General features: G+C 31.3%; 67 protein-coding genes (2 of these 67 only partly in view). 1 reads left to right on the forward strand and 66 read right to left on the reverse strand.

Annotated elements, in window-relative coordinates:
- From FN795_RS18305 to FN795_RS18495, 39 genes are all read right to left on the reverse strand, one after another.
- A protein-coding gene (locus FN795_RS18305) for an acetyltransferase (protein WP_142451965.1) crosses the window boundary here: on the reverse strand, window positions 1–217 show its beginning. It extends 437 nt beyond the left edge of the window; only the first 217 of its 654 coding nucleotides appear in the window; its start codon is at window positions 215–217; the stop codon falls past the left edge of the window.
- A gap of 5 nt (window positions 218–222) precedes the next feature.
- Complete coding sequence (locus tag FN795_RS18310; protein WP_142451966.1) at window positions 223–858, reverse strand: class I SAM-dependent methyltransferase; 636 nt, start codon at window positions 856–858, stop codon at window positions 223–225.
- Window positions 855–1,553 carry a WbqC family protein gene (locus tag FN795_RS18315; protein WP_142451967.1) on the reverse strand — a complete coding sequence of 233 codons (699 nt, stop codon included), beginning with the start codon at window positions 1,551–1,553 and terminating at the stop codon, window positions 855–857. The genes FN795_RS18310 and FN795_RS18315 overlap by 4 nt, the downstream gene beginning before the upstream one ends.
- Window positions 1,554–2,627 (reverse strand): DegT/DnrJ/EryC1/StrS family aminotransferase, encoded by a 1,074-nt coding sequence (locus tag FN795_RS18320; RefSeq protein ID WP_142451968.1) that lies wholly within the window; start codon window positions 2,625–2,627, stop codon window positions 1,554–1,556.
- Window positions 2,620–3,831, reverse strand: a complete 1,212-nt coding sequence (locus FN795_RS18325; protein WP_142451969.1) for an ABC transporter ATP-binding protein — start codon at window positions 3,829–3,831, stop codon at window positions 2,620–2,622. Before FN795_RS18325 ends, FN795_RS18320 begins: the two co-directional genes overlap by 8 nt.
- Before the next feature lie 2 nt (window positions 3,832–3,833).
- Window positions 3,834–4,679: an ABC transporter permease gene (locus FN795_RS18330; RefSeq protein WP_142451970.1), complete on the reverse strand. Its 846-nt coding sequence runs from the start codon at window positions 4,677–4,679 to the stop codon at window positions 3,834–3,836.
- Window positions 4,680–4,902: 223 nt separating this feature from the next.
- The gene (locus FN795_RS18335) at window positions 4,903–6,870 is read right to left on the reverse strand and encodes a polysaccharide biosynthesis protein (protein WP_142451971.1); all 1,968 of its coding nucleotides are present in this window, start codon (window positions 6,868–6,870) and stop codon (window positions 4,903–4,905) included.
- Between the two features lie 83 nt (window positions 6,871–6,953).
- Complete coding sequence (rfbA, locus tag FN795_RS18340) at window positions 6,954–7,838, reverse strand: glucose-1-phosphate thymidylyltransferase RfbA (protein ID WP_142451972.1); 885 nt, start codon at window positions 7,836–7,838, stop codon at window positions 6,954–6,956.
- Between the two features lie 42 nt (window positions 7,839–7,880).
- Window positions 7,881–8,726: a dTDP-4-dehydrorhamnose reductase gene (gene rfbD / locus FN795_RS18345; protein ID WP_142451973.1), complete on the reverse strand. Its 846-nt coding sequence runs from the start codon at window positions 8,724–8,726 to the stop codon at window positions 7,881–7,883.
- Window positions 8,726–9,274 carry a dTDP-4-dehydrorhamnose 3,5-epimerase gene (gene rfbC / locus FN795_RS18350; protein WP_142451974.1) on the reverse strand — a complete coding sequence of 183 codons (549 nt, stop codon included), beginning with the start codon at window positions 9,272–9,274 and terminating at the stop codon, window positions 8,726–8,728. Before rfbC ends, rfbD begins: the two co-directional genes overlap by 1 nt.
- Before the next feature lie 17 nt (window positions 9,275–9,291).
- A complete protein-coding gene (locus FN795_RS18355; RefSeq protein ID WP_142451975.1) occupies window positions 9,292–10,416 on the reverse strand; it encodes a DegT/DnrJ/EryC1/StrS family aminotransferase in 1,125 nt (374 codons plus the stop codon).
- Complete coding sequence (locus FN795_RS18360; RefSeq protein ID WP_142451976.1) at window positions 10,409–10,834, reverse strand: WxcM-like domain-containing protein; 426 nt, start codon at window positions 10,832–10,834, stop codon at window positions 10,409–10,411. Before FN795_RS18360 ends, FN795_RS18355 begins: the two co-directional genes overlap by 8 nt.
- Window positions 10,831–11,796 carry an MraY family glycosyltransferase gene (locus FN795_RS18365; RefSeq protein WP_142451977.1) on the reverse strand — a complete coding sequence of 322 codons (966 nt, stop codon included), beginning with the start codon at window positions 11,794–11,796 and terminating at the stop codon, window positions 10,831–10,833. The genes FN795_RS18360 and FN795_RS18365 overlap by 4 nt, the downstream gene beginning before the upstream one ends.
- A 13-nt stretch (window positions 11,797–11,809) precedes the next feature.
- A complete protein-coding gene (locus FN795_RS18370) occupies window positions 11,810–12,727 on the reverse strand; it encodes an NAD-dependent epimerase/dehydratase family protein (protein ID WP_142451978.1) in 918 nt (305 codons plus the stop codon).
- A gap of 1 nt (window position 12,728) precedes the next feature.
- On the reverse strand, window positions 12,729–13,517 hold the full coding sequence (locus tag FN795_RS18375) for a glycosyltransferase family 2 protein (RefSeq protein ID WP_142451979.1): 789 nt from the start codon (window positions 13,515–13,517) through the stop codon (window positions 12,729–12,731).
- Between the two features lie 70 nt (window positions 13,518–13,587).
- Complete coding sequence (locus FN795_RS18380) at window positions 13,588–14,634, reverse strand: glycosyltransferase family 4 protein (protein ID WP_142451980.1); 1,047 nt, start codon at window positions 14,632–14,634, stop codon at window positions 13,588–13,590.
- Window positions 14,609–15,820: an oligosaccharide repeat unit polymerase gene (gene wzy, locus FN795_RS18385; protein ID WP_142451981.1), complete on the reverse strand. Its 1,212-nt coding sequence runs from the start codon at window positions 15,818–15,820 to the stop codon at window positions 14,609–14,611. Before wzy ends, FN795_RS18380 begins: the two co-directional genes overlap by 26 nt.
- A complete protein-coding gene (locus tag FN795_RS18390) occupies window positions 15,817–16,995 on the reverse strand; it encodes a glycosyltransferase family 4 protein (protein WP_142451982.1) in 1,179 nt (392 codons plus the stop codon). The genes wzy and FN795_RS18390 overlap by 4 nt, the downstream gene beginning before the upstream one ends.
- Before the next feature lie 3 nt (window positions 16,996–16,998).
- Complete coding sequence (locus FN795_RS18395) at window positions 16,999–18,165, reverse strand: glycosyltransferase (RefSeq protein WP_142451983.1); 1,167 nt, start codon at window positions 18,163–18,165, stop codon at window positions 16,999–17,001.
- Window positions 18,152–19,639, reverse strand: a complete 1,488-nt coding sequence (locus FN795_RS18400) for an oligosaccharide flippase family protein (protein ID WP_142451984.1) — start codon at window positions 19,637–19,639, stop codon at window positions 18,152–18,154. The genes FN795_RS18395 and FN795_RS18400 overlap by 14 nt, the downstream gene beginning before the upstream one ends.
- 37 nt (window positions 19,640–19,676) lie before the next feature.
- Entirely contained in the window at window positions 19,677–20,405 is a 729-nt protein-coding gene (locus tag FN795_RS18405; RefSeq protein WP_142451985.1) for an SDR family NAD(P)-dependent oxidoreductase, read from the reverse strand.
- A 59-nt stretch (window positions 20,406–20,464) separates the two neighbouring features.
- Window positions 20,465–20,695 (reverse strand): acyl carrier protein, encoded by a 231-nt coding sequence (locus FN795_RS18410; RefSeq protein WP_142451986.1) that lies wholly within the window; start codon window positions 20,693–20,695, stop codon window positions 20,465–20,467.
- On the reverse strand, window positions 20,695–21,702 hold the full coding sequence (locus FN795_RS18415; protein WP_142451987.1) for a ketoacyl-ACP synthase III: 1,008 nt from the start codon (window positions 21,700–21,702) through the stop codon (window positions 20,695–20,697). Before FN795_RS18415 ends, FN795_RS18410 begins: the two co-directional genes overlap by 1 nt.
- 27 nt (window positions 21,703–21,729) lie before the next feature.
- Window positions 21,730–22,599: an acyltransferase gene (locus tag FN795_RS18420; RefSeq protein ID WP_142451988.1), complete on the reverse strand. Its 870-nt coding sequence runs from the start codon at window positions 22,597–22,599 to the stop codon at window positions 21,730–21,732.
- Window positions 22,600–22,610: 11 nt separating this feature from the next.
- Window positions 22,611–23,669 (reverse strand): DegT/DnrJ/EryC1/StrS family aminotransferase, encoded by a 1,059-nt coding sequence (locus tag FN795_RS18425; protein WP_142451989.1) that lies wholly within the window; start codon window positions 23,667–23,669, stop codon window positions 22,611–22,613.
- Window positions 23,669–24,757 carry a DegT/DnrJ/EryC1/StrS family aminotransferase gene (locus FN795_RS18430; RefSeq protein ID WP_142451990.1) on the reverse strand — a complete coding sequence of 363 codons (1,089 nt, stop codon included), beginning with the start codon at window positions 24,755–24,757 and terminating at the stop codon, window positions 23,669–23,671. The genes FN795_RS18425 and FN795_RS18430 overlap by 1 nt, the downstream gene beginning before the upstream one ends.
- A 3-nt stretch (window positions 24,758–24,760) precedes the next feature.
- Window positions 24,761–25,783, reverse strand: a complete 1,023-nt coding sequence (locus FN795_RS18435) for a polysaccharide biosynthesis protein (RefSeq protein WP_142451991.1) — start codon at window positions 25,781–25,783, stop codon at window positions 24,761–24,763.
- Between the two features lie 60 nt (window positions 25,784–25,843).
- Window positions 25,844–26,914, reverse strand: a complete 1,071-nt coding sequence (locus FN795_RS18440) for a Wzz/FepE/Etk N-terminal domain-containing protein (RefSeq protein WP_142451992.1) — start codon at window positions 26,912–26,914, stop codon at window positions 25,844–25,846.
- A 7-nt stretch (window positions 26,915–26,921) separates the two neighbouring features.
- On the reverse strand, window positions 26,922–29,366 hold the full coding sequence (locus FN795_RS18445; protein WP_142451993.1) for an SLBB domain-containing protein: 2,445 nt from the start codon (window positions 29,364–29,366) through the stop codon (window positions 26,922–26,924).
- A gap of 46 nt (window positions 29,367–29,412) precedes the next feature.
- A complete protein-coding gene (rfbB, locus tag FN795_RS18450) occupies window positions 29,413–30,459 on the reverse strand; it encodes a dTDP-glucose 4,6-dehydratase (RefSeq protein WP_142451994.1) in 1,047 nt (348 codons plus the stop codon).
- A gap of 7 nt (window positions 30,460–30,466) precedes the next feature.
- Window positions 30,467–31,474, reverse strand: a complete 1,008-nt coding sequence (locus FN795_RS18455) for a mannose-1-phosphate guanylyltransferase (protein WP_142451995.1) — start codon at window positions 31,472–31,474, stop codon at window positions 30,467–30,469.
- A gap of 32 nt (window positions 31,475–31,506) precedes the next feature.
- A complete protein-coding gene (locus FN795_RS18460; protein WP_154275332.1) occupies window positions 31,507–32,790 on the reverse strand; it encodes a nucleotide sugar dehydrogenase in 1,284 nt (427 codons plus the stop codon).
- Window positions 32,791–33,076: 286 nt separating this feature from the next.
- Window positions 33,077–33,541 (reverse strand): UpxY family transcription antiterminator, encoded by a 465-nt coding sequence (locus FN795_RS18465; protein WP_142451996.1) that lies wholly within the window; start codon window positions 33,539–33,541, stop codon window positions 33,077–33,079.
- A gap of 84 nt (window positions 33,542–33,625) precedes the next feature.
- Window positions 33,626–35,017, reverse strand: coding sequence for a UDP-glucose 6-dehydrogenase (locus tag FN795_RS18470; RefSeq protein ID WP_142451997.1), 1,392 nt, complete (start codon window positions 35,015–35,017; stop codon window positions 33,626–33,628).
- 27 nt (window positions 35,018–35,044) lie between these two features.
- Complete coding sequence (locus FN795_RS18475) at window positions 35,045–36,028, reverse strand: SDR family oxidoreductase (protein WP_142451998.1); 984 nt, start codon at window positions 36,026–36,028, stop codon at window positions 35,045–35,047.
- An 11-nt stretch (window positions 36,029–36,039) separates the two neighbouring features.
- Window positions 36,040–38,490: a polysaccharide biosynthesis tyrosine autokinase gene (locus FN795_RS18480; RefSeq protein ID WP_142451999.1), complete on the reverse strand. Its 2,451-nt coding sequence runs from the start codon at window positions 38,488–38,490 to the stop codon at window positions 36,040–36,042.
- A 29-nt stretch (window positions 38,491–38,519) separates the two neighbouring features.
- Entirely contained in the window at window positions 38,520–39,311 is a 792-nt protein-coding gene (locus FN795_RS18485; protein WP_142452000.1) for a polysaccharide biosynthesis/export family protein, read from the reverse strand.
- 73 nt (window positions 39,312–39,384) lie between these two features.
- A complete protein-coding gene (gene recR / locus FN795_RS18490) occupies window positions 39,385–40,005 on the reverse strand; it encodes a recombination mediator RecR (RefSeq protein ID WP_142452001.1) in 621 nt (206 codons plus the stop codon).
- 152 nt (window positions 40,006–40,157) lie between these two features.
- Complete coding sequence (locus FN795_RS18495; RefSeq protein ID WP_142452002.1) at window positions 40,158–40,523, reverse strand: CoA-binding protein; 366 nt, start codon at window positions 40,521–40,523, stop codon at window positions 40,158–40,160.
- Window positions 40,524–40,674: 151 nt separating this feature from the next.
- Here FN795_RS18495 and FN795_RS18500 point away from each other — a divergent pair, with 151 nt between their 5' ends.
- A complete protein-coding gene (locus FN795_RS18500) occupies window positions 40,675–41,301 on the forward strand; it encodes a MarC family NAAT transporter (RefSeq protein WP_142452003.1) in 627 nt (208 codons plus the stop codon).
- 81 nt (window positions 41,302–41,382) lie between these two features.
- Here the strand turns inward: FN795_RS18500 and ctlX are convergent, their stop codons facing one another.
- From ctlX to rpsC, 27 genes are all read right to left on the reverse strand, one after another.
- On the reverse strand, window positions 41,383–42,318 hold the full coding sequence (gene ctlX / locus FN795_RS18505; RefSeq protein ID WP_142452004.1) for a citrulline utilization hydrolase CtlX: 936 nt from the start codon (window positions 42,316–42,318) through the stop codon (window positions 41,383–41,385).
- Between the two features lie 70 nt (window positions 42,319–42,388).
- Window positions 42,389–43,303 carry a dimethylarginine dimethylaminohydrolase family protein gene (locus tag FN795_RS18510; protein WP_035650437.1) on the reverse strand — a complete coding sequence of 305 codons (915 nt, stop codon included), beginning with the start codon at window positions 43,301–43,303 and terminating at the stop codon, window positions 42,389–42,391.
- A 63-nt stretch (window positions 43,304–43,366) separates the two neighbouring features.
- A complete protein-coding gene (locus FN795_RS18515) occupies window positions 43,367–44,644 on the reverse strand; it encodes a citrate synthase (RefSeq protein WP_142452005.1) in 1,278 nt (425 codons plus the stop codon).
- A gap of 156 nt (window positions 44,645–44,800) precedes the next feature.
- Complete coding sequence (gene eno / locus FN795_RS18520; protein WP_035650440.1) at window positions 44,801–46,093, reverse strand: phosphopyruvate hydratase; 1,293 nt, start codon at window positions 46,091–46,093, stop codon at window positions 44,801–44,803.
- A gap of 101 nt (window positions 46,094–46,194) precedes the next feature.
- Complete coding sequence (gene carA, locus FN795_RS18525; RefSeq protein WP_142452006.1) at window positions 46,195–47,313, reverse strand: glutamine-hydrolyzing carbamoyl-phosphate synthase small subunit; 1,119 nt, start codon at window positions 47,311–47,313, stop codon at window positions 46,195–46,197.
- 243 nt (window positions 47,314–47,556) lie between these two features.
- Entirely contained in the window at window positions 47,557–48,048 is a 492-nt protein-coding gene (gene rplQ / locus FN795_RS18530; RefSeq protein WP_026727865.1) for a 50S ribosomal protein L17, read from the reverse strand.
- 62 nt (window positions 48,049–48,110) lie between these two features.
- Complete coding sequence (locus tag FN795_RS18535) at window positions 48,111–49,103, reverse strand: DNA-directed RNA polymerase subunit alpha (protein WP_026109818.1); 993 nt, start codon at window positions 49,101–49,103, stop codon at window positions 48,111–48,113.
- A gap of 21 nt (window positions 49,104–49,124) precedes the next feature.
- Entirely contained in the window at window positions 49,125–49,730 is a 606-nt protein-coding gene (rpsD, locus tag FN795_RS18540; protein WP_035619621.1) for a 30S ribosomal protein S4, read from the reverse strand.
- 91 nt (window positions 49,731–49,821) lie between these two features.
- Window positions 49,822–50,205: a 30S ribosomal protein S11 gene (gene rpsK / locus FN795_RS18545; RefSeq protein ID WP_007803677.1), complete on the reverse strand. Its 384-nt coding sequence runs from the start codon at window positions 50,203–50,205 to the stop codon at window positions 49,822–49,824.
- A gap of 8 nt (window positions 50,206–50,213) precedes the next feature.
- Complete coding sequence (gene rpsM, locus FN795_RS18550; RefSeq protein WP_012022478.1) at window positions 50,214–50,588, reverse strand: 30S ribosomal protein S13; 375 nt, start codon at window positions 50,586–50,588, stop codon at window positions 50,214–50,216.
- A gap of 2 nt (window positions 50,589–50,590) precedes the next feature.
- The gene (gene ykgO, locus FN795_RS18555) at window positions 50,591–50,707 is read right to left on the reverse strand and encodes a type B 50S ribosomal protein L36 (protein WP_002987490.1); all 117 of its coding nucleotides are present in this window, start codon (window positions 50,705–50,707) and stop codon (window positions 50,591–50,593) included.
- Window positions 50,708–50,719: 12 nt separating this feature from the next.
- Window positions 50,720–50,935, reverse strand: a complete 216-nt coding sequence (gene infA, locus FN795_RS18560; protein ID WP_007136545.1) for a translation initiation factor IF-1 — start codon at window positions 50,933–50,935, stop codon at window positions 50,720–50,722.
- A 7-nt stretch (window positions 50,936–50,942) separates the two neighbouring features.
- Window positions 50,943–52,289: a preprotein translocase subunit SecY gene (gene secY, locus FN795_RS18565; RefSeq protein WP_035650446.1), complete on the reverse strand. Its 1,347-nt coding sequence runs from the start codon at window positions 52,287–52,289 to the stop codon at window positions 50,943–50,945.
- Between the two features lie 12 nt (window positions 52,290–52,301).
- The gene (gene rplO, locus FN795_RS18570; protein ID WP_142452007.1) at window positions 52,302–52,754 is read right to left on the reverse strand and encodes a 50S ribosomal protein L15; all 453 of its coding nucleotides are present in this window, start codon (window positions 52,752–52,754) and stop codon (window positions 52,302–52,304) included.
- Between the two features lie 11 nt (window positions 52,755–52,765).
- Window positions 52,766–52,948 carry a 50S ribosomal protein L30 gene (gene rpmD, locus FN795_RS18575; RefSeq protein WP_017495010.1) on the reverse strand — a complete coding sequence of 61 codons (183 nt, stop codon included), beginning with the start codon at window positions 52,946–52,948 and terminating at the stop codon, window positions 52,766–52,768.
- Between the two features lie 12 nt (window positions 52,949–52,960).
- Window positions 52,961–53,485, reverse strand: coding sequence for a 30S ribosomal protein S5 (gene rpsE / locus FN795_RS18580; RefSeq protein ID WP_085950926.1), 525 nt, complete (start codon window positions 53,483–53,485; stop codon window positions 52,961–52,963).
- A 3-nt stretch (window positions 53,486–53,488) separates the two neighbouring features.
- A complete protein-coding gene (gene rplR, locus FN795_RS18585) occupies window positions 53,489–53,839 on the reverse strand; it encodes a 50S ribosomal protein L18 (protein WP_035650451.1) in 351 nt (116 codons plus the stop codon).
- 11 nt (window positions 53,840–53,850) lie between these two features.
- Window positions 53,851–54,393 carry a 50S ribosomal protein L6 gene (rplF, locus tag FN795_RS18590; RefSeq protein WP_035650454.1) on the reverse strand — a complete coding sequence of 181 codons (543 nt, stop codon included), beginning with the start codon at window positions 54,391–54,393 and terminating at the stop codon, window positions 53,851–53,853.
- Between the two features lie 18 nt (window positions 54,394–54,411).
- Entirely contained in the window at window positions 54,412–54,810 is a 399-nt protein-coding gene (gene rpsH / locus FN795_RS18595; RefSeq protein WP_008464306.1) for a 30S ribosomal protein S8, read from the reverse strand.
- Window positions 54,811–54,915: 105 nt separating this feature from the next.
- Entirely contained in the window at window positions 54,916–55,185 is a 270-nt protein-coding gene (gene rpsN / locus FN795_RS18600; protein WP_031456037.1) for a 30S ribosomal protein S14, read from the reverse strand.
- A gap of 3 nt (window positions 55,186–55,188) precedes the next feature.
- Entirely contained in the window at window positions 55,189–55,740 is a 552-nt protein-coding gene (gene rplE / locus FN795_RS18605; protein ID WP_012022484.1) for a 50S ribosomal protein L5, read from the reverse strand.
- A 2-nt stretch (window positions 55,741–55,742) separates the two neighbouring features.
- Entirely contained in the window at window positions 55,743–56,057 is a 315-nt protein-coding gene (gene rplX / locus FN795_RS18610) for a 50S ribosomal protein L24 (protein ID WP_007803650.1), read from the reverse strand.
- 11 nt (window positions 56,058–56,068) lie between these two features.
- Complete coding sequence (gene rplN, locus FN795_RS18615) at window positions 56,069–56,437, reverse strand: 50S ribosomal protein L14 (protein WP_007803649.1); 369 nt, start codon at window positions 56,435–56,437, stop codon at window positions 56,069–56,071.
- Between the two features lie 2 nt (window positions 56,438–56,439).
- Window positions 56,440–56,700 (reverse strand): 30S ribosomal protein S17, encoded by a 261-nt coding sequence (gene rpsQ, locus FN795_RS18620; RefSeq protein ID WP_007803646.1) that lies wholly within the window; start codon window positions 56,698–56,700, stop codon window positions 56,440–56,442.
- 17 nt (window positions 56,701–56,717) lie between these two features.
- A complete protein-coding gene (gene rpmC / locus FN795_RS18625; RefSeq protein ID WP_008464297.1) occupies window positions 56,718–56,909 on the reverse strand; it encodes a 50S ribosomal protein L29 in 192 nt (63 codons plus the stop codon).
- A gap of 12 nt (window positions 56,910–56,921) precedes the next feature.
- The gene (gene rplP / locus FN795_RS18630) at window positions 56,922–57,347 is read right to left on the reverse strand and encodes a 50S ribosomal protein L16 (protein WP_017495016.1); all 426 of its coding nucleotides are present in this window, start codon (window positions 57,345–57,347) and stop codon (window positions 56,922–56,924) included.
- 19 nt (window positions 57,348–57,366) lie between these two features.
- Window positions 57,367–57,671, reverse strand: the final stretch of a protein-coding gene (gene rpsC, locus FN795_RS18635; RefSeq protein WP_007803635.1) for a 30S ribosomal protein S3. 457 nt of this gene lie beyond the right edge of the window; only the last 305 of its 762 coding nucleotides appear in the window; its start codon lies off the right edge, out of view; the stop codon is at window positions 57,367–57,369.

A 57,671-nucleotide genomic window follows, 5' to 3' on the forward strand; every position in this document is an offset into this window, starting at 1 on the left:
TTGGAGCCATTGGAGCAAAAAATTTGAAATCGGCAACAGGATATTTTTCTTCAATATTTTCAAAAGCGATAATTGGCAAACCACAGAAAGAATTATTTTCTGGCAAATATTGAGCATTAACACTAAAGGCAACAACCTCATGTTCTGAGTCATTTTCCAAATAATAATGTGCTAATTCTGCAAAATCCTGAATTCCAAAAATTATAACTTTTGCCATCTTATTTATTTTTTAAAAACATAAACTGTATATTCATATAAGCCATAATCATTTCTAAAAATATAATTTCGAGTAAGATTTTTACACAAAAAATCTGCAAGCAAATCATGTGAGACATGGAACAAATCATCTCTTTCCCAATCTACATTTTTAGACATTACATTAAAAGCAAAACCTCTATTGCATTTTTCGTAAATAGCGCTTATCATTTTTGTAAAATAATCCCACATATCTTCAAAAGAAAGTTCTCTTTTTTCTGTGAAAACCCCATTCATTATAATGTAATCGAAATTTTGAATATCAACATTTGATTCTAAAATATCCAAACAATAAAAAGTCCTTTGTGGATATTTCTCCTTAGCAACGTCAACAAATTTTTGAGAAATGTCTAAGCCTGAATATAAAAAATTTTCGTATTTGTTTTCTAGCATGTAATCCAAAAGATGGGCTGTCCCACAACCAAAATCCAAAAGCGATGCCGGATCTTTCCTTTCATCATCTAATCGCAATATATCCAACATTACTTTATATCTTTTGAGAGCATCTTCTTTTTTAGGCCAATCAACACCTAAATGAGTATCTCCGTGTTTTTCAAGACAACTTTCATAATGTTCTATTATTTTATTGTAAGCTTTTTTCATACCAGGTCATATTGATTTAGAAAATCATTAATCTGCTCTTTAGAATTAAACATCATTACATCTATAATTGACAACCAAGGAACGAATTCGTTTTTAAATTGTGTATAAACGATAGGTCTTGATTTGATGAAATTAAGTGCAATATTATGTTCCAAAAAAATTTCTTTATCATAAAGCGCCATCCCCCCTGCTGCATTAACATAACTATCAGCATTCAGTTTATTGCAAATTTCAATAATCTTAAATTGGCCTTTCAATTCATTATTTTTTGTGATATCAGAAGATTGTATAATATTCGTTTCTATTGATAAAAAACTACAGATTTCGCGTAAGGAGTAAATTATGAATTTGGATAAATTCTTTTCTTCTTGATTTATTATATTTTCAAAAATTGGATAAACCTTTGTAAAAAAAGGGGCATTTTTATAGGCCAACGTTATTGTTTTTAATAAGCTTTTTTTCCAGTTTGAATTTTCAATTACCTCAACTTGGTTGATTACTTTGTTTTGGCTAATTTCATTTAATGGAACTTTAAATAGAAAATCAACTCCATTCACTAGTATTGAATTTCTGTTTATCCAACCTTTTTTTATAAAATTTACATCATCATAAACAACAAAAACATCTGCAGATTTAATCAACTGAAAATATCCTATATAGGGAAAAAGATAAGGTTGCATTATAGCAATTTTCATCTATAAACTGGAATTAATTCGTAAAACAATTTTTTCTAATTCCGAAATATCCAAGCCTACATATAAAGGCAGGCACATGATGCGCAAAGCAGTATTTTCTGAAACAGGCATTGTACTTCCTGAAATATATTCGATTTTATTCAACGATGGATAAAAATAGCGTCGCGGGTAAATTTCTACTTCGTTTAATGTTTTTTCTACCTTATAAAGTTGTTCTTCAGTTTCAAAAATGATGGGGTAGTAACTATAATTCCAATCTGAATCTTTTCTAATTTTTATAAATTTTAATTTCGAAAAATCTAAATTATCATTGTAATAGGCTACTATTTTTTTTCTCTCCTCAAGTATATTTTCCATGTATGGTAAAACAGACAACCCCATAGCGGCTTGTAATTCTGACAATTTTCCATTTATTCCAACTCCATAATAATCTACTGGGCCAATATGTCCGAAAGTATGACTATAATACATTTTATGTCTCAAGGCTGTATCATTTGCAAACATAGCCCCACCTTCACCGGTATGAAATAATTTTGTTGCATGAAAACTGCATGTGCTAATATCGCCAAAATCAAATATTGATTTGCCTTTATATTTTACCCCAAAACAATGTGCAGCGTCATAAATTACTTTTAGGTTATGTCTTTTTGCTATAGCTTCAATTACATCTACATTACAAGGATTCCCAAATACATGAGTAGCCAATATAGCCGTTGTTTTGCTAGTAATGGCTTGCTCAATTTTAGTTTCATCTATAGTTAAATATTCTGGATGAATATCCACAAAAACCGGTATGCAATTTTCCCAGACTATTGCAGCAGCGGTTGCCACGTATGAAAATGGTGTCGTAATTATTTCACCTTGCTTTCCTAATAATTTAAGAGCAATTTGCAAAGGTATAGTTCCGTTGTTAGTTACAATGATATTAGAAACATCTAAATATTTTTTCAGTTTCTCTTCTAATTCTAATACTAACTCCCCTCTATTTGTAAGCCATTGATTATGCCAAGCTCTTTGTACTTGCTTGTTGTATTCTTCTATCGGCGGTAAAAAAGTCTTAGTTACATTAATCATTTGGTTTTCCGGTAATTTGCCAATCAGCTTCTAAATGAAACGGAACCCACATTTCGGTTTCACTTTCAATTTGAAATACATCGACATTATTAATGCGCAATATAGGAGTTTTGTTTTCATGATGACTTACTGATAAATCGTAAGTATAGACTCCTTGAGCAAATAAAACTTTAGGTATTTTTATACTTACAATTAATTTTTTATCGATAAACTCGATATTCATTTTTTCACTAAAAACAGCGGCAATTGGACGTTGTTCTTTATCTCTAAACTCTATATAAATAAATGGAATATTTAAATTTTGTTCCTTAAATTCCATTTCTAGTTCAATATTCAAATCTTCTCCTCTTTGAAGAGTTGCATTATTTTTTTTATTTATAGAATATTTTATGAGACTAACTGTTCCATCATCAAACATGGTATTTTGGTCACTCGAGTTAAATCTGCTGTAATAAGAATTTATTCCTTTACTTACTTCTTTTCCTTGAAAAGCTGCTTCACCTTTCTCCATGAATAAAATCTGATTTGAAACCCTTGCGATCATAGGCATAGAATGGGAAACAAAAACAACGGCAGTATGAGGTAATAGTTGATCCATTTTTTTAAAACATTTTAAAATAAAACCTAAATCACCAACTGCCAAAACTTCATCAACTATTAATACATCTGGTTGCATTTGTGCTGCGACTGCAAAACCCAATCGTACTTTCATACCTGAACTATAATTTTGTACAGGCATATCAATAAATTCGCGAACTTCGGCAAAATCAATAATTTCTTCAACTTTTAAATCAATTTCATTTCTCGAAAAGCCTAAGACTGCGCCATTATTATAAATATTCTCTCTACCCGTTAAAATAGGATTAAAACCGGCACCAAGTTCAATTAATGCACAAACTCTTCCTTTGATGGTAACTTTTCCCTCATCAGGGTTAATTAATCCATTTAAAATTTTTAATAGTGTCGATTTACCAGCTCCGTTATGTCCAATCAATCCAAGACATTCGCCACGTCTTAGCTCAAAATTAATATCCTTTACAGCCCAGAATTCTTTTAAACGCAATACTCCATTAACGTCATGATTTTTATTTGTGATAATATTGCTACACAAATCCTTTACACCATACCATAGGCTTGTTTTTAAATCTTTACAAAACTTTTTAGAAAGATTTTCAACTTTTATTAATACTTCTTTTTCCTCCATAATCAAGCACTCATTCGTTCAACAATAATTGGAATCGAAATTCGATAAAAAACTAATCCAATAAAAAATAAAGGAATACAAGCTGCTAACAATCCGAAATAATAGGCAAGATATTCTATATGCTGTCCAAATAATAAATTTCTAGTCGTTAGTAATAAAGGTGTCAGAGGATTTATTTCCATCAATGTTTTTAACAAACCTGATTTTGGAATTACATATACGACGGGTGTAGCATACATCAAAAAACTGAGTCCTAAACTAACTATTTTGCCCACATCATTGTAGAGCATTCCCAAAGGAGTAATAAACAAACCTATTGTTGTTCCAAAAAAAATAATCGCTAAAAAAGCTAATGGAAATAACAAAATTGAAGAATGCAGACCTACTTTATATACAATTAAAAAAAATAGAAGTAAAACTATTTTTATCAAGCTATTTGATATCAATTTATAGACCCCTGATAAAATCAAAGCTTCTTTTGGAAAATTAATTTTCGAAAGTATTCCTCTTGCTCCATTTGTATTCAGCATTGGTGCATTAATAGCATCGATAACGATTGACCATAGCAATGTTCCTGAAAAAACAAAAACAGGATATGGCACACCTGTATCAGTTAATGACAATGTACCAGAATTACTTAAAATTATCCATACTAATGCTGTTGATAACGGCGTAATAAATGCCCATATTATACCCAAAAAAGATTGGCGATATTGGGCTTTAATGTCTCGAATAGCTAATTGTTTTGCTAAAAAACGAGAACTGTACATGTCGCTAAAGCTTTCTCGTAAAAGTTTACCTATCCTTTTGTTATTAGTTTTTTGATAAACTGTAATTTTTAATTCCATTTATACTTCTTAGAATATATTTAATTTTTGCTCAATATTAGATAGAATGTTTTTCATTTTGAAATACAATTGAATATTTTTTCTATAAAATTTAATCTAGGGGGATCCTTTATAATTTAACAAGATTTTTAGTCGATTATAAATTTATAAAAACGCAAAAAGGTGTTTTTAAAAAACACCTTTCATAATTATTTAAATTAAACTAGATTTTATTGTACGGAAATTATTTATCCAAAACTTCAAAAGTAGAATTCATACTTTTAAATTCAGGAACAATTTTTTTCATTTTTGCAACAATATCATCATTGTCATAGAAGTCGGCTATACCAATAAGTTCGTCTATATCGGTGTGCAAATTTTCATATTCATCCTGAATTTCCTGCGCAATCATGATTTTGTTATGATAAGTTGGCAACGTTTTAGAAGTATCATTTAATAATTCTTCATAAAGCTTTTCTCCAGGTCGTAGCCCAACAATTTTTATCTTGATCTCTTTATCTGGAATAAAACCTGCTAGTTTGATCATTTTTTTTGCCAAATCTATAATTCTAACTGGTTTACCCATATCAAAAATATAAATTTCCCCTCCATTACCCATCGCACCGGCTTCCAATACTAATTGACAAGCCTCAGGAATGGTCATAAAATAACGTATAATATCTTGATGCGTTATTGTTACAGGCCCGCCCTCAGCAATTTGTTTTGTAAACAATGGAACTACAGAACCATTTGATCCCAATACATTTCCGAAACGAGTCGTAATAAATTTTGTAATCGTTTCATTATTTTCTCTTTGGTTTTTCAAAAATAATGATTGAACATATTTTTCAGCAATTCGCTTGCTTGCGCCCATAACATTGCTAGGATTCACAGCTTTATCTGTTGACACCATAACAAATTTTTTGACACGATATTTACATGCTAAGTCTGCTAAATTCTTGGTTCCTTTTATATTTGTCAAAATAGCCTGAGATGGATTTTCTTCCATCAAAGGAACATGTTTATAAGCTGCAGCATGAAAAACAACATGCGGATTATAGCTTTTAAAAACCTTTTCTAATGCTTTCTTGCTTTTTACATCAGCTATTACTGCAACAATTTTTGTTTCAGCTTTTGTTGCAAATGTTTCTAAGCATAAATTGTGCAAAGGAGTTTCAGCATGATCTAGAATAATTACAACTTTAGGATTAAAACCAAGAACTTGTCTTACTATCTCGCTTCCAATTGAACCTGCTGCGCCTGTAATTAAAATCGTCTTATCTTTTAATTGTTTAGAAATCGATTTACTGTCTAAAACAATTGGCTTTCTTTCTAACAAATCCTCGATCTGAATATTTTTAACTTTCTGAGAAATTTCTTTTTGATTTTCCCAATCTGATATAAGCGGAACTGTATAAACTCTGTAATTAAATTCCAAACATTGATCTACAATAATTAATTGCTCATCTTTAGATAAACTTTTATCAGCAATGATCACTCCTTCTGCTGCGACTGAACGCATTAAAGCAGGCAATTTTTTTCTTAAAATCAAAATTGGCAAATCAAGCATCCTTTTTGATGCGTTTTGATTGTTTTTATCAACAAATCCAACAATTTTAAATCGGGATGGTGTTTCAAATTTTAATGCATTTGCAACAGAAATTGCATTTGCATCTGTTCCATAAATTACCGTTCTAATAAGTTTTGTATTTGCCTTTTCTGAAAAATATAACTCAAAGGTTTGCTTAACAATTACGCGGTATAAGAACAACCCGCAAAATGATAAAACCAAATTGATAAAAAGGGCTGTGTTTAAAAAAGCTTTATGTCCTGTATATAATTCAAAAACCAAATTGAAAAATAAAAAGAACACTAAAACAGACATTTGTGAAAACAGTAATTTTATAGCATCAATATAAGATGAATGCCTTATAATTCCTGAATAAGTTCTAAACAGCCAAAAGAAAAATATGTTTACGATTATTAAACTTGAAACAAAATAAAAGTCGTGAGATGTAATAATATACCCTAATGCCGTCCCTTCAAACAACATATAAGTAAAACTAAACGAAAATATTAAGACCATTACATCAATCGCAACAATAATCCACCTAGGTAAATAGCTAAGGTTATTTATATGTGCCCTTAGGTTTCTAGGAGATAATGAGTTATGCAAAACGTCAGCTATTTTGGCCTGTTTATCTGTATTCAATGGTATTAATTTTGATTCTGCAAATTTGTAGGTCTTACAAAAATACAAATTAAACGTTTAAAAAAGTATTTCTACTAAGTAAATTAAATTTTGGCTCCTTTTTTCTTTTGCTTTAAAAACTCAATTAGGTAACTTCCGTAGCCTGATTTGACTAAAGGTAATGCAAGTTCCTCTAATTGAGAATCATTTATAAAACCTTGTCTCCATGCAATCTCTTCAACACATCCTACCTTAAGTCCTTGTCTTTCTTCTAAAACTTGCACAAATTGACCAGCTTGCATTAAACTATTAAAAGTTCCTGTATCTAACCAAGCTGTTCCTCTGCTTAAAATACCAACTTTTAATGCTTTTCGTTCTAAATAAACTTTGTTAACATCTGTAATTTCATATTCACCACGAGAGCTTGGTTTAATGTTTTTTGCAATTTCGACCACTGAGTTGTCATAGAAATACAATCCTGGAACTGCATAGCTTGATTTTGGTTCAAGTGGCTTTTCTTCTATTGAAATCGCTTTTAAATTTTCATCAAATTCAACTACTCCATATCGTTCTGGATCTGAAACATGATAAGCAAATACAACTCCTCCTTCTGGCTTTGTGTTTGATTTTAAAAGCTCTTGCATATTAGAACCAAAAAATATGTTATCACCTAATATTAAAGCTACATCATCATCTCCAATAAATTCTTCTCCAATTACAAAGGCTTGAGCCAGACCATTTGGTATTGCTTGCTCTGCATAACTAAATTTACACCCTAAATCTGAACCATCTCCAAGCAGTTTTTTAAAATTTGGCAAATCATGAGGAGTAGAAATAATTAATATCTCATTAATTCCAGACATCATTAAAGTTGACAACGGATAATAAATCATAGGTTTATCATATACCGGCATTAATTGTTTGCTAACTGCCAATGTCAATGGATGCAATCTTGTACCGGATCCCCCCGCTAGTATAATTCCTTTCATATTTTTAATTTTAATTTCAAAAGCCAAAGCTATTGAAATAGATTATTCAATCATTTTTTTCAAACTTTCTCTATAATGTGGAACATTCAAATTATAAATCTCTTTGATCTTTTTTTTATCTAATAATGAAAATTCTGGACGTTTTGCTGGAGTTGGATATGATGATGATGGAATTCCTCCTACTTTACAATCATATTTCCCTAATTCTTGAATGCTCAACGCAAATTCATACCAACTTATTTCACCTTCATTCGAATAATTATAAATTCCAGGAATCCATTCTGAATTTTCTAAAATATCAATCATCGCCTGAGCTAAATCTGCCGCATAAGTTGGAGAACCAATCTGATCATTTACTACATTAATCGTCTCTCTCTCTTGCATTAATCGTTGCATGGTTTTAACAAAATTGTTTCCAAATTTACTATACACCCATGATGTTCTAATGATAATCGAATCTGGATTTTCCTTTAAACAGGCAATTTCGCCAGCTCTTTTACTCTCACCATAAACATTTATTGGGTTTGTCTCAGCTTCTTCATTTAAAGCAATTGAAGAAGACCCATCAAAAACGTAATCTGTTGAAACATGAATTAATTTAGCTTTTTTTTCTGAAGCGTATTTTGCTATGATTTCAACAGCCAAATGGTTTACGGCAAAGGCTATTTCTTTCTCACTTTCGGCTTTATCAACTGCCGTGTAAGCACCACAATTAAAAATTACATCTGGATCAATATCATTTAATTGAACTTTTAATAAATCTAGATTATCTAGTGTTATCTTGGTTCGATCAGCAAAAATCCATTCAAAATCTTTATTATTACCAGATAAAACCTTCAATTCAGACCCTAATTGTCCATTTGCTCCAGTTACAAGTATTTTTTTCATTAGAACAAACTATTACAATTTTCAATAAATGGAAGAACTTGATCTTTTTCAGAAACAATTGCATCTTTTAAATCCATCCCCCAATCAATATTTAGAGATGGATCATCATATTTTATACCACCTTCAGAAGCTTTGTTATAAAATTGATCACATTTGTACATTACAGAAGCCGTTTCGCTAATAACAGAAAAACCATGTGCAAATCCTTGAGGCACTAATAACTGTTTTTTATTTTCCGCTGACAATAAAACACTAAATGATTTACCATAAGTAGGCGAATCTTTTCTTAAATCTACCGCTACATCAATAATTTCACCTTCTAAAACTCGAACTAATTTTGTTTGAGCAAACGGCGGGTTTTGATAATGCAAACCTCTCAAAGTTCCTTTTTTAGAAAAGGACTGATTGTCTTGAACAAAATCAATATTAATTCCTAAATCTTGAAATTTAGTTTTGCTATATGATTCAAAAAAATACCCTCTTTCGTCACCAAAAACGGTTGGTTCTACAATTACTAAATCTTTTATAAATGTTTCTTCAATTTTCATATTTTTCTTTACTTCATTTAAAAAAGAAGTTCTACAACTTCTTTAATTCTAATTTTATCTTCGTTTTTTAAATTTGATCCTGATGGCAGGCATAAACCTTTTTTAAATAATTCTTCAGCAATATTGCTTCCATAGTACGGATATTTTTCAAAAAATGGTTGTAAATGCATAGGTTTCCATAAAGGACGACTTTCTATGTTAGCATTATCAAAGGCAATTCGCAAATTTTCTCTTTGCTCTTCCGATTCCAATAATATTGTATTTAACCAATAGTTTGAAAAATAATCTTCATTTAAATTATCAAAAAATTCTACATTTTGAATTTTACCAAAAAGTTCCTTATAAAATAAGTGATTATTTCTCCTTGAACCGATATTATTTTTTAATATTTTCATTTGTCCAATACCAATGCCTGCACAAATGTTACTCATTCTGTAATTATAACCGATTTCACTATGTTGATAATGAACCGCTTTGTCTTTTGACTGAGTGGCATAAAATATAGCCTTATCTTTTATTTCTTTAGAGTTAGAAATCAATGCCCCTCCGCTAGAAGTGGTAATAATCTTATTTCCATTAAATGACAAAATTCCAATAGCACCAAAACTTCCACATTTTTTCCCTTTATAACAACTCCCAAGTGCCTCAGCGCTGTCTTCAACTATTGGAATTTCATATTTATCAGCAATTGCATGAATTTCATCAACTTTATAAGGCATACCGTATAAATGAACAGCAATAATTGCTTTTGGTTTTTTCCCTTTTTTTATTCTGTCTTTAATGGCAATTTCAAGATTTTCTGGACAAATGTTCCAAGTTTCTTTTTCGCTGTCAACAAAAACAGGAATAGCTCCCTGATACAAAATCGGATTTGCGGATGCAGAAAATGTCATTGTCTGACAAATAACTTCATCATCCTTTTTTACACCTAATAAAATCAGTGCTAAATGAATTGCAGATGTTCCGGAATTTAATGCTGCTACAAATAAGTTTTCACCTAAATATCCTTGGAGCTCACTTTCGAAATTATCGACATTTGGGCCTCCAGAAGTTATCCTATTATCTTCAAGAGCTTTTGAAATATATTCTTTTTCAAAACCACTTTGCACTCCTATGGACAAATAAATTCTAGAATTATCCATTTATTAACCAATAATCTGCTGGATAGCGAATATCATCATCCTTTACATCTGATAAGGGTAAAGTTGAAAATGACATTAATTTTGAATTACTGTCTAATGATTCAATCGCATTAGCATAGCCCGCTGGGATATGAACTATTTTACTGTCAGCTTCTGAAACAAATATCGTCTCAATTTTTAAGTTTTTTGATGGATTTTCCCAATCATCAATTTTTACAAAATGAATTTTAAAAGTCCCGGATAAGCAATAAAAATTTTTAGCATCTAGTTTATGCCCTTGCCAAGCTCTAATAGGATTCTCATCAGAATTGCTTATTATATAAAACCTCTCAATATCTTGAAAACTGAAATCATTAACATATGAAATAGTACCTCGGTGATCTGAAAAATTTCCTCCTTGAATTACTTTAGGAATCATACTTCTGCTCTTAAATTATTTTTGTTTATCAAATAAAATTTTGCTGAATAAATAAATAGCAAAGGCGGCACTACAATTAAAAATATAACTGCATCTTGAAATTTTTGATAGAGAACGACAACTAAAAAAGAAATTCCAGTCTGCATTAAAGCATAAAGCAAAGCTACTAATCTATGTTGTAACTTATATTCATTGCTCAGAATCTGATATAAATGCAATCTATGTGCTTCAAAAATATTCTGTTTAAGATAAATTCTGTGCAAGATTGTGCAAACTGCATCGACTCCATAAACCGCTAAAAACAACAACCAAATAAGTGACTCGGTAACAAGAATTAATTTTAAAACTAAATATATTATCCAAAAAGCTATGGCAATACTTCCAACGTCACCGGCAAAACATTTTGCTTTTTTACGATAATTAAAAAATAAAAAAACTAAGCTTGCAAGCATAGCATATTTTATAAAATTTCCGTCAGTAAAAAGCTGGATTTTTGTATTTACATATAACAAAGATCCCATCACAACAAGAGTATAAAGCCCAGTAATGCCATTAATGCCATCCATAAAATTATAAGCATTTATTAGTCCAATTGCGATAACATAAGCAATAACAATACCCCAAATCGGCATTGTATTGAATAAATTCAGATCGTAAAAAATTAATGTAATTGAAAGGAAATGAATTGAAATTCGGATTTTATTTGATAAACTCTGAATATCATCCCAAAAACTAACTAAGCTTACAAGAGTAATTCCTGTAAAAAAAAGATAATTGTTTTGAATATGCTGTACAAAATAAAGCAAGGCTGAAAACCAAAAAATGATTCCGCCTCCTCTTAATGTTATTTCTGTATGTGAACTTCTTTGATTTGGTTTGTCAATTATATTAAATCTGTCTGCTACTCTAAAATAAAGCAACATAATAGCCATTAAGATAATTCCTAAAATTGTGTATTCCATTTTTCTTTAAAATCTATTGAAATGTTTTTACATCTCTAACACCAACTTTTTTAATATATTCCAAAACAGGTTTTGGTTTCCAATCAAAAAGTTGTTTTGCCTTAGAATCATCAAACGTTAAGTTTGAAGTTATTTTTTTTACTTTTGACGTGTTAACTGGAGCACGATTCCCTAGTAAATCTCCTATTTTACCAATAACTTTTGCCAAAATGAGAGGTAAACTTAAATAGCGTTTACCATTCGTAGAAAGTGCTTTACTTAATTCATCAAAACTTGGATGAACATTATCGGTTAAATTATATATTCCACCCACAGATGCTGCAATGAAAATAAATGAGGTAACATCATCAACCAAAATCATACTTTTCCTTGCCTTACCTTTATCAATATTAAAATAAAACCCTTTATCAATAGCTTTTATCATTGCTCCTAAATTTCCGGGAGGATTTTTACCGACCAATAAAGGCAACCTAAGAATCGTACACACTATTTTATTCTTCTCACACCAATTTAAAACTGCTTTTTCTGCCTCAATCTTGCTCAATCCGTATGCGTCAGAAGCCATTAAAGGGTGTTCTTCATCAATATTTACTCCAAAATCTTTTCCGTATACAGCTACAGAACTTATTAAAACGAACTGTTTTGGCAAAGAGGCGCCTTTCTCAAGTCCTTTCAATAGATTTAGAGTCCCAACAACGTTTACATCATAAAACTGTTTTTTTTCTAATTCTGTTTTGGGAACAACATGAGCCTTCCCTGCTGCATGAATTACAAGATCAAAACTTTCTTTAAAAACAGGGATTTCTTTTTCTAAAGATATTTTATAATCTCCAGCTGTTCTTGATAATGTTTTGATATGATTATCGGCATGAGTTCCTTCTGATATAGATTTACCTAAAAATCCATTTGCACCAGTTAATAATATATTCATTTTAATAAAAGCTTTTTAACCATCCCCATTTATTAAAATATACAATCGCACTTTCTACTGTTATCCATTTAAATTTTAGTTTTTTATGCGTGAGCTTTGCAAAGTGATGGTAAACATGTGCCTCTGGGTAATAAGCAGTAGTAGAAACCTCTAAAAATCTTCTAGTCAAATCTGCATCTTCCAGATACATGAAGATTCTATCATCAAACAAACCTACTTTTTTAAGAATGTCGGTTCTTAAAAACATAAAACAACCTGATAAATAAGGCACATTGTATATTATATCGTTATAATCTTTATCCTTATATTCATATTTATTCATTCTTTTTTTGAACATTTTTTTTAAGAAAGAAGGCATAAATCCTCTAGCAAATAAATCAAAAAAAGTTGGATTAGTTTTACACAAATATTGAAACTCTCCACTTGGATAAGTAACTTTAGGCATAACATGGCCAATTTCGAGATTGGTATCCATAAATACGCATAATTTTTCCAAATTCCCTTTCTCAAAATATATATCGGGATTCAAAACTAAGTGGTAATCAGAATCTAAATTAAAAGCTTTTTCTATCGCTAGATTATGAGCTGCGCCAAATCCCGGATTAGACGGATTATGAATATATTCTATCCTTGGATCATCTTCTAAAACTTTCAAATCATCATTTGGAGAATTATCTACAAGATATAATTTTACACTTAAATTTGTATTTAAGAATGAATTAATAGCTTCTCTTAACATTGTAACGTCGTTATTGTATAAAACAATACATGAAGTTATTCTTGTTTTCATTTTTAGTTAATTATTTTACTTAGTCAAAAAATTTAATGATAATATATTATTGATACATTCGATAATCATTCTAGTGTATTTTTTTATATAAATTCATATAATTTTGACCCATTTTATTTACACTATACTCCTCTTGAATTAAACTATATATTGAATTAGCTAATGTCTCTTTATTTTCATAGCATTCGGAAATTGCCTTTGCAAGTGATTGAATATTTTCAAGTTTAAAAAAACATACTTCCTTATCTGTAAATAATTCTCTAAAAATTGGAATATCTGAACACACAACTGGTAACTTCATTAATCCTGCCTCTAATAGTCCTAAAGGAAATCCTTCTGAATAGGAGGACATAACATAAACATCAAAATAATTTAAATAAACTGTTGCATTTGACTTATATCCAAGAAAATAACAACGCTCCTCTACCCCTAATTTTTTAGCTAGATTTAATAAATTTTCTTTCTCTTGACCATCACCTACAATTATCAAAGCATAATCTTCCAATAAAGTTAAACTCTCAACTATTTGATGAATACCTTTACGTTTTGTAAGTAAGCAATGTGAACCAATAACTTTGTATTTAGATTTTATTTGCTCTAAAGTATCTTTCTCATCTATATAAATATTTTCATCAATTTTATTTTGACAATTTCTGCCATTATAGATAGTCTGTAAGTTTAGTTTAGTTTTTTTTGCATAAATGGCTTTCATTTCATTGGTAAGAGTAATAACGTAGTCTTGCTTTTTTAAAAGGAATAACCAAATTTTTTCAAAAAAATATGCAATAAAAGGATTGTAATTCCCTTTTAAATTATCATAAATATTTTGATGTAGAGTAGAAATAAAAATCGTTTTATTATTGCTTTTTTTTCTGTGAAACCAAACATAAAAATCTGGTCTTAACATATGAGAGTGAACAATATCATACTTAGAAAAATCGATTTTATCAAAAAGTCCTATCCTGTAAGTATTACAATCAAAATCCACTTCTCTTACATCATCAAAATAATAAACATCTATTAAATCAACATTTTCTTTAATATTTTCAATAATGTCTTTTGCAACAATAACTGGTCCTTGATTAGCTAATTTAGGTAGAATATAAGCTATTTTCATCTTTCTTTTTAAAATTTAAAAAATTCACAACCATAAACAATACAACATAAACAAAAATTGAGAATATTAGAAATGCATATTCATTAGATACTCCACTCATCAAAACATAAAGCAATAACATAAATGCTAACTCATTTGCATATTCAAACCGAAGCATCCTAAAGACTATAAATGTAGATATTATATATAAAAAAATAGTTAATATATTTAAAACTAATACCAGAGGAGATTTAAACAACGACAAGTACAAATTCCCTTGAGTCCCAGCCATGTAGGCAACATTATCCTCGGAGTTCTCATAATAAAATTTAAAAAGCATAGTTTCAGGTCTATGCGCGGGCATATAATCTAAACTCAAAACTCCTCCTAAAGCTTGTTTTTGAAAATATAAGGGATCTAATTCTTGTGCACTAATAAAAAATACTGGCGCCTCCTGCATAATAAAAGCTGAATCAGAAAAACTGGAAAGTCTTCCCATTAGCACTCCGAGTATAGGATCAGAATAGGTTTCTTCGGTTTCTTGTCCTCTTAAAATACTTCGCAATTCATAAAGTCCGTTCACTACTATTGGAAAAAAAAACAATAAAATAAGAATTATAATTTTTTGTTTCTTAAAAAAAAGATTTACTTCAACAAAGTATTTAATATAAAATAACATTCCGAAATACAACAAAACACCTAATCCTGCCCTTAAATAAGCCAATACCAAAAGCAGAATTACTAATAGAAATTGAAACTTATTTTTTTTTGGAACTAGCAAAATATAAATAAAAGCGCCATAAAAATAATTAAACCTATTCATTATTTGAATAATAGGTTTAATTATGGGTGGAGCTTCATATGGTGGAGCTGCCAGAACTCCTACACCATAAATAAGTGTAACAGCAACATTCCAAATAATAAGAAAAATTAAAAAAATTTCAAAAAATCTCACAGGCATTGTTATGCACTTGTTGATCTTTTTCTTTTTAAAATATAAATAAATTTTCCAAGTAACAATAAATGGAAGAATAGTAAATAGAAGATTAATTACAAGAAGCCAAAATGGTAATACAACTTCGACACCCAAAAAGTCACCATTTAATCTACCTTTAAAAACTGCATATAAAAATGATGTAAATGATGTAATTATAAAGAAAAAGTATAAATGTTTTACTGATTTTTGGGAGTTATAATCACTAATCATATATTCAATCTTTTATATTGATCCATAAATTCTTTTTGAATATTTTCATTTGAAAGTAACTTAGTAGCTCTATTTAAAGACAAAACCTGGTCATCATATTTTTCAGAATTATCCTGAATTATTTGATTTATGGTTTCACTCATTTCTTCAACTGTATCACATAAATATCCAATATTACCTAATTTTTTAAAATAAAATTCAAAAAAAGGATTTCTAAGAGAAATTATAGGCTTTTTATATTTTAGTGCATCAAAAAAGGTTCCACTTGGACATAAATCATATAAAGAGTCTTCTTTAAAAAAATAAATAAAAAAATCTGCTTTATTAACTTCTTTTTCAAATAAATCAAATGGGATAAAAGTATTGTTATTTATAATTTCGACAAATTTATTTGAATAACTTAGAACTTCTTGAGATACATTTCCAATTTGAATAAATTTAACTTTACCATTCTCAACATTAAGTCTCTGTTTTTCTGCAAGTTTATAGAATAAATGAGAATTTTTATTCATCAATCCTGTACCAATATTTGCAATTGTTATGACATTACTTTTTTGAATAAACTGATCGCTTATTTCTTTCGTATCATAATTATAAGGATGATCAATTGATATTGTATTCCTATTATTAAAATTTGGAAATTTATTAAATAGTTTTTCTTCAATTGTCTTACCATAAAACAGCAACACAACCTTAGCCGGTCTTGTTAAGAAAAAAAATTTAATTACATTTCTATAAATTGTAGTGGTTAACTTTTTTCTTTTTAAACTCAAAACACCGATATCGCCATGCAAACATATTATTGTCTTTTGCGAAAATAACAGTGAAAAAAAATTAAGCAAAATGGAAGTAAATGGAAATGCAGAAGCAAAAACAACTAATTCGACTTTCTCTTTTTTGGCATATTTGAAAATTTTATACGCTAATAAGGTTTCCCTAACTGTTTTCTTTAAAACGGCGCTTTTTTTCAACTCTGCCTCACCTGTATATTTAAAATTAGTAAAATTATAGAAATCTGTATTTTCAATATAATTAGACAATTCTATCTTATGTCTCTCATCACAAAAAACATCAATTCGCTTTTTATCAAAAGATTTTTGAAGAATCTTCAATAAGCCACTATTTACATGTACGTGTTTATCACCTTGCATTTGTAATTCTGCAAAAACAACCATATTTTATTTTTTGAAATGAAATTGACTCGCTTCTATTTTTGATTCTTTCAATGTTTTCATAACATAATCAACATCTTCTGCTATGATGACATTATATTGATTTGTTTTTGATAGAAATCTTATTTTTCTATACCATATACCAGTTTTCTTTTTAAAAAAAACAAGACTTATTTTTACCAAATCAATAATATTTTTCTGACAGTATTTTTTTACTGATTTTAATAATTCACTAAATAAATATGGCTCATAAGCCAACATTGTTCCATAAAAACTAATATAATTAAATTTCTTTGATGAATTAAATTCGCTAAGTACCTCAGTGACTGTTTGCGCATATATTGTTTTTTCAGACCAGATTTTTGGCACTAAAGGATTCCAATTGTCAATTGTTTTTTTAGGTAAATGTTTTTGTTCTTCAATTTTACCATAATGCTTATTTCTTGCTGTCATCCCTCCTCCGCTATTTTTAGAAGCTCCAAAGATGCTTACAGGGAAATTCACATAAAAATATTTATCTATGACAAAAGCTATAGCTGTTGAAAAAGCAATATCTGGACTTGCACCGGGCAAATACGTTCCAGTTATATTTTTAATTTCTTCCAATACATCACGTCTAACAATTCCGTGATAAAATTTTGGTAATCCTTGAAAAATTCCAGCTCCGCTTTCTAACATTATATTAAGTTCTTCGTCTGAATTCTTTTCAACAAATTGTAAAAGTTGATTATTTGGTAGCCAAAGTGCTTTTTTTCGATGAAAATAAGTTTCATTTATAAACTCTACAGTATTCCACCAATAATAGGCAGGATTATAAACTAAACTTTTGATATTTTCCTTATCCATAAATAATGCAAACTCATATATATAAGGTGAAACTAAGTCATCATCACCAATAAAAATTTGATATTTACCTGCTGCATTATCTATTGCCAAAATAGTATTTTCAATAATTGACATATTCCCAGGATGATAAAAATACTTAACCCTATCATCTTTTAGTGTATTAAAAAACAAAAGCGCCTCGCTGTTAACGTCAGAATTATCTTGAATAATAAATTCAACGTTTTCACTTTCAATATATTTTAGTAACGCAGAAACTACTGGATAAAGACATTCATACCTATTTTTTGTAGGTATAATTACGGACAGTAGTTTATTATAATTTTCCATTTTTAATCGATTCTCTTATGTTTATTTTATATTTAGGATTTATTGCATTAAATATTAATAAATTCAAGCCTAATGAAATCAATCCTATAATAACAGAATACAATAATACATAATAACCTTTTGGCAAGTTTAAAGTTAAATAATAAGCTATACACCCTATACAAACAGCTACTACTAAAGGAATTAATGTATCAATAAGTAACCATTTTTTAAATTCTGATTTTAAAAATTTTTCTATTAGAAAATATCCTAAATAAATATATGCAATAATGTTCATTCCAAGCCATGTAAAAGTGGCTCCTATTAAACCGAAAGTCTTCACGAAGAAAATAAGAGCTGGTATTATAAAAATTATGGCTATAATCCCTAGTCTAACATTAGTTTTAGTATGACCATTTGCTATTGCTAAATAATATGGCATGTATTGAAATGACAAAAATACTCCTCCAAACAACAGAACTTTTGTAACATTTTTAATGGAATCAGCTATTAACAAATCTCGCGTCCAAATAAACAGAAAATCTTTTGTAAAGAGAAAAAGCACTAACGCTCCTGTTGTTGCTAAAACTGATAAAATAAACGAATTAACATGAAAAAGTTTAACTAATTCTTTATGTTCTTTGTTTTCTGTATACTTAACCATTCTAGGTAAGATGGCAACCGCAATAGGTGTAATTATTAATTCTGGAACTTGAGACAATACGCCAGCTAGAGAATAATGACCAAATTCTTTTAAGGAAAGGATCTTACTTATGACTATCTTATCTATTTGAGTATTAAGTGAAGCAATTATTGCCATTAACATCATACCTCCAGCAAACTTCCCAACTGTTTTTAGAACATTTTTATCAAATACGGCAACTACATTTAATTTTATAAATTTCCACAAATTATATCTCATTATGAAGAAAAACAAGATATTCATTGCCATCTGCCAAAGAAAAAATGTTAATAATGAAGGAAAAAAATATAAAGGAATAAAAACCAACGCTGAACGGGAAATACTGCTTGAAACTTGAATTCCATTTGATAATACTTGTTTTTCAAGCCCCATCAATCCACTACTCTCTAAGGTGGTAAATAACTGGAAAGCTACACTAACTCCCATCAAACTAATATATATAGATAACTCGTTTGCAGGAATAGTTTGAGAATTTAACCAATTGGAAGCTATAAAATTAGAAAACAAAAAAATAACAATTACAATAACTGCACAAATCCCAATATATAATCGCTCAATTGTAAAAAGCATATTATTTAAATATTGGGCGTTATTATTTCTAGCAATTTCTCTATTCAAAGTAGCCGAAAGACCTCCATCAGCAAAATACATTATTGTTAAAATAACCGTATAAAAATTAATTACTGCATAAGATTCAATGCCCAGTATTTTTATATAAAAGGGTACAAAAACAAATACTGAAATTATACCCCAAATTCTACCAATATAATTGGCAATAATATTTTTAAGCATTTCTTAAATATCAATAAAATTATTAGTTTACAGTAATTTAATGTACTGAATATCCTCCATCAATTACAAAACTCTGTCCTGTAATCCATCGTGCTTTATCTGAAATAAGAAATAAAATGGTTGGCACTACGTCCTCAACCTCGCCAAAACCTAATGGATGCATTTCTTTAATTTTATCAATTTGACTCTCATTAATACTTTCAAATAACAATTTAGTCATTGGCGTATTTACAATACCTGGCAAAACGGCATTTACCCTTATCTTTCTTCTTGCTAATTCTAAAGCACTTGACTTTACAACACCTAAAACAGCTGCTTTTGAAGCACAATAACCAATTTTACCAGGTTGCCCTAAAATTCCCATTACCGAGGATAAAAAAACAACACTTGCACCATCATTGCAATATTTTTTTTTCGAAAAACTTCTAAGTAACTCTATGCCTGAAAATACATTTATGTTAAACATATGATCTAATTTCTCTGGTGTACTTTGTATTAAAGGAGTTGTTTCCTCTATACCTGCACAGTGAATCATTGCATCAAGCTTTCCGTTATCTAAATCAAGTTTTGAAAATATATTTTCAATATTATCGACAATAGCTAAATCAAATTCATAAGTTTCTATGCTTGACCTATTTTCTTTTAAAAACAACTCAATTTTAGAGAAATCTCTCCCTATAGCATATACAAAACAACCATTATTCACAAGCTGTTTCAATGTTTCAAAGCCTATTCCTGAAGTTGCACCAGTTAAAAGTACTTTCATAATTATTTCAACAAAAAAGATTATTACAAATCAAAAAATTATTCAATGATAAATCTTATTTAATCAAATTTATCAAATCCAATAATTTCGATTAAAGAATCTACTGTAGAAATTTTTTCAATATCATCATGGTTTAGTCTAACTGAAAATTCTTCATTAACAAGTCCAATTAATACCATTTCGGTCATTGAGTCCCATTCGTCTAGATCTTTAAGTATTGATGTCTCATTGATTTCTGTTTCTAATTCTAAATCATTTTGTAATTTTAAAATAAAAGATTTTTTATCCATTATAATTTATTTTTAATTGTTATTAATCCACCTGACCATGAAAGCCCTACACCAAACCCTACAATTATGACATCTTGTTCATCGAAATTATTTAATTGAGAGTAATTTTTTAATGCAATAGGTATAGTAGATGAAACTGTATTTCCTCCGTCAGATAAATTTCTATAAAATTTATCTTCTTCGATTTTCAATCTCTTCCTTATAAAATTTAGCATAAAAGAATTTGCTTGATGCAATACAAATTGATGAATATCATCAATACTTTTATTATTTTTTAATAAAACCTCCTTAGTAAATTCAGGAATTACTTCACTGGTAAAATTAAAAACTTCCGGACCATTCATATAAAGATTATTATCTGTATATGTGTTATTTGTTCCATAAACTTTTTCTTCTGCATTAAAATCATAAGCGTTGCGACTACATCCATTCTTTACAATTAGCTTATCATAACCAGAACCATCGGTTCCAAAAAGAAAATCTCCAAAATATTCTTTCTCAGAAAACGAAATTAATGTTGCTGTTGCTGCATCTCCAAAAATAGCCCTATTTGAACGATCATTAGGATGTAGATATTTTGAATATGTTTCTGCCGTCACCAGCAAAACATTTTTAACTTGTCCTGTATTAATTAATCCTTTTGCAATACTTAAGCCATAAGGATAACCAGAACAGCCTAAATTAAAGTCCAATGCTCCAATATCTTTTCTCAAATCTAGTTTATTCTGTAAGACACATGCAGTAGTTGGTAAAAAATATTCTGGACTTTGTGTACAATACAAAATAAAATCTATCTCTTTGGAATCTATTTTAGTAAAAAGCTTTAAACAGGCTTTTACAGCCAAATCTAAAGCAGTTTCATTTTCAGTAACCCAATATCTATTTTTAATTCCGACTTTTTCTTCAAATTTATCAAAATCATAATCCGGAAATGCTTCCAAAAGATTTTCATTTGTAATTTTTTGGTCAGGAAAAACATATTCAATATTTCTAATAATTGCTCCCATTTATTTTTCTTTAATAGAATGATCAGATTAATTTAAAGGAATAAATCTCGCCTTATTATTGTATAAAAACTTATATACCATCCTTTCTGTTAGAATATTAGTTTTATTAAAAGTCTTATCAAACAGATAAAAAACACTTATAGAAATGTCATCTATTTTATTTTCTGATTTTGTAAAAATTACTTTTTCGTTATTAACAGAATTCAAAAGAATCAAATCATTATCTGTAGAATCTAAAAGAAAATTAGTAGAGTTCGTTGAAATAAATTCCTTTAACCAATTTTCAAGCATTTCAAATTTTTCATCAATTGTTTTAGGCAAATAAAAATTTAGCTTTTCCATTAATTTAGCGGGACTTCCGGAATATGCACTATTCGGCAGTGTATCTTTGGTAATAACCGAATTAATTAATGCCGTACTTCTTTTACCCAAAGTAATACCAGAACCAACTACACAACTTCCAACCAACCAGACATCATCCAATATATTTGTTTTCCTTTTTGCAAATAATATACATCCTTCTATTTGTTCACCACTCGCAACGTGTGTCCATATCTGAGAATACATGCCAACTCTTACGCCGTTACCTATTTCTAGTCCTCCGGCACCATCCAAAATAGTATTTTGACCAAACCAGCAGTTATGACCAATTATGATATGATCTTCTGCCATGATAAGCATATCATTATGAAAAACATTCCAATCACCTACTTTAAATTTTCCATGAATGAAAATACGTGTGTTATCGTTAATTATATTATTATCTCCAATTAAAACTTCAATGTTTGGATCATCTCCAATTACTTCGATAACAACATTTTTTCCTATCCTATTATGTTCACCCAAAACAACTTTAGGATGAATTTTTGCCGAAATATCTATCTGATTTGTAACCATATCGTTTTTTTTTATTGCACCCACCAGCCACATGGCAATGCTAAGAATTGATTCATAAATTTTGAAACCCCAATTAATTTTTCACTATTTTTAAAAACTGAATAAATATTGTTATTTATATGAACTCCTGTTGCATACCAACCTTTCTTCCTAAATTCTTCTAATGCCAGTTTTTTATCTTCGCATAAAACACCATAAACCCAAAAATTAGGATTTGTTTCTTTATTTAAATTCAAGGGAACAATTTGTTTACTTTCGGCTATTCTTTCATTCCAGACTATGGCATTTTGCCTTTGCTTTTTTAAAAGATCGTCAATATCATTCATTTGCTTTATCCCAATTAGCGAATTTATCTCACTCATAAGTGCACCATAACCCTCCACCTCAATATCGCATTCTGCACTTATTTCTCCATTAACATCTCTAAATTTACTTCTATCGATCCCATAATCTCTAATCATCTTCGCTTTTTCATAAAGATTTTGATTCTTAAAAGATATTGCAGCTCCATCTATTGTATTTGGTAATCTAACTGTTTGAAAAGAAAATACTGCAATGTCAGATTCATTACTACCCATTTTCTTGCCATTAAATTCTGAACCAAACGCTTCAATACAATCATCAACTACAATTAAATTATGTTCAATTCCAATTTTTCTAATTTCATCTATTTGCCCTAAGTAACCGCAAAAATGATTATGAAATATTGCCTTAGTTTTTGAAGTAATTCTTTTTTTTACATCTTCAGGACACATGCTTCCTGTTTCAGGATTAACATCAGCCCAGACTATTTTTAAATTTTTCACTACAAAAGGCTGATTGGATGCTAAGCAACTAACAGGTGAAGCTATTATCTCATCTCCTTGTTGTAATCCTAACGTAGATAAAACAATTTGCATTGCGTGGTTATAAGAACTAACAGTTAAAATATTTAAATTACCTGTATAATCAGCTAAAGCTTGCTCAAATAACTTTCCATATTTTCCATAAGCCAAATTCCCTGAATATAGAATTTTTTCTATATCTGGTAGTAAATTATCTGGCATATAAGGTTTGTAGATTGGAATCATTACCACCCTTTTTTCATTAATTCAATCATCTTGTCACAATCCTCTTTTGTAACCCACCAACCACAAGGAATGTGCACCATATTTTGATAAAAATTATCCAAATTTGGCAAGTCAGCTGGAAAATCATTTAAATAGGTATGTAAATCATTTCTTTTATGAAGTTCAGAAGCCATAATTCCGTTTTCAGCCATCATTTTTACAAATGCATCTCTATTTTTTACTTTTAAGGTATATAACCAATAAGATGGTTCTGTGTCTGGGTAGTATTCAATAAGCTCAACTCCATCTATACCTTTCAAATTTTCATCAAGATATTTTCCATTTTCAATATATTTTTGAACTATCGATTCGATATTTTCAAGTTGAACAATTCCAATAGCGGCATTTACATTATTCATATGATATTTATATCCTTGAATTTGAATATCATTTTCTAGTCTTGATATATTTTTATCTAATCCAAACCATCTAATAATTTTACCTTTATTATACAAATTATTATCAAGAATTTGTAAAGCGCCCCCATCTATAGTTGTTAAGTGTTTTATAGCTTGAAAAGAATAAATAGTAAAAGGAAAATGGTTTCCTGTTCTCTTTCCTCTAAATTTAGCACCTAAAGCATGGGCTGCATCTTCGATTACCGGAATGTTATATTTTTTAGAAATTTCTTGAATTTTACTTACATTCACAGGAATCCCAGCATAATCAACTACAATAATTGCTTTAGTATTAGAATTTATAGCCTTTTCAATAGATTCAGGTGAAATATTGCCTGTAGATAAATCAACATCAGCCCATCTTACTTTTGCTCCAACCATTTTTATTGCCACATTAGTTGGCTCTGCAGTCAAAGCTGTGCTAATAACTTCGTCTCCTTGTTTGACACCGGCTAAAATTAATGCAATATGAAGAGCAGCTGTTCCAGAATTTAAAGAAAGTGTATTTCCCCCACCTATATAATTTTCAAATTTTCTTTCAAACTCTTCTACAACATCACCTTGAGCCACATAACCACTATAAAGCACTTCTTCAAGTTTTGGCATCAATTGTGACTTAGCTGGTATATTCGTTTTTATTAGTGGTAACATATATTATTTTTTAAATGAAGCTAATTCGTCTCTCACATAATCTAGAGTAAGTAATAATTTTTTCAGATTCTCTACATTTAATCTTTCTGTATTATCTGAATTATATTCCTCATCAAGCAATTTAGGTCCATCTTCTTTTACATATTTTGTATAATTAAGATCTCTAAAATCGGCAGGAATTCTGTAGAATCTACCGATATCTTCAGCTTTAGACATTTCTTCTTTTGAACAAAGTGTTTCATACATTTTCTCTGAATGTCTTTCTCCAATTATATTAATTTCATTATTTACGTTAAAAATTTCTTTTAAAGCTATTGCTAAAGTTTCAATAGTAGCTCCTGGTGATTTTTGCACAAAAATATCTCCCGGATTACCATTTGTGAATGCAAACATCACTAATTCTACAGAATCATCCAAAGACATCATAAATCGAGTCATTTTTGGATTCGTTACTGTTAATGGTAAACCTTCTTTTATTTGTTTAATAAATAAAGGAATAATAGAACCTCTAGAGCACATAACATTTCCATATCTAGTTGCTGTATATATGGCTTCAATCCTTTTAACTCTAGAATCTCTTGCCTTAGAAACAGCTAATTTTTCCATAAATGCTTTTGAAATCCCCATTGCATTTATAGGATAAACTGCTTTATCTGTACTTAAAACAACTACTCGCTCTACATTATTCTGAGCAGCTGCTTCTAACACATTTTCTGCACCTAAAATATTAGTCTGCACAGCTTGCATAGGATAAAACTCACAAGAAGGAACTTGTTTCAAAGCTGCTGCATGAAAAACAAAGTTAACACCATCCATTGCTGCGTTTATACTCTTAAAATCTCTTATATCACCTATAACAAAATTTAGCTTATCATTTTTGTATTCGATTCGCATATCTTCTTGCTTTTTCTCGTCTCTTGAGAAAATTCTAATTTCTTTCAAATCAGAATTTAAAAAACCTTTAAGCATCGCATTACCAAATGAACCTGTGCCTCCAGTTATTAATAAAACTTTATCTTTAAACATCCTATGTTTTTTAATTATGTTAATTTATAATATGCTTTTTATCATTAAATATTAAAAGAATCACATTAATAATGCAATCAATCTTTTAAAGACTAAAAATATAGTACCTAGAAAAAAACCCAAAAAACAACCAATTACAATTCCTTTTGCTTTCCCAAAACTTTGTTTTAATAAAGGCAAAATAGGTCTATCAATAATTTGTATTAAAGGTGTTTCTTTTCTCAAAGTAACTTTTGCTAATTCAGATTGTTTTACTAATTCCGTAAGTATGGCTGTATTAGCCTGAACATCGACTTGTCTTCGAGCTGAAGGTGCACGACGTACGTTAAGTGCAGGATTAAGATTAAAAGTATTATCGTTAGCTACAGCTACTCCAGTAATAGCTCCATTGAGTTCACTTCTTATAGAATCAACCTGATGTTCCAAAATTTCCATATTCATGCGAGCTTTTTTACTTTTCGTCTCTACATAAAATTTACCTACTTGTTTTGCAAGAGCCTCGCAAAAATAAAAAGAAAACAATTCGTTATTTGATGATACATCCATCGATATGATCGCAATTTTCTTATCTTTTTGTGCTACAGATAAAGAACTCTTAGACAAATTTTGATATATTATTCCTAAAATACTATCATGTGCCCGGGTAAAATACTTGCGATTACTTTCAGGTAAAAATTGCAAATTTTTAAATTTTGGATTATTACTCCATTTGTCCCTCCATTCATTATTTTGAATATACATCTCTGCCAATGAGATTACTTTTCCATTTACCGTTACTGGAGTCATCAAAGTCTTCTCTACCATTGTTCGGGATTTAAACAACTCTGTCAAATTAGAGCCTGTAAATATTCCTCCACCACTTCCACCTAAATCCAGCCCAAATGAACTCGCCAGACCTAAAGCTCCTCCCAAACCGCCACTTGCAGACTTATCATCCTCTAAGGCAAAAGACAATGTGGCAGTGTACACGGGCTTTTTTAAAATTGCATACGTTAAACCTATTCCCGCACCAATTATTCCGGCACATAATATAATTTTCCATTGAGAAAGCAAATAAGCAATCCACTCTTGCGCTTTCGATAGTAAATCTTTTAAAGAAATTTCATCACTAGGTATATTTTTATTATCCATCAAAAATTTATTTAAATGCTGTAACAATTAATAATGCTAAACTAGTCAAAACACTACCAATACTAACCCATTCACCAGTACTCATCTTTTTAGTTTCAGGCTTTTCTGGAACTACAATTTGCGAATCTGGCTCAACTTTTGGATATGATCTAAAAAACAGGAATGATTGTGTAACTGATGCTTTACCGTTTGGATAGATTATGTAAGCTTTTTTCTTCCATCCTTTATTATCTACACCACCAACGGCATTTATATAATATCTAAAGCTTTTTCCATTTCTATATGGAATTTCAGAAGTTAACAGTACATTACCTGTAACTTTAACACCTTCATTATAAACAGCAACTTCAATTTCATCTCCAGGAAACAAAGTTACATTGGAATAGTGATTTTTATCTTTAACTATTTTCTCCCAATTAACTGGAATAGTAGCATACTTTAAATCTTCTTTTAATTTTTTAGAGAGTTTTTCCTTAAGAGTATCATTTTTAGCCAAATTCAAATCAACACTTTCGATTTTTTCAATTTGCTCTTGTTTAATTGGTCTCTTAATTTTCATACCATCCAAATTTGCTATGGATGTCAATCCACCCGCACGCATAACTACATTATAAACAGTTTCTTTTTTATTAGCCAAAACATATTTCCCTGGATAACCAACTGCCCCACTTACTGTTACCATTTGAGGTTTTTCATAAACTGCCATTTTACGAATATTAATAACATCAAAAGGTTTTAGCACAAAGTTTTTAATCTGTTCATTATTATCTGCAGTAATTTCGAGTTCAACTAATTCTATACGTTTCGGATCAGCATCATCAATTACATCTGATTTTACCATTCTTGCAATTTCCACTCTTTTAGAAGCTGAACCGGTCAGTCCACCTACCTGAACAACTAAATCATTTAAAGTCAAATTTTCAAAATATTCATATTCTCCAGGGTTTTTAACTTCTCCATCGATAGTAACTTTATACTCCTCTCTAAAATCCAAAATTGAATACACCGTTACAATATCTTCTCTCTTTAATTCAATATCAGCATTTAAATCTCCTGATAACGCACTTGCTAAATCGACATTTACAATTTCTGTAGTTAAATCAGTCTTTAAGCGAATAATTCTTGCTCTCTTTGTGTATGCATCTTCTTTTAATCCTTCTGCTCTAGTTATAAGATCAGAAATTCGCATTCCTTCATTATAAGAATAATAATCTGGTCTAAAGACAGCTCCTTCAATTTTGATACGATTCTCAAAACGATTTAAAATCTTAGTTACTTTAAAAACATCCCCTGATTGTGGTATATAGGTACTATATTCACTTTCATTGATATCTTGAACTTTAAATTCTTTTCCTGTTTTTTGCAAAACATTTACAGATGCAGTATAAGCAAACTCATTAAATCCTGAAGCAAAATTTAATAAATCGGAAAATTTTTCTCCTTTCTTCATTTCGAAAATACCAGGACGCTTTACTTCTCCCTCTACTACAACTCTATTGGTATAAGAAGGAATTCTAATAACATCATTATCTTTTAATGTAATATTATCCGATTGATCTCCTTTAACCAAAAATTTATAAATATCAATATTTCTATAAACTTTATTATTTCGTAGTAATTCAATATTTCGATAACTTCCGTTTTTTCCTGGACCTCCAGCTAAATGTAATGCATTATACACTGTAGCTAATGATGAAATCGAATAATTACCTGGCTGCTTTCCACCAACAATTGTAATTTTAATCGTTCTTATTCCACTCAAACTGACACTAACTTGAGATTGACCAGATCTTACCGTGCTGTAAACACGAGAGATAGCGGCTTTTATTTTTTGAGTTGCTGCTTCAATTGACATACCTGAAACTGCAATTTGCCCCACATAATCAATAGTAACTTTTCCTTCAACACTAACTGGAATACTTGCATTATACTCCTGAACTCCAAAGACACTAACTTGTAATTCATCCCCAGGTCCTAAAACATAATTAATTGGAGTTGCTAATTTCAAATCTGGTTCAAAATTTAATGTTGGATTATCAAATAATTCAGAACCAAAAATTAATGCATTCAGTGAATCTTTTACTTTATCATTTTTGATTTTTTCTTGTTTCCTACCAAACTCTGAATCTTTGTCATTTTTCTTTAATTTATTTTCGTTGTCAGTACCTTTTTTAGAATCTTTAGCATTCTTCTTTTCGTATTCTGTTAACTTGATCCTTAATTTATTAAACTCTGTTTGAGTCATTCCTTTAGACAAAACCGCTGGTTCAATCTGATCAAGAGTGGCATTATTACTTTTTAATTGAGCACTAATTTTTGCCAAATCATCATCTGACAAATAATCAACTTTTATGGTACTTAAATCTTTAGACTTAAGCAAATCCTGAGCATGTCCATTGAAAGACATTAATAAAATAAAAAATAATGTAAGAACGTAAGTTATCTTTTTCATTCGGCTATAGTTTTAACTTTATATATCGTTAAAATAAATTTTTAGATTATGAATATTGTTTTTTATAATAATCTTTATAAGATCCTGATGTGACATTTTTCAGCCACTCCTCATTATTTAAATACCAATTAATAGTCTTTTCTAAACCTTCCTCAAAAGTAACGGATGGTTTCCAACCTAGTTCTTTATTGATTTTTGATGCATCAATCGCATAACGTAAATCATGACCCGGCCTGTCTTTTACATAAGTAATTAGCTTTTCAGAAGTTCCTTTTTCTCTTTCAAGTTTGCCATCCATAATCTGGCATAATAATTTAACCAAATCAATGTTTTTCCATTCGTTAAATCCTCCAATGTTATAAGTTTCATGATTTTTACCCTCATGAAAAACTAAATCTATTGCAATAGCATGATCTTCCACAAAAAGCCAATCACGCGTATAATTACCATCTCCATAAACTGGTAGAGACTTATTGTTTATGATATTATTTATAAAAAGCGGAATTAATTTTTCAGGAAAGTGGTATGATCCATAATTATTTGAACAATTTGTTAAAACATAAGGTAATCCATAAGTTTCGCCATATGCTCTCACGAAATGATCTGAACTTGCTTTTGACGCAGAATATGGAGAATTTGGATCATAGGGCGTTGTTTCTGTAAATAATCCCTCAGCGCCAAGAGAACCATATACTTCATCTGTACTAATATGATAAAACCTTTTTCCTTCAAAATTACCTTTCCATTGATTTTTTGCTGCATTTAGCAAATTCATTGTTCCAATTACATTTGTTTTAACAAATGCAAGTGGATCTTCAATCGAACGATCAACATGAGATTCTGCAGCTAAATGCAAAACACCATCAAATTTATGTTGAGAAAAAAGTTCATCTATAAAATTGGCATCAACTATATCTCCTTTTAGAAAATTATAATTAGGCTGATTTTCGATATCTTTAATATTCTCAAGATTTCCAGCATAAGTTAATGCATCTAAATTAAAAATTTGATATTCTGGATATTTATTCACAAAACGTCTAACTACATGTGACCCAATAAAACCAGCACCGCCAGTGATAAGAATTTTTTTCATTTTAATTTTAATTTAGTAATTCAGAATTTTGTTTTTCTAATTCGCTGTAAATATCTTTTACATCTTGTGAGTTTTCTTTCTGCAAAATCAAATTAGCAGAATCTGTATGTACGAAAATCGTATTTTTTAATCCAAGGAAAGTTGTGTGCTTATCACATCCAATTACCATGTTTCCATTTTTATCTGTTGGATGTCCTTTGGAAATCAAATAATCATAAACAGATTCAAACGATCCTAAATCCGACCAAGCAAATGAAGCAGGAACAACCTTAATTTTTCTGCTTCGTTCCATTACAGCGTAGTCAATACTAATAGAAGGAATTTCCATGGATAAATTTAAATCTAAAACCCCATCTTTATTTGCTTCCCAAACCACTTTAGATTTTTCATAAACATCTGGTTGAAATTGCTTTAATTCTTCCAAAAGAACACTTGCCTTAAAACAAAACATACCACTATTCCACAGGAAATTACCTTTTGCTATAAATTCTTTTGCTGTTGTTTCATTCGGTTTTTCACGAAAAGAAATTACCTTATCTCCTTTGGCTTCTATGTAACCATATCCCGTTTCAGGTTTGGTTGGAATAACTCCGAAAGTCACAATAAAACCTTCATTGGCTTTTGAAACTGCTTCATTTATAGCTTCATTATAATTTTCCATTTGGCCAATAATATGATCTGATGGAGTAATAACTAAAATATCATCTGGTTCCGATGCGAATGCTGCAAAAGCAATTGCAGCTGCAGTATTTCTAGGAGTTGCTTCGACAATATTTAAATACGATGTATTAGTTTTGTCCATTACTTTCCCACTTAAATGATGATTGTCAACATTTCCAACAACCATAACTTTATTTACCAAATGACTATTTCGATTTACAGTCATTTCAAAAAGTGATTTTCCTTCAAATATTTCCAAGTATTGTTTTGGCTGACTTTTACGTGAAAGTGGCCATAATCTTGATCCTACTCCTCCAGTTAAAATTACATGTGTAATTGATTTTTTTGTACTCATTATCTATAAATAAAAAAAAAGAATCTCAAAAACTATAATCTGTTGTCAGCTATAGCTCCTAAAACTCCTTTTACATCGTATAATAAACTATTTTCTTTTTGCAATTCTGAAAAATTTAATCCTAAAAATTCAGTGTGCGCAACGCCTAAGACTATTGCATCAAATTTTTCTTTTGGAATTGAATTTACAGTTTGTAATTCATATTCTTCATGTACCTCTTTAATATTAGCTAAAGGGTCAAATACTGTTACTGATATTCCATATTCTGTCAATGATTTTATAACATCAACAATTTTAGTATTTCTGACATCTGGACAATTTTCTTTAAAGGTTATGCCCAACATTAAAAGATTAGCTCCATTAACAGAAATACCTTTTTTTATCATCAGTTTTACTACTTGCGAAGCAATATATTCCCCCATACTATCATTTAAACGTCTTCCCGCCAAAATTATTTCAGGGTGATATCCAAATTCTTGGGCTCTTTGAGCTAAATAATAGGGATCTACGCCAATACAATGTCCTCCGACTAAGCCTGGTTTAAAAGGCAAGAAATTCCATTTCGTGGCTGCCGCCGCTAATACTTCCTGAGTATCAATATTCATTAAATTGAATATTTTAGCCAACTCATTTACAAAAGCAATATTAATATCTCTTTGAGAGTTTTCAATAACTTTCGCTGCTTCTGCTACTTTTATTGTTGGAGCTAAATGCGTACCTGCAGTAATTACAGATTTATAAAGAGCATCTACTTTCAAACCAATTTCCGGCGTTGAACCAGAAGTTACTTTTAAAATTTTTTCGACAGTGTGCTCCTTGTCTCCGGGGTTAATTCTCTCAGGGGAATATCCCGCATAAAAATCAATATTTAATTTAAGTCCTGAAACGTTTTCTAAAACTGGCACACATTGCTCTTCAGTAACACCTGGATAAACAGTTGATTCATAAATAACAATATCACCTTTTTTTAATATTTTTCCAACTGTTTCACTTGATTTGTATAACGGAGTTAAATCAGGGCGGTTGTTTCTATCAACAGGAGTTGGAACTGTAATTATAAAATAATTACAATCAGCAATATCTGTTGAAGAACTTGTACAATACAGTCCAATTTGTGAATTAGGTTTATCAACTAATACTTTTTGTAAATCATATTGATCAACCTCCAGAGTAGAATCTATTCCAGATTTTAAGTTCTCTACCCTCGCTTTATTAATATCAAAACCTACAACTGGATATTTTGTAGCAAATAATCTTGCCAAAGGGAGACCAACATAACCTAAACCTATAACAGCTATTTTTATGTCTTCGTTCATTTAAAAAATATTAGCTTTAATCATTACAGCACATGGCTTCGCCATTCCAAGTCCCATTAATATGCTTGGTTTACTAAAAAAGTATAATCTGGGCAAATATAGCACATTCAATCAATTTATTCAATACGGTTTCCCGTAATACGAATAAAACAAAAAATAAGAAAAATTCTAAAATTGTCAACTCGTTATCTATCAGCCTGTAAAAAAATACATTATAAAAAAAACAGAAAATAAAACCTCAAATCTGAGCTTTTTTATCTTCTGTTTTTATTTTTTTTAACTAAAATCACTTATATTTTATCTTGAGAACACAACCCAAAGACTCTAATACCAAAATATAATGTGTTTTTGAAACTTCCTGAACAATTGCATCTTGATTAGTAAAAGCTCCTGAATCTAATTTTATCCTGTCTCCTACTTGAATTGAAGATACCGAAATATCACTGACGTTTGTAGCTTTTAGACTTGATTTTATTATATTTATTTCTTCATCACGAACAACCGCAGGTTTTCCAAGCCAAAACAAATATCTTACAACACCGGGAATATTAAAAACCGAATTTCGATCTATTTCGGAAAGCTGTACAAATACATATGAATTAAAAAGTGGTACTTCGACTTTTTTCTTTCGATCAGACCATTGCTTGATTTGCGTAATCAAAGGACAATAACATTCCACACCAATCTGTGTAAGTCTTTCAGCAACTTTTTTTTCCCATTTGGGTTTCGTATAAAGTACGTACCAATTCATAATTCTAATTTATTGAAATAAAACCTACAACATTTATCTCCTCATTAACTTTATATTAAATTTTACTTCAATATCAATTCTCAATTAAGAACCAATTCCTTTATAAACAAACCCAATACTTTCAAGTTCTTTTGCATTTAGTATATTTCTTCCATCAAATAAAAATGCAGGCTTATGCATAGAATCATATATTTTCTGCCAATCATAACTAATAAACTCATCCCATTCGGTCAAGATTGAAATCGCATGTGCACCTTTACAAGCCTCATAAGGATCATCAAATACAGTTAACGCTTTATTATTTTCTTCACTTGATCTTGTTTGTAAATAATCCAAATCATTCAACATTTTGCTTTCTGATACTTTAGGATCATATACCGAGATACAAGCTTGCTCATTAATTAAATCATCAGCAACGTAAATTGCAGCTGATTCACGGGTATCATTTGTATCTTTTTTGAAAGCCCAACCTAAAAATGTTATTTTCTTATCAGCAACAGTGTTATATAAAGTCTGAACTATTTTACTAGAAAATCTTCTTTTCTGATGATCATTCATAATGATTACTTGTTCCCAATAATCAGCCACTTCATTTAATCCATATGATTTCGCAATATAAACTAAATTTAAAATGTCTTTTTGAAAACAAGAACCTCCAAATCCAACTGAAGCTTTTAAAAACTTTGGCCCAATTCGACTGTCCATTCCAATCGCTTTTGCAACTTCATTTACATCAGCTCCAGTCTTTTCGCATAATTCAGACATTGCATTTATTGAAGAAATTCTTTGTGCTAAAAATGCATTTGCCGTAAGCTTCGATAATTCTGAAGACCAAACATTTGTTGTTAAAATTTTACTTTTATCGACCCAGTTCGCATAAACATCAACTAAAGCATTTATTGCCGATTCACCCTCTGGAGTTGTATCTCCACCTATTAAAATCCTGTCTGGATTTAACAAATCTGTTACGGCAGTTCCTTCTGCTAAAAACTCTGGGTTAGACAAAATCTGAAATTGCACACCATTTCCTGTATTATCTAAAATACTTTTTATAGCTTCGGCTGTTCTTACAGGTAAAGTAGATTTTTCTACAACTATCTTATTTTCCTTAGCTACTTTTGCAATTTGTCTGGCACATAATTCAATGTATTTTAAATCAGCTGCCATACCTTTGCCTTTTCCGTAAGTTTTCGTTGGAGTATTAACTGAAATAAAAATTACTTGTGCTTCATCAATTGCTTTTTCAACATCTGTCGAAAAGAAAAGATTTCTTCCTCTAGCTTCGGCTACAATTTCTGACAAACCTGGCTCATAAATCGGAATATTATTAGTATCTGGATCATTCCAGTCTTTAATTCTTTGTTCGTTCAAATCGACAACTGTCACTTGAATATGCGGACACTTTTGAGCAATCACTGCCATAGTTGGACCTCCAACATAACCAGCACCTATGCAACAAATTTTTGTAACTTTCATTTATTATACTATTAACTTAGTCTATTTTTATTTTAAATTATTCCAATACCAGTTTACCGCTTCCTTCAAACCATCTTGTAAAGAATATTTTGGATCATAACCTAGCATACTTTTGGCCTTATCGATACTTGCCAACGAATGTGGAATATCTCCTGTTCTGTTTTCTCCGTAAATAATTTTAACATCAGCAATTTTTGAATCATATTCTGAAAGGTATTCTTTTAAACATTCTACCAAATCATTCAATGTATTACGTTCTCCAAATGCTGTATTGTAAACTGTATTAGTAGCCTCTGTATTTTGGATTTTAATCGCCAAGTCATTCATCTGAATTACATTTTCGATATAGGTAAAATCCCTCGAATAATTTCCATCACCATTTATAATGGGGCTTTCATATTTCATCAACTGTTTTACAAACTTTGGAATTACTGCTGCATAAGCTCCTTCCGGGTCTTGCCTCTGACCAAAAACATTGAAATATCGTAAGCCAATAGTTTCTAAACCGTATGTTTTACTAAAAATTTCAGCATACAATTCATTCACATATTTAGTTATGGCGTATGGTGATAATGGTTTTCCTATAACATCTTCAACTTTAGGCAATTCCTTAGAATCTCCATATGTTGACGAACTTGCAGCGTAGATAAAACGTTTAACTTTTTCGTCTCTGGATGCTACCAGCATATTTAAAAAACCCGAAACATTTACATCATTTGTGGTTATTGGATCATTTATTGAACGGGGAACAGAACCTAATGCCGCTTGGTGCAAAACATAATCGACCCCTTTCACGGCTAAAATACAATCTCTTAAATTGCGAATATCACCTTCAATTAATTCAAAATTTGAATCTTCAATGAAACTATCCAAATTATGACGATGTCCAGTTGAAAAATTATCTAGACAAACTACTTTATCTCCAAGTTTCAGAAAATATTCACACAAATTTGAGCCAATAAATCCCGCGCCTCCTGTAATTAAAATAGTTCTTTGAATTGATGTTTCCATTTGAATCAAATTTATTTCTTCAATTTATTTAGAAAAGTTTTTATTGACTTCTTCTTTTTCTCCTCATCCAGATATCCGCTAGAATAATCTCCATAACCATAGCCATATCCATAACCATAAGCCGAACCATACTTTGCTTTGTTTTCATATCCATTGAAAACAATACTTGCATTGCTTAGTTCACCTCTCTTAACTCTGGTATTCAACAATGTTATCATATCTTTTTTAGTATAATTCTGTCTCACGATATACAAAGTTACGTCTGAGTACTGAGATAATTCTAATGCATCAGAAACTAAGCCTACAGGAGGTGTATCCAAAATGATATAATCGTATTTATTTTTTAATTCTTCAATTAATTCTTTCATCGCCTCGCTCAAAATTAATTCTGATGGATTTGGGGGAATTGGTCCAGAAAGAATAACATCAAGATTAGGAACCTCTGTAGAATTCGTAATTTCGCTCAAACTATTTTGTCTAATTAAATAATTGACAACTCCTGTCTGAGTAGTTAAATTAAACTCATCAGCTAATCTTGGTTTTCTTAAATCTAAACCTACAATAACCGTTTTCTTTTCACTCAATGCAAAAACTGTTGCAATATTTATAGAACAGAATGTTTTTCCTTCACCACTTATTGATGAAGTTATCATTAAAGTCTTTGAACCGCTTACCTGCTGTTTTTTATACAAAAATTGCAATGAAGATCGAATTGCCCTAAAAGCTTCAGAAAGTGCCGATTTAGGTTTGTCGAAAACAGCAAGATTTACTCCCTCTTTATTTACACCGATTACACCAATTATTGGTATTTGGCTCAACTTTGTAAGCTCCTCAGTATTTTGAATAGAATTATTAATAAACAAAATTGTTAAAACAACTAATAATGGAATCAATATTCCTAAAAACAGCGCTAATATATAATTAACAGAAGTTTTGGGTCCTACCAATACGCCACTTATTTCCTTAGCCGGATCAATAAAATGAATATCAGATAGATTAGAAGCTTTTACAATTTCTGCTTCGTTTCGTTTTTGAAGAAATGTTGTATAAATATTGTCATTTAAATCATATTTTCTTTTTATCTTCAATAATTCCTGTTGCTCTTCTGGCAACCTTTTAACTGTACTTTCTGCTTCGCCTATTTTAGCATTTACTAAAGATAAATCATAAACTAGAGCTGCTTTTGCAGAAACAATATTTTCAAGCAAAACGCTTTTAAGTGCCTCCATTTGATTATCAAAGTCCTTAAAAATCTTATCGCTTTTAACGGCATATGCCATTTCTGACCTTTGAGTTGAAAGTGCAATTAGCCTTGAAATATTTGTCGCAATATTCGGATCCTCAATTCCTGCAACTGATGGAGCAGGTAATCTCGAATAATCTACACTATTATTTAAATATGATTTTAGTGAATTGTAATACGTAATTTTTCTGGCGATCTGATCTTTTTCAACATCAAAATTCATTATTTTGTCAGTAACCTTCGCCCCTCCATCTTCTATTTCATATATATTTTTATCTTTTCTAAACGATTTTAATTCATTCCCTGTTTGTTTTAATTGCAACTCCATAGCAACAAGAGTACTATCAATAAATTTAATGGTATTGTTTGCAAATTGATTTTTACCATCCAATTGATATTTCATCAACATTTTTACTGTTGAATTAAGGTATTCAACAAGTCTCGCTTTGTTTGTTCCTTGCATTGCCAAGGTCAAAATTGACCCTCCTTTATCATCAGAACCCACACTTATGCCTTTGTAACGGGAAACTGTTCCATCAAAATCATTGAATTTAACAAAATACTCGTTTCCAGTATACAAACCTGGATTATCATTAATTTGTAATTCCCAATTTAAAAAAGGCAAAGAAACACGTTCACCAACTTTGTATCTTTTTACAAATTCTACAGGCTGAACGGCTGTTTTAGAATATGAATTTTCAGCATAATTAATCAATGAAACTGAATTATTCTCAAAAGGAATATGTATCTCATATACATTTGCACTGATAAATTTAATTTTTATCAAGGTATTTGCAAGCTGCCCTCTAGATTTATCGATATCAACATAGAATGGCACACTACCATAAGAATCAATTAAACTGTATTCCCCCATAGTTAAGTAATCAATATAATACTGAAGCTTATTAACTACTAATTCATTATGAGATCTCGACTGTAATATTGTTGTTATTCCATTTACCTGATCTGAAATTCCTCCCCAATTAAAAACTAAGCTTGTATTTGAGGTGAAAAAAGGATTACTTTCTTCTTTAATTGAAATTAAAGTCTGCATTCCATAAATTTTTTCTTTACGAATATTTACCTGATATGCAATAGTAAAAGCAATAATTAAACTCACTAAAAACCATTTCCAATAGCTAATAATTTTCAGCAACAAACCTTTAAAATCAAAACTTGAATGGTTTTCAAAAATCGATAAATCTTTTATATCTAACATTTCCTGAGTCTAGTTTTTAGTTTTGATCGTTATTTTATAATTAAATACACTGTTGTTGCCAATGATAACAAGGTAATAATTGTACCTATTGACTGTATTCCTGTTTGCCCAGTTCCCCATGTTTTTTGTCTCAATGGCTTAACATAAATATAATCATTGGGCTGTAAGTAATAATATGGAGATTTCATGACATTCACATCAGTAAGATCAATATCATTCATTTGCACTCCCGTAGGGCTTTGACGTATTATTGTAACTGATTTTCTATCTCCAACGGTAGTAATATCCCCTGCATTTGCAACAGCCTCCATGATATTTACATGCTCTTGAAACAGTGTTTTTGTACCTGTACTTCCAACCTCTCCATTTATTGTATATCTAAAACCAGCTAATTTTACCGTTACAAATATATTGGCATCTGCTTTAAAATATTCCTCAAGCAATTTTTTCTCAATTTTCACTCGAACCTCTTCCAGAGTATAACCAATAACATTTATCTCACCTAAAATTGGAATTCGAATATTCCCATGATCATCAACTGTAAATCCATCAAAATACAAGCCGGCTTCAGACTTTCCGCCTGTTAAAGATCCGCCTTCTGTTTTATTAAAAATTGCAATTAATTTAGGGTCTATAGCTTTTAAATTAATACTTAAAACATCATTAACCTGAAGTCTGTAAGGCTTAGTTTCAACTGCTACAACAGTATTTGATTCTTCAGAAGGATTTTTATCCTGCAGATATACTAAATCTTTTATAGGAATACATGAAGTAAAAAGCATACTAATCAGCAACAGGATATAAAAACTATTTTTTGTCATTGTTAAAATTTTATCGCAAATATAGCTTTTCCAATTAATCTTCGGGAAATCTATATTTCATTTGGGGTTTTATTTAATTGTTTTTGAATGTTTTTTCAAATGGAACACGATGTAAAATACTTCTACCAAGAGTAACTTCATCAGCATATTCCAATTCGTCTCCTACTGATATTCCTCTTGCAATCGTAGAAATTATAATTTGAAATTCTGCAATTTGTTTATAGATATAAAAATTGGTCGTATCACCTTCCATGGTTGAACTTAATGCAAAAATGATTTCGACAACTTTTCCGGATTTGACTTTTTCGACCAAAGTTGAAATATTCAACTGACTTGGGCCAACTCCTTCTATTGGAGAAATTTTTCCTCCCAACACATGATAAATCCCTTTGTACTGACCTGTATTTTCAATAGCCATAACATCACGAATATCCTCAACAACACAAATAGTCTGATGGTTTCTAGATGAATTGGCGCATATTTCACACACTTTTGTATCTGAAATGTTATGGCAATTTTCGCAAAATTTAATATCCTCACGCATATTTAAAAGTGCCTGAGACAAAAAGCCTGTTTGCTCCTTTGGCTGTTTAAGCAAATGAAGAACTAATCGCAGAGCTGTACGTTTACCAATACCAGGCAATTGCGACATTTCATTAACCGCTTTCTCTATTAATTTTGATGAAAATTCCATGACGACAAAAGTAACATTTTTAACGGTATCAACATCTTTCAAACAATTAAATTCAATTCTGAAAAAAACAAGGATTTGCCTTGTTTCTATCTGCCAATAAAAAACAAAACTTCCCAATACAATTGGAAAGTTTTAAAAACGCTTTTTTTCAATTAATATTGGTTTGTAGCCAATAAAACTAGCGTACAAGCAACTTCGACCTCAATATTATTTAATTCCAATAATTGATATAATTCAGGGTTTTCTGTTCCGGGATTAAAAATTACTCTTTTAGGCTGTGCTTCAATAATGTAATTATAATAATCACGCTGGCGTGCCGGATTTAGATATAAAGTTACTGTATCAATATTTTTGACAGGAATAGCTTTTGTATGAATTTTTACACCAGCCACCTCTCCAGTATTTTGACCTATTGCCAATACTGTGTGCCCTTTTTGGGTAAGCATATTTATAGCTCTAAATGCATAACGATCAGATTTTGTTGTAGCACCTAGAAGCAAGGTTTTTTTGTTTTTCATCTTTTTAATTTAAAGTGCAAAAGTAGTTAAAAAGTATGAGCTTAGCTTGTGTTATCAATTCAGAATATTGACTCTAAAAAACAATAACATAACGCAATTTTATTTGTCGATATAAAAAAATAACTACTTTTACTTCACTAACCAAAACTTTATGGATTTATTCATTTACTTATTCGCTGCACTTTTTTCCGTTTTAAACCCAATTGGCACGGTGCCGATTTTCGTTGGATTAACACAACACGATTCGCAAAAAGAACGTTCCAGAATTTCTCTATGGACCGCAATAAATGTTTTTATTATTTTATTGGTATCTTTTTTTATCGGTCAATATGTTTTGACGTTTTTTGGGATTAGCATTGATGCTCTTCGAATTGCAGGCGGAATTGTAATTGTGAATTCTGGCTTTTCATTGCTTTCGGGAAAATTTAATAAAAAACGAGGAATCAATAAAAAAATTGAAACCGATGCACAGCAAAGAAATGACATTGCATTAACCCCATTAGCAATACCTATGCTAGCTGGACCAGGATCAATTTCATTACTAATTGCTTTTTATCAGGAACATCATGAAATGAATGAAATCATTGTTTCATGTCTTGCTATTTTAGCAATTGGAGTCAGCATTTTTGCCATTCTAAAAAGCGCACATTACCTTGCCCGCATATTAGGTGCATCTGGAATTGTTGCAATTTCCCGAATAGTTGGATTCATTGTAATTTCTATCGGAATTCAATATATCGTAAGTTCTATTGTAAATATTATTAAAGGAAACTTTTAATCTGAAAACTCTTTTAAATAAAAAAAAATGGGATAAAAAACTTTAAGCTTTATCCCATTTTTTTTATTTAAAAACCTGTTTTTAATTCCTTGGCAAGAAAACTTCAGCCATCATGCAACGTGCACTTCCACCGCCACAAGCTTCAATTGTATCCAAGCTCGAACTTAAAATTTCGGCGTGATTTTCTAATTGTGCAATTTGCTTTGCAGTTAAACTTTGATGAGCCGATGCACTCATAACAATATACTTTTTATCGTTTGTTCCTCTAACTTCCAGCATATTTCCAGCAAAATTATTTACCTGATCTTCTGTAATTAAAATGATTTCTTTTTTATCATCTTTCAAATTATCCAGAACCATTTTGCGCTCTTTTTTATCATCGATGCAATCTGCACAAATAACTGCAAAAGTTTCGCCCAAACACATCATCACATTTGTATGATAAATGAGTTTTCGTTCTCCGTCAACAGTCTGAAAAGCTTCAAAAATTACAGGAGCATAATCAAAATCTTCACAGAATTCAATAAATAATTCTTCATCAGCACGAGGCGACAAAGCGCAATACGCTTTTGCATTAGCACGATCTAAAAGCAGACTTCCTGTTCCTTCTAAAAAATAACCATCATCTTCAGCAGAAGTATAATCCATTATATTTGATATTTCGAAACCTTTTTCTTCCAAAGTATCCAAAATATCCTCGCGACGCTCCTTACGTCTATTTTCAGCAAACATTGGATAAAGTGCTACATCTCCATTTTCATGAAATGAAACCCAGTTATTTGGAAAAATACTATCAGGAGTATCTGTTTCCAAAGTGTCTTCGATAACAGTAACATCTACTCCAACCGCTCTAAGTTTTTCAACAAAAGCATCAAATTCCTGCTGTGCTTTGGCATTTACGGTACTTGGTAAAAGTCCGTCTAATACTTTTTGGTAATAATTATTTACGGCAGTCTGTTCATTCATTCTGAATGCAACAGGCCGAATCATCACGATTGCATTTGTTGTCTGTCTCATCTTTTATGTTTTTTTTGTTTCAGGTTTCAAGTTTCACGTTCTGTAAAAACTTGAAACCTGAAACAATTATTTAGTCTCTAATTAAAGGAAGTGTTGAACATCTTAATAATCCCTCTTGTTTTGCAATTTCGGCATACGGAATTTCTTCGACTGTAAAACCATTAGCACGAAGCCAGTTATTTAAGCGTGTGAAATTTTTCTCCGAAACCACAACATTTTTATCAATTGAAAACACATTTGAAAACATATTGTACATTTCATTTCTTTCGATATGAAACAAATTTTCTTTTCCAAAAAGATTCACTAAATATAAATAATCCGCTTCTTCACGGAAACCTCTTTTGTAGATAATTCCTTTATTTTCGCCTACTGGCTGAAAACAACAGTCTAAATGCAATGCATTATCTCTGGCTTCTAACTTAGATTTAACCAGATCAAATTCTTTTACAATTTTATTTGGAAATAGCTCTTTAATATAATTAACCCCATGCATGTTAGTTCTTGCGGTTATATAATCTTTATAATCACTTCCTTTGTAAGTCCCTATAAAAATGTGATCATTCCAAAGCATAACATCGCCTCCTTCAATATGAACTTCTTCAGGTGGGCGAACAACTTTTAGAGGTTCGATTTGATCTATTACATATTGAATTGCGTCTAGCTCACGTTCACGGTCAGGCAGTATATTCGATTTTACAAAAACATCATCAATTACAAATCCAATATCTCGAGCAAAAATCTGATTGTAGTTCTCAATCATTTCCGGACGATAGACTTTAACGTCATACTTTTGAAAAACAGAATTAAAAGCTTCCATTTCAACAACCATGTCTTTTTCGATCGGATAGGTTCCTGCTTTAATATGTTCCAATGACTTAGGGTCATAAGCTTCCTCTAAGGTTGGAGTTGGCCCATTATGAACGGCTGAACCCAAAACTACGGCCCGCAGTCTTGACGTTTCGTTCTTTACATTTAATTGCAACATAACTTTATTATATTTTGAGCAAAGATAAAAAAAGCTTCACATGTAAGTGAAGCTTTCTATTTTTTATTTGTTAGGCTTAAATTCTCTTAATGGATGCCCTGTGTAAATTTGTCTTGGTCTTCCAATTGGCTCTTTGTTTTCACGCATTTCTTTCCATTGTGCGATCCATCCTGGCAATCTTCCGATAGCAAACATTACTGTAAACATATCTGTTGGAATTCCTAACGCTCTATAAATAATTCCTGAGTAGAAATCAACGTTTGGATATAAGTTTCTAGATTTGAAGTATTCATCTTCAAGAGCTGCTGTTTCTAATTTTCTAGCAATATCTAAAATTGGATCTTCAACACCTAACGTTTCTAAAACTTCTTTAGCTGCTTTTTTGATGATTTTTGCTCTTGGATCAAAGTTTTTATAAACTCTGTGTCCGAATCCCATTAAACGGAATGGATCATTTTTATCTTTTGCTTTCGCCAAGAATTTATCAGTATCTCCACCGTCTTTGTTGATTTCTTCCAACATTTCAAGTACAGCCTGGTTTGCTCCTCCGTGAAGAGGTCCCCAAAGAGCAGAAACTCCAGAAGAGATTGAAGCAAATAAACCAGCGTGAGATGAACCAACCATTCTTACTGTTGAAGTTGAACAGTTTTGTTCGTGATCTGCGTGAAGAATAAATAATTTATCCAATGCATCGACAACAACAGGATTTGCACTGTATGGTCCCGTAGGCAATTGAAACATCAATTGCATAAAGTTCTCAACATATCCTTTTGTGTTGTCATAATAATTCAACGGATACCCCATTGATTTTCTGTACGTCCAAGTTGCAATAACTAAAAACTTAGCCATTGTTTTGCAAATTGCCTCATACATTTCTTTTTCGTTATCCACATTTACTGCTTTTGGGTTGAAAGCAGTTAAAGCGCTTGTCAAAGCTGACAAAACACCCATTGGATGTGCTGTTTTTGGGAAACCATCAATGATATTTTTCATTTCTTCGTTAACTAACGAATGTTTTTTAATACCATTTTCAAAGTTTTCTAATTCTGCAGCTGTTGGCAGTTCTCCAAAAATCAAAAGATAAGACACCTCTAAAAAACTAGCCTTTTCAGCTAAATCTTCAATTGAATATCCTCTGTAACGTAAGATTCCTAATTCTCCGTCTAAGAAAGTAATTTCACTTGTACAAGATCCAGAGTTTTTATAACCTGGGTCGATTGTAATAATACCTGTTAAATCACGTAATTTGTTAATATCGATAGCTGATTCATTTTCACTCCCTGTGATAACCGGAAGTTCAATTTTTTTACCATCTACTTCTAATGTAGCTATTTTTGACATAATATAATCGGGAATAATTCTATAAAATAATAATTTATCAAATCTAAGGAATTTAAGACTAACTAAAAAAAGAATCCTGCTATGAATTTGTTAAAACTCCAAAAAAAAACCATTCGTTAACACGAATGGTTTCTTTTCAATATATAACTCTTACAATTATTTGATCTTGAAAGCGTTTAAACCAGGGAAATAAGCAGTACTTCCAAGTTCTTCTTCAATTCTTAATAATTGATTGTATTTAGCCATACGATCAGAACGTGAAGCAGAACCAGTTTTGATTTGCCCACAGTTTAAAGCAACAGCTAAATCTGCAATTGTATTATCTTCAGTCTCTCCAGAACGGTGAGACATTACAGATGTATAACCAGCGTTTTTAGCCATGTTTACAGCTGCAATAGTTTCAGTTAAAGTACCAATTTGGTTTACTTTTACTAAAATTGAGTTAGCAATTCCTTTTTCAATTCCAGTTGACAAACGCTCAACGTTAGTAACAAATAAATCATCACCTACTAATTGTACTTTATTTCCAATTTTCTCAGTCAAGTATTTCCATCCATTCCAATCGTCTTCGTACATACCATCTTCGATAGAAATAATTGGATATTTAGCAGCAAGTTCAGCTAAATAATCAGCTTGCTCTTCAGATGTTCTGATTTTTCCAGTTTCACCTTCAAATTTAGTATAATCGTATTTACCGTTTACATAAAACTCAGAAGCAGCACAATCAAGAGCGATCATAATTTCGTCTCCGAAAGTATATCCAGCTTTTTCAACTGCTAATTTGATAGTATCTAAAGCATCTTCAGTACCACCAGCTAAGTTTGGAGCAAAACCTCCTTCATCACCTACAGCCGTACTTAAACCTCTGTCATGTAAAACTTTTTTCAAACTGTGAAAAATCTCTGTTCCCATTTGCATAGCATGTGTAAAAGAAGTTGCTTTTACAGGGAAAATCATAAACTCTTGAAATGCGATAGGCGCATCAGAGTGAGAGCCACCGTTGATGATGTTCATCATCGGAACTGGCAATGTATTAGCAGAAACCCCACCTACATATCTGTATAATGGCAATCCAAGTTCGTTAGCGGCAGCTTTTGCAGCAGCTAAAGAAACACCTAAAATAGCATTAGCTCCTAATTTAGATTTATTTGGTGTTCCATCTAAATCAATCATTAATTGGTCAATTGTGTTTTGTTCGAAAACAGAAGTTCCAACTAATTCTTCAGCAATAACAGTATTTACATTGTTCACTGCATTCAAAACACCTTTACCTAGATAAGCTTTACCTCCATCACGTAATTCAACAGCTTCGTGCTCTCCAGTTGATGCTCCAGATGGAACAGCAGCTCTACCTAAAACTCCATTTTCAGTTACTACATCAACTTCAATAGTAGGATTACCTCTAGAATCAAGAATTTGTCTTGCGTGAACTTTAATTATAATACTCATTATTTTTGTTTTTTATTAATAAATTATATTTTTTTTTCGAAATTATAAAAATATTTAATACTAAAAACGCAATCTAGACATTAAACACCTTTATTTATTAACTACATCGTTTTAGAGGTAGCCAGTTTTATATTCTCAACAAATTGATCAAATAAATAAGATGAATCATGTGGTCCCGGGCTAGCCTCTGGGTGATATTGCACTGAAAAACAATTCTTATTTTTCATTCTCATTCCGGCAACAGTACCATCATTTAAATGCACATGGGTAATCTCCAATTCTGGGTGATTTTCCAATTGTTCTTTCTTAACCGCAAATCCATGATTCTGAGAAGTAATCTCTCCCTTACCTGTTAAAATATTTTTAACTGGGTGATTAATTCCTCTGTGTCCGTTAAACATTTTATAAGTTTCAATACCATTGGCTAGACCGATTACTTGATGCCCTAAACAAATTCCGAATAAAGGTCTATCCTCAGCAAGAATTTTCTTTGCCACTTCAATTGCTCCAAATAAAGGATCCGGATCTCCAGGTCCGTTTGACAAGAAAAATCCATCTGGATTAAACGAATTTAAATCCTCGTAAGTTGAGTTGTATGGAAAAACTTTAATATAGCAATCTCTCTTGGCAAGATTTCTTAAAATATTCTTTTTAATTCCAAGGTCAAGTGCAGAAATTTTATAAGTTGCATTTTCATCTCCAACAAAATATGGTTGAGTTGTAGACACCTTAGACGCAAGTTCTAAACCTTCCATATTTGGAACATCTGCTAATTCCTTTTTCAAATCTTCAATTGAAGTACCATCTGTACAAATCACAGCATTCATTGCTCCATTGTCACGAATATAACTTACAAGAGCTCTTGTATCAACATCAGAAATACAAATTAGGTTTTGCTTAGTGAAGTAATCTTCTAAACTTCCAGAAGCACCTTCTCTTGAATAATTAAAGCTAAAGTTTTTACAAACCAGACCTGCAATTTTAATGCTGTCTGATTCTACTTCTAAATCATTAACACCATAATTACCAATATGCGGATTAGTCGCAACCATAATTTGACCAAAATAAGAAGGATCCGTAAAAATCTCCTGATATCCGGTCATTCCAGTATTAAAACAAACCTCACCAAAAGTTTTACCGCTAATACCGATAGACTTTCCGTGAAAAATAGTTCCATCACTTAGTAATAAAATGGCGCTTTGTCGTGTTGTGTATTTCATTCTTTAATTTGTATTGTTTTTTAATTGTGTATGAAACTTAAAAAGCTTCATTTGTAATTAGATATTTTGCAAATTTACTTCTTTAAAAGAGCGCTTCCAAGATTTTTTAAAACTTTCATTCGTAAAAATAAAACCTAACATTTTAAATAAGTTACATTTTTATAGGTTTCAAAAAAATCAAAAAAAAAGGATAAACTAACAATTAGTTTATCCTTGATTTTTATAGAATCATTACTTTCATAATTATTCAGAAGCTTCTGTAGTCGTTTCTGATTCAGCAGCCGGAGCTTCAGGAGCAGTTCCTTCAGCTTTTTTTGCTTTACCACCACGACGGCTTTTAGCTTTTTTAACTTCTTTTTTACCTCCGTTGTAAAGTTCATTGAAGTCAACAAGTTCGATCATCGCCATATCAGCGTTATCTCCCAAACGATTTCCAACTTTAATGATACGAGTGTATCCACCTGGACGGTCACCAACTTTAGCAGCTACATCTCTGAACAAGTCAGTTACAGCATATTTGCTACGTAAGTAAGCAAAAACAATACGACGGTTGTGAGTCGTATCTTCTTTTGATTTAGTGATTAAAGGCTCAACGAATTGTTTAAGCGCTTTAGCTTTAGCAACAGTAGTGTTAATACGTTTGTGCTCAATAAGAGAACAAGCCATATTAGCCAACATAGCTTTTCTATGTCCAGTCTGTCTGCTTAAGTGGTTGAATTTTTTTCCGTGTCTCATGACGTGTTTTTTTTATCTTCATCTTGCTACAATCCACTATGGAGAGCAAAATATGAAGTAAATTATTCTTTATCTAATTTGTATTTAGCTAAATCCATTCCGAAAGTTAAATTCTTCACTGCAACAAGTTCATCAAGTTCAGTTAAAGATTTTTTACCAAAATTACGGAATTTCATTAGGTCATTTTTATTGAACGATACTAAATCACCAAGTGTATCAACTTCAGCCGCTTTCAAGCAATTTAATGCTCTTACAGATAAATCCATATCAACAAGCTTAGTTTTAAGCAATTGTCTCATATGCAATGACTCTTCATCATACGATTCTGTTTGTGCAATTTCGTCAGCCTCAAGTGTAATTCTTTCATCAGAAAACAACATGAAATGGTGAATTAAAACTTTAGCAGCTTCAGTAAGAGCATCTTTAGGATTAATAGATCCATCAGTTTTGATTTCAAAAACTAATTTTTCGTAATCTGTTTTTTGCTCTACACGGAAATTTTCGATTGCATATTTTACATTTTTTACCGGAGTAAAAATAGAATCTGTAAAAATCGTTCCAATTGCAGCATTCTGTTTTTTATTCTCTTCAGCAGGCACGTATCCTCTACCTTTTTCGATAGTTAAATCGAAGTTCAATTTGATTTTTGAATCTAAATTACAAATAACAAGGTCTGGGTTCAGAACTTGGAAACCTGAAATAAATTTTTGAAAATCACCTGCTGTTAATTGATCTTTACCAGAAACAGAAATTGTAACTGCTTCATTATCGATATCTTCAATCTGACGTTTGAAACGTACTTGTTTTAGATTAAGGATAATTTCGGTAACATCTTCAACAACACCTGAAATAGTAGAAAACTCATGATCTACACCTTCGATACGAACAGATGTAATTGCATAACCTTCTAACGCTGAAAGCAAAACTCTTCTAAGTGCATTACCAACTGTCAATCCGTAACCAGGTTCCAAAGGTCTAAATTCAAATTTACCTTCAAAATCGGTTGAATCGATCATGATAACTTTATCGGGCTTTTGAAAATTAAATATTGCCATAAATTTCGACTAAGTCAATTATTATTTGTTGTACAACTCTACGATTAATTGTTCTTTAATGTTTTCTGGAATTTGAAGTCTTGCAGGTACAGAAACGAAAGTTCCTTCTTTAAGATCATTGTTCCAAGTAATCCATTCATAAACATGACTTGAATTTGATAAAGAACGTTCGATAGCTTCTAAAGATTTAGATTTTTCACGAACTGCAACTTTATCACCAGGTTTAAGGTGGTAAGAAGGAATATTTACAACTTCACCATTTACAGTAACGTGTCTGTGAGATACAATTTGACGTGCACCTCTTCTAGAAGGAGCGATACCCATTCTAAAAACTACGTTATCCAATCTTGCTTCGCATAATTGTAATAAAACTTCACCAGTAACTCCTTTAGTAGCTGATGCTTTTTCGAATAAATTTCTGAATTGTTTTTCTAAAATTCCGTAAGAATATTTAGCTTTTTGCTTTTCCATTAACTGAACAGCATATTCAGATTTTTTTCCTCTTTTTTTAGCCATCCCGTGTTGTCCAGGTGGGTAATTTCTTTTTTCGAAAGATTTATCATCTCCGAAAATTGCTTCGCCAAATTTACGGGCGATTCTTGTGCTAGGACCAGTATATCTTGCCATTTTAAATTGTTTAAGATAGAGATTATGAATTCAGGTCATATCCTTCGATAATCTATATTCTATCTAGGTTATACTATAATAATTTTGAGTATTAAACTCTACGTCTTTTAGGAGGACGACATCCGTTGTGAGGCATTGGAGTAACATCGATAATCTCAGTAACTTCAATTCCACCGTTATGAATAGAACGGATAGCAGACTCACGTCCGTTTCCTGGTCCTTTTACATAAACTTTTACTTTTTTAAGTCCTGCTTCAAGAGCTACTTTACTACAATCTTCTGCTGCCATTTGAGCTGCATAGGGAGTGTTCTTTTTAGAACCCCTGAAACCCATTTTACCAGCTGAAGACCAAGAAATAACTTCACCTTTCTTATTAGTCAAAGAAATGATAATATTGTTGAAAGTCGCAGAAATATGAGCTTCACCCGTTGATTCAACGATAACTTTACGTTTTTTTGCAGTTGCTTTAGCCATATTACTTATTATTTAGTTGCTTTTTTCTTGTTAGCAACAGTTTTTCTTTTACCTTTTCTTGTTCTAGAGTTGTTTTTAGTTCTTTGTCCTCTTAATGGAAGACCAGATCTATGACGGATACCTCTGTAACAACCAATATCCATTAAACGCTTGATGTTCAAAGAAACTTCAGAACGTAATTCTCCTTCAATTTTGTAAAATGAAACTGCATCACGAATTGCTCCGATCTCATCATCATTCCAATCTTGAACTTTTTTATCTTGGCTTACTTGAGCTTTTTCTAAAATCTCAATAGCTCTACTTTTTCCTAATCCAAAGATGTAGGTAAGTGCGATAACACCTCTTTTGTTTTTTGGGATATCTACCCCTGCTATTCTTGCCATAATTATCCTTGTCTTTGTTTAAATCTAGGATTCTTTTTGTTTATTACGTACAGTCTCCCTTTTCTACGCACGATAATGCACTCGGCACTTCTCTTTTTTACTGATGCTCTAACTTTCATAGTAATTATCCTTTAATATCGATAAGTAATTCTTGCTTTTGACAAATCATAAGGACTCATTTCTAGTTTCACTTTATCACCAGGTAATAATTTGATGTAATGCATACGCATCTTACCAGAAATATGAGCAATTACAATATGTCCATTTTCTAACTCTACACGGAACATCGCATTTGACAATGCTTCAATGATTGATCCGTCTTGTTCTATTGCTGATTGTTTTGCCATAAATATATTAAGCTACTGCTTTTCTATTTTTACCAGTCTTCATTAAACCATCATAATGTTTGTTTAACAAATATGAATTGATTTGCTGAATGGTATCTATTGCAACTCCAACCATAATTATTAATGAGGTACCTCCAAAAAACATTGCCCAAGCATCTGTTACACCAATAACACTAACTACAATAGCTGGGAACACAGCAATCAAAGCAAGGAATAAAGAACCTGGAAAAGTTATTAAAGACATCACTTTATCAAGGAAGTCTGAAGTTTCAGCACCAGGACGAACCCCAGGAATAAAACCACCACTTCTTTTCAAGTCATCAGCCATTTTGTTAGTCGGTACAGTGATCGCAGTATAAAAGAATGTAAACACAATAATTAAAGTTGCGAATAATAAATTATACCAAAAACCAAACATATCTTTAAATACTACAAGAATGGATTGTGATGTTTCTGATTGAGACAACCCAGCTACAGCTGCAGGTATAAACATAATTGCCTGAGCAAAAATAATTGGCATAACCCCAGCAGCATTTAGCTTCAAAGGAATCCATTGTCTATTACCACCTGCTAAATCTTGCTCATAATCACCAGTAGTCGTACGACGAGCATACTGAACTGGAATTCTACGTACTGCCATTGTAAGCAATACACAAGAAATAATCACTAATAACCACAAAATAATTTCAATAACTAACAACATTGGCCCTCCATTGTTATTGGTAACTCTCGTAGTAAACTCTTGAATAAAAGCTTGCGGTAAACGAGCTAAGATACCAACCATAATTAATAATGAAATTCCATTTCCAATACCTTTATCAGTAATTTTTTCACCAAGCCACATAGCAAAAATTGTACCAGTAACTAAAATGATTACAGAAGAGAATAAAAACTCAGGCGAGTTAAAGCCTAGTAGAAAAGCACTACCAGGCAATGTTCTGTATAGATTGTAGATATAGGTTGGACCTTGAACCAATGTAATAGCAATAGTTAACCAACGTGTAATTTGATTAATCTTTTTTCTACCACTCTCTCCATCATTTTGAAGTTTTTGCAAATAAGGAATAGCAATTCCCATTAACTGAACAACAATAGATGCAGAAATATAAGGCATAATACCTAAAGCAAAAACTGAAGCTTTAGAGAAAGCACCTCCTGTAAACATGTCTAGGACAGAACCTAAACCTTGTTTAGTTTGCCCTGCTAAACCTGTTAATTGAGTTGCATCAACTCCAGGAAGGGTAACGTGTGCTCCAAAACGATATACTAAAAGTAATCCTAAAGTAATTAGAATTCTATTCTTTAGTTCTTCGATTTTCCAAACATTGCTAATTGATTCAATAAATTTCTTCATACAATAGAAAAATTATATTGTTACAGCTTCTCCACCAGCAGCTTCAATAGCAGCTTTTGCAGTAGCAGTAAATTTGTGAGCAGTTACTTTTAATTTTGCTTTCAACTCTCCTCTACCTAAAATCTTAACGATTTCATTTTTGGTAGCTAGACGGTTTGCAACAAATTCTGTCATAGAAACAGAATCAGTAATTAAACCATTGTCTACTAATAATTGAAGCGTATCTAAATTAACACCTTCGTATTCTTTACGGTTGATGTTTGTGAAACCAAACTTAGGTACACGTCTTTGAAGTGGCATTTGTCCACCCTCAAAACCAATCTTTTTAGAATAACCAGAACGAGATTTTGCTCCTTTGTGACCTCTTGCAGCAGTGCCACCTTTTCCAGAACCTTCTCCTCTACCTAATCTTTTATTTTGATTGTGCGTTGATCCTTCAGCTGGTTGTAAGTTACTTAAATTCATAACAGTATTTGTTATTTAGCTTCTTCAACAGAAACTAAGTGTTTAACTTTGTTTATCATACCAAGGATAGCAGGATTTGAATCATGCTCTACAACTTGTCCCATTTTACGTAGACCTAAAGCTTCCAAACCTCTTTTTTGAGAAAGAGGACAGTTGATTTTGCTTCTTACTTGTTTTACTAATAATTTAGCCATAATTTCCTTGAATTAACCTTTAAAAACTTTTTCTAAAGAAACACCTCTTTGTTTTGCAACAGTATGAGCGCTTCTCATTTGTAATAAAGCATCAAAAGTTGCTTTCACTACGTTATGAGGATTTGATGATCCTTGAGATTTAGATAATACGTCGTGAATACCTACTGATTCAAGAACTGAACGAACAGCTCCACCAGCAATAACTCCTGTACCATGAGACGCAGGAATTAAGAATACACGTGCACCACCAAATTTACCTTTTTGTTCGTGAGGAACTGATTGACCATTCAAAGGAATTTTTACTAAATTTTTCTTTGCATCTTCTACTGCTTTCGCAATTGCTTCAGAAACGTCTTTAGATTTTCCTAATCCATGACCAACTACTCCATTTTCATCACCTACAACTACAATAGCAGAAAAACCGAAAGCTCTACCACCTTTTGTAACTTTAGTAACACGATTAACACTAACTAGACGATCTTTAAGTTCAAGACCACTAGGTTTTACCAATTCTACATTTTTGTATTTAGACATAATATATTAGAATTTAAGTCCAGCGGCTCTTGCGCCTTCTGCTAATGATTTAATACGACCGTGATATAAATATCCACCTCTATCAAAAGTGATGGTATCAATCCCAGCTTTTAACGCTTTTTCTGCAACTAGTTTTCCAACAGCAGCAGCTACTTCAACGTTAGTACCTTTTCCTATTTCTTTTTCTCTAGAAGATGCAGCTAATATAGTAACTCCATTTACATCATCAATGATTTGAGCGTAAATTTCTTTATTACTTCTAAAAACAGAAAGTCTTGGTCTTGCAGCAGAACCACTAACCGATTTTCTAATTCTGAATTTAATTCTCTGTCTTCTTTCAGATTTTGTTAATGACATAATCTTATTTTTTAAGCTGATTTACCTGCTTTTCTTCTTAATACTTCACCCACAAATTTAACACCTTTTCCTTTATATGGCTCTGGCTTACGGAAACCTCTGATTTTCGCAGCAACTTGACCTAAAAGTTGTTTATCAAATGATGTTAATTTTACGATAGGGTTCTTACCTTTTTCAGATATTGTTTCTAAAGCTACTTCTGGAGCAATTTCTAAAACAATATTGTGAGAATATCCAAGAGCTAAATCTAATTTTTGACCTTGGTTTGAAGCTCTATAACCAACTCCAACTAATTCTAGTTCTTTTGTGAAACCTTCAGACACACCAACAACCATATTACTGATCAAAGATCTGAATAATCCGTGTTTTGCTCTATGGTCTTTATGATCAGACGATCTTTCTACTAAAACTTGATCGCCTTCAACAGTTACATTTACGTCCGAAAACTCCTGAACTAGTTGACCTTTTTTTCCTTTTACTGTAATAATACCGTCTTTAACTTCAACAGTTACACCAGCAGGGATTACAATTGGGCTTTTACCTATTCTTGACATCTTATCTAGTGTTTAAAATTAGTATACGTAACAAATTACTTCACCACCTACATTTAATTGCTTAGCTTGTTTTCCTGTCATCAAACCTTTTGATGTAGAAACAATAGCAATTCCTAATCCATTAAGGATTCTAGGTAATTTGGCAGCACCTGCGTACTTACGTAAACCAGGTTTACTAATTCTTTGGATATCTTTGATTACAGGCTCTTTAGTATCTTTATCATACTTCAAAGCAATTTTGATAGAACCTTGTACAGTGTTCTGTTCAAATTTGTAACTTAAGATATAACCTTGATCAAATAAGATCTTAGTTATTTCTTTTTTAAGATTAGAAGCTGGAATTTCAACAACTTTGTGGTTTGCAGCCACAGCGTTACGAACTCTAGTCAAATAATCTGCAATAGGATCTGTATACATATGTATTTGATTGCGATTATGGTTTTCGGGAGACACTCGTCCCCCGAACCTTTAATCAATTAAAAATTATTTTTTGGTTTGCAAAAGTAATAACTTATTGCGAGATTACCAAGACGCTTTTTTAACTCCTGGAATTAATCCATTATTAGCCATTTCACGGAAAGTTACACGTGAAATACCAAATTGACGAATATAACCTCTAGGTCTACCTGTTAATTTACAACGATTGTGTAAACGAACTGGTGAAGCATTTTTAGGTAATTTTTGTAAGCCTTCATAATCTCCAGCTTCTAATAAAGCTTTTCTTTTTTCAGCATACTTAGCTACCGTTTTCTCTCTTTTCACCTCACGGGCTTTCATTGATTCTTTAGCCATGTCTTAATTCTTTTTAAAAGGTAATCCTAATTCAGCCAATAATGACTTTGCTTCCTTGTCTGTTTTTGCAGTAGTAACAAATGTAATATCCATTCCTGAAATTTTGTTTACTTTGTCAATATCAATTTCTGGGAAAATGATTTGCTCCAAAACTCCAAGATTGTAGTTACCTCTTCCGTCGAAACCAGTAGCTTTAATACCACCAAAATCTCTAACGCGTGGCAAAGCAGAAGTAATAAGTCTATCTAAAAACTCATACATTCTTTCACCACGTAAAGTTACTTTTGCTCCAATAGGCATCCCTTTTCTTAATTTGAAAGACGCAACGTCTTTCTTAGAAATTGTAGATACTGCTTTTTGTCCAGTGATCTTTGTTAACTCATCAACAGCATAGTCAATAAGTTTTTTATCAGATACAGCTGCACCAACTCCACGGCTCAAAACGATTTTTTCAAGTTTAGGAACTTGCATTACGTTTGTATATCCGAACTCTTCTTTAAGAGCAGAGATTACTCTACTCTTATATTCTTCTTTTAGTCTAGGTGTATATGCCATTACTATAGTACTTGATTAGATTTTTTTGAAAATCTTACTTTCTTATCTCCTTCTACTCTAATACCTACTCTAGTTGTCTCCTTAGTTTTAGGATCAATTAGAGAAATGTTAGAAATTTGAATAGAAGCTTCTTTCTTAACGATACCACCTTGAGGGTTTTTAGCACTTGGTTTTGTATGTTTCGAAACCATGTTTACACCTTCAACTATCGCTTTATTTTTCTCACGGTAAACACGTAGAACTTTACCTTCAGCACCTTTATGGTCTCCAGCAATAACTCTTACGATATCTCCTGATTTTATTTTTAGCTTTATCATCTTAAAACGAATTAAAGCACTTCTGGTGCTAATGATACAATTTTCATGAATTGTTTTTCACGAAGTTCTCTTGCTACCGGACCAAAAACACGTGTTCCTCTCATTTCCCCTGCAGCATTCAAAAGAACACATGCATTGTCATCGAAACGGATATAAGAACCATCAGCTCTTCTCACTTCTTTTTTGGTACGTACAACAACTGCAGTTGAAACAGCTCCTTTTTTAACGTTTCCGTTTGGAGTTGCATCTTTAATAGATACTACAATCTTGTCACCAACAGAGGCATACCTTCTTTTGGTACCTCCTAAAACACGGATAGTTAAAACTTCCTTAGCTCCCGTGTTATCTGCTACTTTTAGTCTTGATTCCTGTTGTACCATAATTATTTAGCTCTTTCTAAGATTTCAACTAATCTCCAACATTTTGTTTTACTTAAAGGACGCGTTTCGCTAATTCTTACAGTATCTCCAATGTTACAGTCGTTTGTTTCGTCGTGTGCAACATATTTCTTTGTTTTCAACACGAACTTACCGTATAATGGGTGTTTTACTTTTCTTACTTCAGCAATAACAATAGACTTATCCATTTTATTTGAAGTAACAACACCTATTCTTTCTTTTCTTAAATTTCTTTTTTCTTCCATCTTTCAGCAGAATACAATTATTGTAACTCTCTTTTAGTTAACTCTGTAGCCAATCTTGCAACTGTTCTTCTAACGCTTCTAATTTGAAGTGGGTTAGCAATTGGAGAAATAGCATGAGCCATTTTTAGGTCAGCATATACTTTCTTAGTTTGACTAAGCTTTTCTTGCAACTCCGCTGCAGAAAGATCTTTTATTTCTGATTGTTTCATAATAAATATAAATTATGCTTCGAAATCTCTAGCAACGACGAATTTAGTTTTTACTGGAAGTTTCTGAGCTGCAAGACGTAAAGCCTCTTTTGCAACTGACAATGGAACTCCTCCAACTTCAAACATAATTCTTCCTGGTTTAACAACAGCAGCCCAATACTCAACTGCTCCTTTACCTTTACCCATACGTACTTCAAGAGGCTTCTTAGTGATAGGTTTGTCTGGAAATATTTTAATCCATAATTGTCCCTCTCTCTTCATGTAACGAGTTGCAGCGATACGCGCAGCTTCGATTTGACGAGAAGTTAAGAACATTCCATCTTCATGTACAGATTTAATACCAAACATTCCATTAGAAAGTTCATGCCCTCTTTGAGAGTTACCTTTCATCTTACCTTTTTGTACCTTACGGTATTTTGTTCTTTTAGGCTGTAACATTTTTCTTTAGTTTAAAAATTTACTTTCTTTTACGAGCATCTGGTTTACCACCTTTGTTAAAAGGTTTTCTATCTCCTCTTGGAGAATCTCCACCTTTACCACCACCAGTTCCAGATTGTTTTTTATCCATTCCTGCAAGTGGAGAAAGATCTCTCTTTCCGTAAACCTCACCTTTCATGATCCATACTTTGATACCCATTCTACCGTAAGTAGTGTGAGCTTCAGCCAAAGCATAATCAATATCAGCTCTGAAAGTTGATAGAGGAATTCTACCTTCTTTGAAACCTTCTGAACGCGCCATCTCAGCACCATTCAAACGACCAG

It is taken from the genome of Flavobacterium resistens, assembly GCF_900182645.1.
Classification (GTDB): domain Bacteria; phylum Bacteroidota; class Bacteroidia; order Flavobacteriales; family Flavobacteriaceae; genus Flavobacterium; species Flavobacterium resistens.

Excerpts from the sequence above, each read along its gene's own strand:
- FN795_RS18445 (WP_142451993.1), bottom strand. The coding sequence starts at position 29,366 with ATGAAAAAGATAACTTACGTTCTTACATTATTTTTTATTTTATTAATG.
- rpsH (WP_008464306.1), bottom strand. The coding sequence starts at position 54,810 with ATGTATACAGATCCTATTGCAGATTATTTGACTAGAGTTCGTAACGCT.
- FN795_RS18360 (WP_142451976.1), bottom strand. The coding sequence starts at position 10,834 with ATGATTCCTAAAGTAATTCAAGGAGGAAATTTTTCAGATCACCGAGGT.
- FN795_RS18510 (WP_035650437.1), bottom strand. The coding sequence starts at position 43,303 with ATGTTGCAATTAAATGTAAAGAACGAAACGTCAAGACTGCGGGCCGTA.
- rfbD (WP_142451973.1), bottom strand. The coding sequence starts at position 8,726 with ATGAAAAAAATACTTGTAACTGGAGCAAATGGACAATTAGGGTCTGAA.
- FN795_RS18440 (WP_142451992.1), bottom strand. The coding sequence starts at position 26,914 with ATGGATAATAAAAATATACCTAGTGATGAAATTTCTTTAAAAGATTTA.
- FN795_RS18310 (WP_142451966.1), bottom strand. The coding sequence starts at position 858 with ATGAAAAAAGCTTACAATAAAATAATAGAACATTATGAAAGTTGTCTT.
- FN795_RS18465 (WP_142451996.1), bottom strand. The coding sequence starts at position 33,541 with ATGAATTGGTACGTACTTTATACGAAACCCAAATGGGAAAAAAAAGTT.
- FN795_RS18515 (WP_142452005.1), bottom strand. The coding sequence starts at position 44,644 with ATGTCAAAAATAGCTACATTAGAAGTAGATGGTAAAAAAATTGAACTT.
- FN795_RS18470 (WP_142451997.1), bottom strand. The coding sequence starts at position 35,017 with ATGAAAGTTACAAAAATTTGTTGCATAGGTGCTGGTTATGTTGGAGGT.
- FN795_RS18330 (WP_142451970.1), bottom strand. The coding sequence starts at position 4,679 with ATGGAATTAAAAATTACAGTTTATCAAAAAACTAATAACAAAAGGATA.
- FN795_RS18535 (WP_026109818.1), bottom strand. The coding sequence starts at position 49,103 with ATGGCAATATTTAATTTTCAAAAGCCCGATAAAGTTATCATGATCGAT.
- rfbA (WP_142451972.1), bottom strand. The coding sequence starts at position 7,838 with ATGAAAGGAATTATACTAGCGGGGGGATCCGGTACAAGATTGCATCCA.
- secY (WP_035650446.1), bottom strand. The coding sequence starts at position 52,289 with ATGAAGAAATTTATTGAATCAATTAGCAATGTTTGGAAAATCGAAGAA.
- recR (WP_142452001.1), bottom strand. The coding sequence starts at position 40,005 with ATGGAATTTTCATCAAAATTAATAGAGAAAGCGGTTAATGAAATGTCG.
- FN795_RS18375 (WP_142451979.1), bottom strand. The coding sequence starts at position 13,517 with ATGAAAACAAGAATAACTTCATGTATTGTTTTATACAATAACGACGTT.
- FN795_RS18400 (WP_142451984.1), bottom strand. The coding sequence starts at position 19,639 with ATGCTTAAAAATATTATTGCCAATTATATTGGTAGAATTTGGGGTATA.
- wzy (WP_142451981.1), bottom strand. The coding sequence starts at position 15,820 with ATGATTAGTGATTATAACTCCCAAAAATCAGTAAAACATTTATACTTT.
- FN795_RS18460 (WP_154275332.1), bottom strand. The coding sequence starts at position 32,790 with ATGAACGAAGACATAAAAATAGCTGTTATAGGTTTAGGTTATGTTGGT.
- FN795_RS18430 (WP_142451990.1), bottom strand. The coding sequence starts at position 24,757 with ATGTTACCACTAATAAAAACGAATATACCAGCTAAGTCACAATTGATG.
- rpsD (WP_035619621.1), bottom strand. The coding sequence starts at position 49,730 with ATGGCAAGATATACTGGTCCTAGCACAAGAATCGCCCGTAAATTTGGC.
- rplN (WP_007803649.1), bottom strand. The coding sequence starts at position 56,437 with ATGGTACAACAGGAATCAAGACTAAAAGTAGCAGATAACACGGGAGCT.
- rplP (WP_017495016.1), bottom strand. The coding sequence starts at position 57,347 with ATGTTACAGCCTAAAAGAACAAAATACCGTAAGGTACAAAAAGGTAAG.
- FN795_RS18365 (WP_142451977.1), bottom strand. The coding sequence starts at position 11,796 with ATGGAATACACAATTTTAGGAATTATCTTAATGGCTATTATGTTGCTT.
- carA (WP_142452006.1), bottom strand. The coding sequence starts at position 47,313 with ATGAAATACACAACACGACAAAGCGCCATTTTATTACTAAGTGATGGA.
- rplX (WP_007803650.1), bottom strand. The coding sequence starts at position 56,057 with ATGATAAAGCTAAAAATAAAATCAGGAGATATCGTAAGAGTTATTGCT.
- FN795_RS18395 (WP_142451983.1), bottom strand. The coding sequence starts at position 18,165 with ATGGAAAATTATAATAAACTACTGTCCGTAATTATACCTACAAAAAAT.
- FN795_RS18475 (WP_142451998.1), bottom strand. The coding sequence starts at position 36,028 with ATGGAAACATCAATTCAAAGAACTATTTTAATTACAGGAGGCGCGGGA.
- rpmC (WP_008464297.1), bottom strand. The coding sequence starts at position 56,909 with ATGAAACAATCAGAAATAAAAGATCTTTCTGCAGCGGAGTTGCAAGAA.
- rplR (WP_035650451.1), bottom strand. The coding sequence starts at position 53,839 with ATGTCATTAACAAAATCTGAAAGAAGACAGAGAATTAAATTCAGAATT.
- ykgO (WP_002987490.1), bottom strand. The coding sequence starts at position 50,707 with ATGAAAGTTAGAGCATCAGTAAAAAAGAGAAGTGCCGAGTGCATTATC.
- rplF (WP_035650454.1), bottom strand. The coding sequence starts at position 54,393 with ATGTCAAGAATAGGTAAAAGCCCAATTGTAATCCCTGCTGGTGTAACT.
- FN795_RS18455 (WP_142451995.1), bottom strand. The coding sequence starts at position 31,474 with ATGAGTACAAAAAAATCAATTACACATGTAATTTTAACTGGAGGAGTA.
- FN795_RS18380 (WP_142451980.1), bottom strand. The coding sequence starts at position 14,634 with ATGAAAATAGCTTATATTCTACCTAAATTAGCTAATCAAGGACCAGTT.
- FN795_RS18405 (WP_142451985.1), bottom strand. The coding sequence starts at position 20,405 with ATGAAAGTACTTTTAACTGGTGCAACTTCAGGAATAGGCTTTGAAACA.
- FN795_RS18390 (WP_142451982.1), bottom strand. The coding sequence starts at position 16,995 with ATGGTTGTTTTTGCAGAATTACAAATGCAAGGTGATAAACACGTACAT.
- rplQ (WP_026727865.1), bottom strand. The coding sequence starts at position 48,048 with ATGAGACACGGAAAAAAATTCAACCACTTAAGCAGACAGACTGGACAT.
- FN795_RS18500 (WP_142452003.1), top strand. The coding sequence starts at position 40,675 with ATGGATTTATTCATTTACTTATTCGCTGCACTTTTTTCCGTTTTAAAC.
- FN795_RS18370 (WP_142451978.1), bottom strand. The coding sequence starts at position 12,727 with ATGAATATATTATTAACTGGTGCAAATGGATTTTTAGGTAAATCTATA.
- FN795_RS18325 (WP_142451969.1), bottom strand. The coding sequence starts at position 3,831 with ATGGAGGAAAAAGAAGTATTAATAAAAGTTGAAAATCTTTCTAAAAAG.
- rfbC (WP_142451974.1), bottom strand. The coding sequence starts at position 9,274 with ATGAAAATTGAAGAAACATTTATAAAAGATTTAGTAATTGTAGAACCA.
- FN795_RS18410 (WP_142451986.1), bottom strand. The coding sequence starts at position 20,695 with ATGGATAAAAAATCTTTTATTTTAAAATTACAAAATGATTTAGAATTA.
- FN795_RS18355 (WP_142451975.1), bottom strand. The coding sequence starts at position 10,416 with ATGGATAATTCTAGAATTTATTTGTCCATAGGAGTGCAAAGTGGTTTT.
- FN795_RS18480 (WP_142451999.1), bottom strand. The coding sequence starts at position 38,490 with ATGTTAGATATAAAAGATTTATCGATTTTTGAAAACCATTCAAGTTTT.
- FN795_RS18315 (WP_142451967.1), bottom strand. The coding sequence starts at position 1,553 with ATGAAAATTGCTATAATGCAACCTTATCTTTTTCCCTATATAGGATAT.
- rpsK (WP_007803677.1), bottom strand. The coding sequence starts at position 50,205 with ATGGCTAAAGCAACTGCAAAAAAACGTAAAGTTATCGTTGAATCAACG.
- FN795_RS18420 (WP_142451988.1), bottom strand. The coding sequence starts at position 22,599 with ATGGTTACAAATCAGATAGATATTTCGGCAAAAATTCATCCTAAAGTT.
- rpsM (WP_012022478.1), bottom strand. The coding sequence starts at position 50,588 with ATGGCAAGAATAGCAGGGGTAGATATCCCAAAAAACAAAAGAGGTGTT.
- rpmD (WP_017495010.1), bottom strand. The coding sequence starts at position 52,948 with ATGGCTAAATTATTAGTAAAACAAGTAAGAAGCAAAATCAACTGTCCT.
- eno (WP_035650440.1), bottom strand. The coding sequence starts at position 46,093 with ATGAGTATTATAATTAAAGTTCACGCAAGACAAATTCTTGATTCTAGA.
- FN795_RS18425 (WP_142451989.1), bottom strand. The coding sequence starts at position 23,669 with ATGATTCCAATCTACAAACCTTATATGCCAGATAATTTACTACCAGAT.
- infA (WP_007136545.1), bottom strand. The coding sequence starts at position 50,935 with ATGGCAAAACAATCAGCAATAGAACAAGACGGATCAATCATTGAAGCA.
- FN795_RS18415 (WP_142451987.1), bottom strand. The coding sequence starts at position 21,702 with ATGGGAGCAATTATTAGAAATATTGAATATGTTTTTCCTGACCAAAAA.
- FN795_RS18495 (WP_142452002.1), bottom strand. The coding sequence starts at position 40,523 with ATGAAAAACAAAAAAACCTTGCTTCTAGGTGCTACAACAAAATCTGAT.
- rplE (WP_012022484.1), bottom strand. The coding sequence starts at position 55,740 with ATGGCATATACACCTAGACTAAAAGAAGAATATAAGAGTAGAGTAATC.
- rpsN (WP_031456037.1), bottom strand. The coding sequence starts at position 55,185 with ATGGCTAAAGAATCAATGAAAGCCCGTGAGGTGAAAAGAGAGAAAACG.
- ctlX (WP_142452004.1), bottom strand. The coding sequence starts at position 42,318 with ATGAGACAGACAACAAATGCAATCGTGATGATTCGGCCTGTTGCATTC.
- FN795_RS18435 (WP_142451991.1), bottom strand. The coding sequence starts at position 25,783 with ATGTTTAAAGATAAAGTTTTATTAATAACTGGAGGCACAGGTTCATTT.
- rpsQ (WP_007803646.1), bottom strand. The coding sequence starts at position 56,700 with ATGGAAGAAAAAAGAAATTTAAGAAAAGAAAGAATAGGTGTTGTTACT.
- FN795_RS18320 (WP_142451968.1), bottom strand. The coding sequence starts at position 2,627 with ATGATTAATGTAACTAAGACTTTTTTACCGCCGATAGAAGAATACAAC.
- rfbB (WP_142451994.1), bottom strand. The coding sequence starts at position 30,459 with ATGAAAAAAATTCTTATCACTGGCGGTGCTGGTTTTATTGGGTCACAT.
- rplO (WP_142452007.1), bottom strand. The coding sequence starts at position 52,754 with ATGAATTTAAGTAACTTACAACCAGCTGAAGGATCAACGCACAATCAA.
- FN795_RS18485 (WP_142452000.1), bottom strand. The coding sequence starts at position 39,311 with ATGACAAAAAATAGTTTTTATATCCTGTTGCTGATTAGTATGCTTTTT.